Source organism: Agrobacterium sp. ST15.16.024 (assembly GCF_027956545.1).
Taxonomy (GTDB): domain Bacteria; phylum Pseudomonadota; class Alphaproteobacteria; order Rhizobiales; family Rhizobiaceae; genus Agrobacterium; species Agrobacterium cucumeris.
In genome coordinates this window covers 57,672-115,050 of the sequence record NZ_JAQKGO010000004.1, presented here as the reverse complement: position 1 = coordinate 115,050, position 57,379 = coordinate 57,672, and the positions used below count along the sequence as shown (strand labels likewise).

Sequence of the window (57,379 nt, the reverse complement as noted above, 5' to 3'; positions counted from 1 at the left end):
GCGCTTGGCCGGGGTGAAGGCAAGGACATGTCCGGTGGGCTGGTGGAGGGTGCTTTTGCGGCTGCGGTTGCCGCCCGGCTCGGAGAAAGTCACGCCGTCGACATGCCGGTTACCGAAGCGGTGGCTGCCATCATCGACGGCAATCTGGATGTGGCGAGCGCCATGCAACAATTGATGACACGGCCAATCACCACCGAATGAGTGTGGCCGACCCTTAGGAGACGAAAATGCTGTTTGCCTTTATCTGCAAGGACAAGCCCGGCCATCTGAACGTGCGCATGGAAACACGCCCGGCCCATCTGGAGCATCTGAACAAGCTGAATGCCGAGGGCACGCTGAAGATCGCCGGCCCGTTTCTGGATGCCGAAGGCAAGCCGAACGGCAGCCTCGTCATCGTGGAAGCGGCCGATATCGATGCGGCCAAGGCGCTCGCCGATGCCGATCCCTATGCCAAGGCCGGCCTGTTCGAAAGCGTTGACGTGAAGCCCTATAACTGGGTCTTCAACAATCCGGGAGCTTGAGCGGGCATGGCGAATTACTGGCTTTACAAGTCCGAGCCGTTCAAATGGTCCTGGGAGATGCAGAAGGCCAAGGGCGAGGCGGGCGAAGAATGGACCGGCGTGCGCAATTATCAGGCGCGCAACAACATGCGCGCCATGAAGATTGGCGACAAGGGTTTCTTCTATCATTCCAATGAGGGGCTGGATGTCGTCGGCATCGTCGAAGTCTGCGCGCTGTCGCATCCGGACTCGACCGCCGAAGGCGATCTGAAGTGGGACTGCGTTGATATTCGCGCTGTCTGCGATATGCCGCAGCCGGTTTCGCTGAAGGATGTGAAGGCCAACCCCAAATTGGAGAAGATGTCGCTCGTCACCTCCATGCGGCTTTCCGTGCAGCCGGTGACGGAAGAGGAATATCTCGAGGTCTGCCGCATGGGCAACCTCGCCAATCCGCCGAAATCACCGGACTGATCCTTCGGTGAAGACCGATCCCGAACGCTTCATTCTCGACAATGCTGCCATCATGCATCCACCGCATGTGCCGGAACTGCGTCTTTATCTTGCCACTGAAGCCCATGAGCTGTGGCTGAAGACGGAGGAGGAGCTGGAGGAGATCGGTCTGCCGCCACCCTTCTGGGCCTTTGCCTGGGCCGGCGGGCAGGGGCTTGCCCGTTATGTTCTCGATCATCCTGAAAGCGTTTCTGGCAAGCGCGTGCTGGATTTCGCCAGCGGCTCCGGGCTAGTCGCCATCGCTGCGGCAAAGGCCGGCGCAGCCAAGGTCCTTGCAGCCGATATCGACCCGTGGACGGAAACCGCCATTCGGTTGAACGCGGCGCTCAATGGCGTGGATATAGGATTTAGTGGCGTTGATCTGGTTGGCAAACCGGTAGAGGCGGATGTTCTGCTGGCGGGAGACGTGTTTTACGACCGCGCCTTCGCCGACCTTCTCTTGCCATGGTTTCTGGAATTGACGTCGAAGGGCATCAGCGTGCTTGTGGGCGATCCGGGGCGGGCCTATCTGCCCAAACAGCGGCTTTTCGCCGAGGCGACCTATCAGGTTCCGGTGACGCGGGCTCTGGAAGACAGCGAAGTCAAGAAGACCACCGTTTGGCGTTTCGTCTGATTGTTTGCTTCAGGGCCGGATGATGCAGACGCCATGCTCGTAGGCGCAGGCATCGCTGGCGGTTTCGGCGCGGACATTTATTATCTTCGCCTTGGGCGCAAACGGCGCGGCTGTTGTTACACCTGCACCGTTTCGCGCAAGCCGGCCGCCGACCGCGAAATAATTGCCGTTGCCGCGTATGCGAAGCCCCGATATCGCCCCTACATAGGTACCACCGGGAAGGGTGGAGGGCAGCCCGTCCGTAGAGAAACTTGCCTGTGATTGTTGATGCCGATAATCTTGGCGGCCACGGAAATCCTCTGCCGCTGCGGGTGGCATTACGGTGAAAATGACGCCTGCGACCATCATGGTCAGAGCGGCGATTCGGCGCTGTAACATGAGCCTCATTCTCCGGATTTTCCTGGTTAATAAAAGGTAAATTACACGATTTATGAATTACGTAAAGGTAAATATTTCGAGGGTGTAAATCTTGGAAATGCTCGATTTTTTATTTTGAGGCAAAAAAATCCAAAAAAAATTCGTGAACCAATCGATTAAATTCGAATCGCTCTTGAAATATGCTTGTCGTGACGCCCCCATGTGATTAAACGTCGCGGTTGGTGCAATGCACATTCTTTCGTCATGTGCAATTGCTTGGGGGCGTCCGGTTTGATGGGCGCACGGGAAAACGCCGCGAGGTTCTGATGGCGAATTTGACAAATAACCGGCCTTTGTCGCCGCATCTTCAAATTTACAAGCCGATTCCGACGATGGTCGCGTCCATCGTGCACCGCATCACGGGTTCCGCCCTTTATTTCGGAACCCTGCTGGTCGCCTGGTGGCTTATCGCGCTTGCTTCCGGTCCGGCCTATTACGACTGGGTCAGCTGGGCGATGGGTACGATCATCGGCAAACTCATCCTGATCGGCTACACCTGGGCTCTGGTTCATCACCTGCTGGGTGGCCTTCGCCACTTCATGTGGGATCTCGGCCACGGCTTTGAGAAGAACTTCAACACGAAACTCGCCAAGGCAACCTTTGTAGCGTCGATCTGTCTGACCGCGCTCATCTGGGTCATTGCCCTGATCGTGCGCTAAGGAGAAGCCTGTCATGGATATGCGTACACCTCTCGGAAAGGTTCGCGGCCTCGGCTCCGCCAAGGAAGGCACCGACCATTTCTGGCGCCAGCGCCTGACGGCAGTCGCCAACGTTCCGCTGCTGATCTTCTTCGTGGTCTTCCTCATCAAATATGCCGGCGCGCCCTATCCGGAAGTCGTCGCGGCGCTGTCCAACCCGCTTGTTGCTGTTATCATGGGTCTGGTGCTGGTTTCCGGCCTCATTCACATGAAGCTTGGCATGCAGGTCATCATTGAAGACTACGTCCACGCCGAGGTTTCGAAGCTCGTTCTTCTGATGCTCAATACGTTTTTCGCGGTTCTCATTGGCGGCCTCTCAATCTTCGCCATTCTGAAAATCGCATTCGCAGGATAATCCGCCATGGCATCGATCAGTTCACCTTCCCAGAATGGCAAGGCTTACACCTATGTCGATCACTCCTATGACGTGATCGTGGTAGGCGCCGGCGGCGCGGGTCTGCGCGCAACGCTCGGCATGGCGGAACAGGGTTTCCGCACGGCTTGCATCACCAAGGTCTTCCCGACGCGCTCCCACACGGTTGCGGCGCAGGGCGGCATCGCGGCATCACTCACCAACATGACGCCTGACTGTTGGCAGTGGCACCTTTACGATACCGTAAAGGGCTCCGACTGGCTGGGCGACGTTGATGCGATGCAATATCTCGCCATGGAAGCGCCGAAGGCGGTCTATGAGCTGGAGCATTACGGCGTGCCGTTCTCGCGCAATGCCGAGGGCAAGATCTACCAGCGCCCGTTCGGCGGCCACATGCAGAATTACGGTGAAGGCCCGCCGGTGCAGCGCACCTGTGCCGCCGCCGACCGTACCGGCCACGCCATTCTGCATACGCTTTATGGCCAGTCACTGCGCAACAATGCGGAATTCTTCATCGAATATTTCGCGCTCGACCTCATCATGTCGGAAGATGGTCGTTGCACCGGCGTCGTGGCGTGGAACCTTGATGACGGCACGATCCATCGCTTCTCCGCCAAGATGGTGGTTCTGGCGACAGGCGGTTACGGCCGTGCCTATTTCTCCGCAACCTCGGCCCATACCTGCACCGGCGACGGCGGCGGCATGATTGCCCGTGCCGGCCTGCCGCTTCAGGACATGGAATTCGTGCAGTTCCACCCGACCGGCATTTATGGCGCAGGCTGCCTTATCACCGAAGGCGCACGCGGCGAAGGCGGTTATCTCGTCAACTCCGAAGGCGAGCGCTTCATGGAGCGTTATGCGCCTTCGGCAAAAGACCTTGCCTCGCGTGACGTGGTGTCGCGCTGCATGACGATGGAAATCCGTGAAGGCCGCGGCGTCGGCAAGAACAAGGACCACATCTTCCTGCATCTCGATCACCTCGATCCGGCGATCCTGCATGAGCGTCTTCCGGGCATTTCTGAAAGCGCGAAGATTTTCGCCGGCGTCGACGTGACGCGCGAGCCGATCCCGGTGCTGCCGACGGTTCACTACAATATGGGCGGCATTCCCACCAACTATTGGGGTGAAGTGCTGAATGCCGATGCCAACAACCCGGAACGTATCGCGCCCGGCCTGATGGCTGTCGGCGAAGCCGGTTGCGCCTCGGTTCACGGTGCCAACCGCCTCGGCTCCAACTCGCTGATCGACCTCGTGGTCTTCGGCCGTGCTGCCGCCATTCGCGCTGCTCAGGTCATCGACCGCGATGCGCCGGTTCCCGCACTCGACATTGCGGCCTGCGACAAGATCATGGAACGCTTCGACAGCCTGCGTTTCGCCAATGGCTCGACGCCGACGGCGGTGCTGCGTGACAAGATGCAGCGCGCCATGCAGGACGATGCGGCGGTGTTCCGCACGCAGGAATCGCTGGAAAGCGGTTGCCAGCGTCTTTCCGCCATCTGGAAGGAGCTGCCTGACGTCAAGGTTACCGACCGTTCGATGGTCTGGAACTCCGATCTGGTCGAAACGCTTGAGCTGCACAACCTGATGGCCAACGCGATCACCACGGTCTATGGCGCGGAAGCGCGCAAGGAAAGCCGTGGCTCGCACGCCCGTGAGGATTTCGTCGATGGTCCGTTCGCCGGTCGCGACGATGTGAACTGGCGCAAGCACACGCTTGCCTGGGTCAGTCCCGAAGGCGACGTCAAGCTCGACTATCGCCCGGTTCACACCGACCTGATCGCCGACGGCATCGATCCCAAAAAGATCGAGCCGAAGGCGCGCGTCTACTGATTTGAGGAACTGGACATGGTTGAACTCGCTCTCCCCAAGAATTCCCAGATCAACGAAGGCAAGGTCTGGCCGAAGCCTGATGGTGCCAAGAATGTGCGCGAATACCGCATTTATCGCTGGAACCCGGATGACGGCCAGAACCCGCGCATCGATACCTATTATATCGATGTCGATGATTGCGGCCCGATGGTTCTCGATGCGCTTCTCTACATCAAGAACAACATCGATCCGACGCTGACGCTGCGCCGCTCCTGCCGCGAAGGCATTTGCGGCTCCTGCGCCATGAATATCGACGGCACCAACACGCTTGCCTGCACCAAGGGCATGGAAGAGATCAACGGCACGGTGAAGGTTTATCCCCTGCCGCATATGCCCGTCGTGAAGGACCTCGTTCCTGACCTGTCGAACTTCTACGCCCAGCATCGTTCCATCGAGCCCTGGCTGAAGACGGTTTCGCCGACGCCGGCCAAGGAATGGAAGCAGAGCCATGAAGACCGCCTGAAGCTGGACGGTCTTTATGAGTGCATTCTGTGCGCCTGCTGCTCCACCTCCTGTCCCAGCTACTGGTGGAATGGCGATCGTTATCTCGGTCCCGCCGTTCTGCTGCAGGCCTATCGCTGGCTGATCGACAGCCGCGATGAGGCAACCGGTGAGCGTCTCGACAATCTCGAGGATCCTTTCCGCCTTTATCGCTGCCACACCATCATGAACTGCGCGCAGGCCTGCCCGAAGGGCTTGAACCCGGCCAAGGCGATCGCGGAAATCAAGAAGATGATGGTCGAACGCCGCGTCTAAAGGCGATTCGCTGGCGACGGCAATTTATCCGGGCCGCGGTATCCACCGCGGCTCTTTTTACAACCGGGCTTAGGAAATTTCGGTAAAAATTGACCGAAATGGTAATTATCCCGGCCATCGCTTGCGCAAGGTAAGGCTTTAGTAATAATTCAGCCTTCTTGTTCGATCATGGTCTTTCCGGAAGCGAGAGAATCGGGAGCTTGATATGCAATTCAGATATGTGGTGACGGGCCTTGCGGTTGTGATGAGCCTTGCCGGTTGCCAACGTACCTCCTACGATTACGGCAACAACGGCAGCAATAATCCCGGTTATACGCCGCCGCTGCAGGCGCAGCCGGTTCCCTCCGTTCAGTCCGGCGCCCTGCCGCCGCCCGGCGGCGCTTCGGGCAGCCAGTTCCCGTCGGCACCCGCTTCGGCAACGCCTGGCGGCACCGATGTCGCTTCTGCCGCTCCGCCGACGACGGCGCTCGACGTCACCAAGGAATCCATGGTCGGCAACTGGCGCGTTTCCAATGGCGGCGCCAATTGCGACATGTTCCTGACGCTCACCAATCTCGGCAGCGGTTCGCGCGGCGGCACCCGTGGCTGCTCCGGCGAGCTGACGGCGATGGGGTCCTGGGAAGTGTCCGGCAAGATGGTTCTCTTCAAGAACCGTGCAGGTGATACGATCGGCCGCGTCTACAAGAGCGCCGATGCGCGCTTTGACGGAACGACCAATAGCGGCCAGCCGCTCAGCCTCAGCCGATGAGCATTTCCGGTGCATCCGGATTGCTTTTCTCGTTTTGAGCCATTCCATTCGTCGCGGGTGCTGTGCTGCTTCCGCGACCGGGGCGCTTTTCCATGAAGCCATTGCCTGATTACAATCATAGTGTCGTTGAGCAGCTCAACGCATTGACGGCAGCTGGCACTTTGCAGGCCGATGCCGCCCAGCTTGGCGTGGCGGCACATCTCGATCGTATTCTTGCTGATCTGAAGGCGCGCAAGCCGGCCAAGAAAAAAAGTGCGCTCGGCTGGATGTTCGCGCGCAAGGCCGGGCCTGCCGCCCCCGTCAAGGGATTGTATGTCTATGGCAGCGTCGGCCGCGGCAAGACGATGCTGATGGACATGTTTTATGAAATGGCGCCGGTTTCCTCCAAGCGCCGCTGCCACTTTCATGAATTTATGGCCGACGTGCATAATCGTGTGCACGCGCACCGGCAGAAGCTGAAAAATGGCGAAACCAAACAGGCCGATCCTATTCCGCCCGTTGCCGCCCAGCTGCTGGCGGAAGCCGAGCTCCTGTGCTTTGACGAGTTTACCGTCACGGATATTGCCGATGCGATGATCCTTGCCCGGCTGTTCAGCGAGCTGTTTGCCAATGGCTGCACATTGGTGACGACCTCCAACGTCGTGCCCGACAATCTTTATAAGGACGGCCTTAATCGCGGCCTGTTCCTGCCTTTCGTTGATCTGCTGAAGACATATGTGGATGTGGTGACGCTGGACAGCCCGACCGATTACCGGATGGAAAAGCTGGAAAGCCTGCCGGTCTATGTCACGCCGCTTGATGGTACGGCGGATCAGGCAATGGATATGGCCTGGCGGCACATGACTGCCGGCCATCTCGTTGCGCCGACGGAAATACCAATGAAGGGCCGTTCCATTCTGGTGCCGCGAGCCAGCGGCCGGGTCGCCCGTTTTTCGTTTTCCGACCTTTGCGAAAAGCCGCTCGGGGCGTCCGATTTTCTCGCCATCGCCAACCGGTTCGATACGGTCTTCATCGATCATATCCCGCTGCTCAACGCGGATAAGCGGAACGAGACCAAACGTTTCATCATTCTTATCGATGCGCTTTATGACCACAGTGTCAGGCTTTTTGCCTCCGCCGCAGCTATGCCGGAGGACCTGCTCGGCAAGCGTAAGGGGACGGAAGGTTTCGAGTTCGATCGCACGGCCTCGCGGTTGTTTGAGATGCGCAGTGCGGATTATCTCGTGCTGCATCACGAAAAACGGCAGAAAGTTTGACACTTTCGTGACGCATTTTCTTACGTTTACGTAAGAAAATAATGATCTAAACGATTGAAAATATTCATCACAAAAGAATCTGTTGCCAATTTTGGCCAATGGGGCTAATCGAAGTGCGACAATTTGGCTGCCGGTTTGGCGCGGTGAAATTGAATTGAAGCTCAAGAGGAAGCATTCGATGGCTCGCAAAAAAATTGCACTTATTGGTTCTGGCATGATCGGCGGCACGCTGGCACACCTCGCCAGCCTGAAGGAACTGGGCGATATCGTCCTCTTCGACATCGCCGACGGCATTCCGCAGGGCAAGGGTCTGGATATTGCCCAGTCCGGCCCGGTTGAAGGTTTCAATGCGAAGCTCACCGGCGCTTCCGATTATGCCGCCATCGAAGGCGCAGACGTCTGCATCGTCACTGCCGGCGTTGCCCGCAAGCCCGGCATGAGCCGCGACGATCTTCTCGGCATCAACCTCAAGGTCATGGAACAGGTCGGCGCCGGCATCAAGAAATATGCCCCGAACGCTTTTGTGATCTGCATCACCAACCCGCTCGACGCCATGGTCTGGGCGCTGCAGAAGTTCTCCGGCCTGCCGAAGAACAAGGTCGTCGGCATGGCCGGCGTTCTCGATAGCGCGCGTTTCCGCCTGTTCCTGGCTGAAGAATTCAACGTTTCGGTTCAGGACGTCACTGCCTTCGTTCTTGGCGGTCACGGCGACACCATGGTGCCGCTCGCACGTTATTCCACCGTTGGCGGCATTCCGCTGACCGATCTCGTCAAGATGGGCTGGCTGACCGCCGAGCGCCTTGAGCAGATCATCCAGCGCACCCGCGACGGCGGTGCTGAAATCGTCGGCCTGCTGAAGACCGGTTCGGCCTATTATGCGCCGGCCGCTTCTGCGATCGAAATGGCTGAATCCTACCTCAAGGACAAGAAGCGCGTTCTGCCCGCCGCTGCCCATCTCTCGGGCCAGTATGGCGTTGACGACATGTATGTCGGCGTGCCCACCATCATCGGTGCCGGCGGTATCGAGCGCATCATCGAGATCGAACTGAACAAGGAAGAAGAAGCCGCCTTCCAGAAGTCCGTCGGCGCTGTCGCTGGTCTTTGCGAAGCCTGCGTCAACATCGCTCCGTCGCTGAAGTAATATTTCAAGCGGCTCCAAACAGGGATTATTCCATGAATATTCACGAATATCAGGCCAAGGCTCTTCTGAAGGGCTACGGTGCGCCGGTTGCTGAAGGCGTCGCCATCCTCAAGGTCGAAGAAGCCGAAGCTGCCGCAAAGCAGCTTCCCGGCCCGCTTTACGTCGTCAAGAGCCAGATCCATGCTGGTGGCCGCGGTAAGGGCAAGTTTAGGGAACTCGGCCCCGACGCCAAGGGCGGCGTTCGTCTGGCGAAGTCGATCGAGGAAGTCGTCTCCCATTCCAAGGACATGCTCGGCAACACGCTGGTGACGGCCCAGACGGGTGATGCCGGCAAGCAGGTCAACCGCCTCTACATCGAAGACGGCGCCGACATTGCACGCGAACTCTACTGCTCGCTGCTGGTTGACCGCTCCGTCGGTCAGGTTGCTTTCGTGGTTTCCACTGAAGGCGGCATGGACATCGAAGCTGTCGCCCACGACACGCCGGAAAAGATCCATACCATCGCCATCAACCCGGAAAAGGGTGTGAGCGACGCTGACGTTGCCGCGATCTCCAAGGCTCTCGAGCTTGAGGGTGCTGCAGCCGAAGACGCAAAGTCGCTGTTCCCGATCCTCTACAAGGCCTTCAACGAGAAGGACATGGCTCTCCTCGAGGTTAACCCGCTGATCGTCATGGAAAATGGCCATCTGCGCGTTCTCGACGCCAAGATGTCCTTCGACGGCAACGCGCTGTTCCGCCATGACGATGTCAAGGCGCTGCGCGACGAGACCGAAGAAGACGCCAAGGAAATCGAAGCCTCCAAGTGGGACCTCGCTTACGTGGCGCTCGACGGCAACATCGGCTGCATGGTCAATGGTGCAGGTCTTGCCATGGCGACGATGGACATCATCAAGCTTTACGGCAAAGAGCCGGCTAACTTCTGCGACGTCGGCGGTGGCGCCGGCAAGGAGAAGGTTGCGGCAGCCTTCAAGATCATTACGGCTGACCCGAAGGTCGAGGGTATCCTCGTCAACATCTTCGGCGGCATCATGAAGTGCGACGTCATCGCCGAAGGCGTGATTGCCGCGGTGAAGGAAGTCGGTTTGCAGGTTCCGCTCGTTGTTCGCCTCGAAGGCACCAACGTCGAACTTGGCAAGAAGCTCCTGAACGAATCTGGCCTTGCGATTACGGCTGCTGACGATCTGGACGACGCAGCCAAGAAGATCGTCGCGGCGATCAACGGCTAATTGAGGGACCGGAAATAATGTCTATTCTCGTTAATAAAGACACGAAGATCCTTGTTCAGGGTCTGACCGGCAAGACCGGTACCTTCCACACCGAACAGGCGCTTGCCTATTACGGCACGCAGATGGTCGGTGGTATTCACCCGAAGAAGGGTGGCGAAACCTGGACCGGCTCCAAGGGCGAAAGCCTGCCGATCTTTGCAACGGTTGCTGAAGCCAAGGAAAAGACCGGTGCAGACGCATCCGTGATCTATGTTCCGCCGGCAGGTGCAGCAGACGCCATCATCGAAGCCATCGAAGCGGAAATCCCGTTCATCACCTGCATCACCGAAGGTATTCCGGTGATGGACATGGTTCGCGTCAAGGCTCGCCTTGACCGTTCGAAGTCACGCCTGCTCGGCCCGAACTGCCCCGGCATCATGACGCCGGAAGAATGCAAGATCGGCATCATGCCGGGCTCCATCTTCCGCAAGGGTTCGGTCGGTATCGTTTCGCGCTCCGGCACGCTCACCTATGAAGCCGTGTTCCAGACATCCAACGAAGGCCTCGGCCAGACGACGGCTGTCGGCATCGGCGGCGACCCGGTCAAGGGCACCGAGTTCATCGACATCCTGGAAATGTTCCTCGCCGACGAAGCCACGCAGTCGATCATCATGATCGGCGAAATCGGTGGCTCGGCTGAAGAAGATGCGGCGCAGTTCCTGATCGACGAAGCCAAGAAGGGCCGCAAGAAGCCGATGGCCGGCTTCATCGCGGGCCGTACGGCTCCGAAGGGCCGCACCATGGGTCACGCCGGCGCTGTCGTTTCCGGCGGCAAGGGCGATGCAGAGTCCAAGATCGCTGCCATGGAAGCAGCCGGCATCAAGGTATCGCCTTCCCCGGCGCGCCTCGGCAAGACGCTGGTTGAAGTCCTCAAGGGCTGAGACCACATGAGACCGGTAACGGGCGGCGCGGCTTTATCGCTGCGCTGCCCGATGCCGCAAAGACGATAGACAGAACGGCATACCGCCCTGGCGGCAGACAGCAATAATCAAAGCGGCAGGCCGGTGAAACGGCCCTAACGGCATCGAGGAGGCGGACGGACAAGTCCGCAGGAACACAATGGCAAGGCAAGAAGCGAACGAGCAGTTTCAGATCACGTCGTTTCTGGACGGCGCGAATGCAGCCTATATCGAGCAGCTCTATGCCCGGTACGAAGAGGATCCCTCTTCCGTGTCGCCGGAGTGGCAGAGCTTCTTCAAGGCGTTGTCCGATAATCCGGAAGACGTGAAGAAGGCCGCACAAGGCGCCTCCTGGAAGCGCGCCAACTGGCCGATCCCGGCAAATGGCGAACTGGTATCCGCACTCGACGGCAACTGGGCCACGGTCGAGAAGGCCATCGAGAAAAAGGTTCAGGCGAAGGCCGAGACGAAGAGCGCCGCGACCGGCAAGCCCGTCAGCGAAGCGGAAGTGCTGCAAGCGACCCGTGACAGCGTTCGCGCCATCATGATGATCCGCGCCTACCGCATGCGCGGCCACCTGCATGCCAAGCTCGATCCGCTCGGCATCGCCAGCGCCGTTGAGGATTACAATGAGCTTTCGCCGAAGTCCTACGGCTTCGAGGAAAGCGATTACGACCGCAAGATTTTCATCGATAACGTGCTCGGCCTCGAATATGCGAGCGTGCGCGAGATGGTCGAGATTCTCGAGCGCACCTATTGCTCGACGCTCGGCGTCGAATTCATGCACATGTCCAACCCGGAAGAAAAGGGCTGGATTCAGGAACGCATCGAAGGCCCGGACAAGGGTGTGGACTTCACGCCCGAGGGCAAGAAGGCCATTCTGTCCAAGCTGGTCGAGGCCGAAGGTTACGAGCAGTTCCTCGACGTGCGTTTCAAGGGCACCAAGCGTTTTGGCCTTGATGGCGGTGAATCGCTGATCCCGGCGCTCGAACAGATCATCAAGCGCGGCGGCCAGGAAGGCCTGGAAGAAGTCGTTCTCGGCATGGCCCACCGTGGCCGCCTGAACGTCCTGACCAACGTCATGGGCAAGCCGCACCGCGCCGTGTTCCACGAATTCAAGGGCGGTTCGTTCAAGCCTGACGATGTCGAGGGTTCGGGCGACGTGAAGTACCATCTGGGTGCCTCCTCCGACCGCGAATTCGACGGCAACAAGGTTCACCTGTCGCTGACGGCCAACCCGTCGCACCTTGAAATCGTCAACCCTGTCGTCATGGGCAAGGCGCGCGCGAAGCAGGACCAGCTGGCCAAGCAGTGGGACGGCGACATCATTCCGCTTTCTGAACGCGCCAAGGTGCTGCCGCTGCTGCTGCATGGTGATGCCGCTTTTGCGGGTCAGGGCGTCGTTGCTGAAATTCTCGGCCTGTCCGGCCTGCGCGGTCACCGCGTTGCCGGCACCATGCATTTCATCATCAACAACCAGATCGGTTTCACGACGAACCCGGCCTTCTCGCGCTCGTCGCCTTACCCGTCTGACGTCGCCAAGATGATTGAAGCACCGATCTTCCACGTCAACGGTGACGATCCGGAAGCGGTTGTCTATGCGGCGAAGGTTGCGACCGAATACCGCATGAAGTTCCACAAGCCTGTCGTCATCGACATGTTCTGTTACCGCCGCTTCGGCCATAACGAAGGCGATGAGCCGGCGTTCACGCAGCCGAAGATGTACAAGGTCATCCGTGGCCACAAGACCGTCGCCCGCATCTATGCCGACCGCCTGATCGCGGAAGGCCTGATCACCGAAGGTGATTTCGAGAAGGTCAAGGCTGACTGGCGCGCCCATCTCGAGCAGGAGTTCGAGGCAGGTCAGTCGTACAAGCCGAACAAGGCCGACTGGCTGGACGGTCAGTGGTCGGGCCTGCGCGCTGCCGACAATGCCGATGAGCAGCGTCGTGGCAAGACCGGCGTGCCGATGAAGCAGCTGAAGGAAATCGGCAAGAAGCTGTCGACCATTCCTGAAGGTTTCACCGCGCATCGCACGATCCAGCGTTTCATGGAAAACCGCTCGCAGATGATCGAGACGGGTGAAGGCATCGACTGGGCGATGGCGGAAGCTCTGGCTTTCGGTTCGCTTGTCGTTGACGGCCACAAAATCCGTCTTTCCGGCCAGGATTGCGAACGCGGCACCTTCTCGCAGCGCCACTCGGTTCTTTACGATCAGGAGACCGAAGAGCGTTACATCCCGCTCGCCAATCTCGCCCCGACGCAGGCCCGTTACGAAGTCATCAACTCGATGCTTTCGGAAGAAGCCGTTCTCGGCTTCGAATATGGCTACTCGCTTGCCCGCCCGAATGCGCTGACGCTGTGGGAAGCCCAGTTTGGTGACTTCGCCAACGGCGCGCAGGTGGTGTTCGACCAGTTCATCTCGTCGGGTGAACGCAAGTGGCTGCGCATGTCCGGTCTCGTCTGCCTTCTGCCGCATGGTTATGAAGGTCAGGGTCCGGAACATTCGTCTGCCCGTCTGGAGCGCTGGCTGCAGATGTGTGCGGAAGACAACATGCAGGTCGCCAATGTGACGACACCTGCCAACTACTTCCACATCCTGCGTCGCCAGATGAAGCGTGACTTCCGCAAGCCGCTGATCCTGATGACGCCGAAGTCGCTGCTGCGTCACAAGCGCGCCACTTCTTCGCTGGCGGAGCTGGCCGGCGAGTCCTCCTTCCACCGTCTCCTGTGGGACGATGCTGAAGTCATCAAGGATGGTCCGATCAAGCTGCAGAAGGATTCGAAGATCCGCCGTGTCGTCATGTGCACGGGCAAGGTCTATTACGATCTTCTCGAAGAGCGTGAAAAGCGCGGTATCGACGACATCTACCTGCTGCGCGTCGAACAGCTTTATCCGTTCCCGGCAAAGGCGCTCATCAACGAGCTTTCCCGTTTCCGCCACGCGGAAATGGTCTGGTGCCAGGAAGAGCCGAAGAACATGGGTTCGTGGTCGTTCATCGATCCTTACCTGGAATGGGTTCTGGCGCATATCGACGCCAAGTACCAGAAGGTCCGTTACACGGGCCGTCCGGCTGCTGCCTCTCCGGCGACCGGCCTGATGTCCAAGCACCTGGCGCAGCTTGCTGCGTTCCTGGAAGACGCGCTGGGAGAGTGAGAACTCTCCCGCATCGCCCCGCAAAAAAGACACCTGAATAACGGAACTAGATCATGGCCACTGAAATCCGCGTACCAACCCTCGGCGAATCCGTCAGCGAAGCGACCGTCGGCACCTGGTTCAAGAAGGTCGGCGATACCGTCAAGGCCGACGAACCTCTCGTTGAACTGGAAACCGACAAGGTTACCGTTGAAGTCCCGGCGCCCGCCTCCGGCGTGCTGACCGAAATCGTTGTACAGAACGGCGAGACCGTTGGTCTTGACGCGCTTCTCGGCCAGATCGCCGAAGGTGCTGCCGGCGCTGCAACCGCCGCACCGGCTGCAAAGCCTGCCGCCGCTGCCGCACCGGCACCCGCAGCAACCGCTGCTGCGCCCGCCGCCAGCGGCATGCCGCCGGCACCTGCCGCCGGCAAGCTGCTTGCTGAAAACAACCTGTCTGTCGATCAGGTCGATGGTTCCGGCAAGCGTGGCCAGGTTCTGAAGGGTGACGTTCTCGCCGCTGTCGCCAAGGGCGTTTCGGCGCCTGCCGCCGCTCCGGCTCCGGTTGCTGCTGCTCCCCGTCCGGTTTCCGCCGAGCAGGATCAGGTTCGCGAAGAGCGCGTGAAGATGACCCGCCTGCGCCAGACGATCGCCCGTCGCCTGAAGGACGCACAGAACACCGCCGCCATGCTCACCACCTATAACGAGGTGGACATGAGCGCGGTCATGGACCTGCGCAACCGTTACAAGGACGTGTTCGAGAAGAAGCACGGCGTCAAGCTCGGCTTCATGGGCTTCTTCACCAAGGCCGTGACCCACGCGCTGAAGGAACTGCCGGCCGTCAACGCTGAAATCGACGGCACGGACATCATCTACAAGAACTATTGTCACGTCGGCATGGCTGTCGGCACCGACAAGGGTCTCGTTGTTCCTGTCATCCGTGATGCCGACCAGCTCTCCATCGCCGGCGTCGAAAAGGAACTCGGCCGCCTCGCCAAGGCAGCGCGTGACGGTTCGCTCGGCATGGCCGACATGCAGGGCGGCACCTTCACCATCACCAATGGTGGTGTCTACGGTTCGCTGATGTCTTCGCCGATCCTCAATGCGCCGCAGTCGGGTATTCTCGGCATGCACAAGATCCAGGAGCGTCCGGTCGCCATCGGCGGTCAGGTCGTCATCCGCCCGATGATGTATCTGGCACTCTCCTACGATCACCGTATCGTTGACGGCAAGGAAGCCGTGACCTTCCTCGTTCGCGTCAAGGAAAGCCTGGAAGATCCGGAACGTCTGGTTCTCGATCTCTAATCGGTCTTGCTTTTCCTTTCAGCGGGATTTCAACTGAGGTCCCGCTGAAATCGCATCAGGAGAGCGAAAGTGCAGCCGACATTTCTTGCCGCTTCCCCCTTTTTACCGCTGATCGGTCTCAGCGTCCTGTTGCTTGCTGTGCACATCATGCTGCAAGCCGTGACGGCGACGCGGGAACTTGGGCTGGACTGGAATGCCGGCCCGCGGGATGCGGAGAAGAAACCTGAAGGCAGGCTTACCGGCCGTGCAGCCCGCGCGTCTGAAAATTTCCGGGAAACCTATCCCGCTTTCATAGCGCTTGCCTTCGGCGTCATCATGGCCGGCGATCCGTCCGGACTGGCACTGACCGGCGCCTGGATATGGCTGATCTGCCGGGTGATTTACATACCGCTTTATCTGGCCGGCATGCCTTATATCCGCTCACTGGTCTGGCTCGGCTCCATGCTCGGCCTCGCGCTGATGCTTTTCGTTTTGATGTTCTAGAGGCTTGTTTCAGATGCATCAGTATTTGATCGAACTTGCATCCCTGATGGCGATCTTCGCTTTCGCGATCGTGTCCCCAGGCGCTGATCTTGCGATGGTCATGCGCCAGGCCATGGTGCATGGGCGCAGGCAGGCGATCGTCACCAGCTTCGGTGTGGGAACGTCGCTGATGTTCCACGTCACCTATACGATCCTCGGACTTGGCCTCATCATCTCCCAGTCGATCTATCTCTTCAACATCGTCAAATGGCTTGGCGTCGCCTATCTGATCTATATCGGCGTCAAGGCGCTGCGCGCCGGCAAGACGGAATTACCGTCGGCTGAAGGCGAGGGTGATGTTCAGGTCAAAAACAGCCAGACGGCACTGAAGGCATTCACGCTTGGCTTTGCCGCCAATGCGCTCAATCCCAAGCCGGTGTTTTTCTTCCTGTCGATCTTTTCGACGGTGGTTCATGCCCATACGCCGGTCGCCATCAAATTCGGATATGGTCTCGTCATGGCGAGCTGCCTTATCCTGTGGTTCGTCGGCGTCAGCCTGTTCATGACGACGCCACGCATGCGCGCCGCATTTCAGCGCGCCAGCCAATGGATCGACCGCACCAGCGGCGTGGTCTTCATTGCACTCGGTATAAAACTCGCAACGGAAAAAGCGGCCTGAATTTCAGGTCAAACGCAAGCAGGGCAATGATCCGGTATCTTGCCCGACATCAATCAGGAAAACGAACATGGCATATGATGTAGTTGTAATCGGCACGGGCCCCGGCGGTTATGTTTGCGCGGTCAAGGCGGCACAGCTGGGCCTGAAGGTCGCTGTCATCGAGAAGCGTGCGACCTATGGCGGTACCTGCCTCAATGTCGGCTGCATTCCGTCGAAGGCGCTGCTGCACGCGTCCGAAACCTTTGCCCATGTTGCCCATGGCGTCGATTCGCTCGGTATCGAAGTCGCCGCGCCGAAGCTGAACCTTGAAAAGATGATGGGCCACAAGGAAGGCGTGGTGAAGGCCAATGTCGATGGCGTCGCCTTCCTGTTCAAGAAGAACAAGATCGATGCCTTCCAGGGTACCGGCAAGGTGGTTTCCGCCGGCAAGGTTTCCGTCACCAACGACAAGGGCGAGAGCCAGGAAATCGAAGCCAAGAACATCGTCATCGCCACCGGTTCTGATGTTGCCGGCATTCCGGGTGTTCAGGTCGATATCGATGAAAACGTCATCGTCTCCTCCACCGGCGCGATCGCTCTTTCCAAGGTTCCGGAAAAGCTGATTGTTGTCGGCGGTGGCGTCATCGGCCTCGAGCTTGGTTCGGTCTGGTCGCGTCTTGGCGCGAAGGTAACCGTCGTCGAATATCTCGACAATATTCTCGGTGGCATGGATGGCGAAGTTTCCAAGCAGTCGCAGCGTCTGCTGGCCAAGCAGGGCCTTGATTTCAAGCTCGGTGCCAAGGTAACGGCCGTTGAAAAGACCGCCACGGGCGCAAAGGTGGTGTTCGAGCCGGTCAAGGGTGGCGCTGCCGAAACGCTCGAAGCGAATGTCGTGCTGATCTCGACCGGTCGCAAGCCCTACACCGAAGGTCTCGGTCTTGCGGAAGCCGGTGTTGTGCTCGATAGCCGCGGCCGCGTCGAAATCGACGGCCACTACAAGACCAATGTCGACGGCATCTACGCGATCGGCGACGTGGTGAAGGGCCCGATGCTGGCGCACAAGGCGGAAGATGAGGGCGTTGCGCTTGCGGAAATCCTCGCCGGCCAGCGCGGCCATGTGAACTACGACGTCATTCCGGCAGTCGTCTATACACAGCCGGAAATCGCGTCCGTCGGCAAGACCGAGGAAGAACTGAAGGCCGCTGGCGTCGCTTACAAGGTCGGCAAGTTCCCCTTCACCGCCAATGGCCGCGCCCGCGCCATGCAGGTGACGGATGGTTTCGTGAAGATCCTTGCCGACAAGGAAACCGACCGGGTTCTCGGTGGTCACATTGTCGGCTTCGGTGCCGGCGAAATGATCCATGAGATCACCGTGCTGATGGAATTTGGCGGTTCTTCGGAAGATCTTGGCCGCACCTGCCATGCGCATCCGACCATGTCTGAAGCGGTGAAGGAAGCAGCGCTTGCGACGTTCTTCAAGCCGATCCACATGTGATCGGTGTTTGAGCCTGACGCTCAAATATTAAATTTCAGTCATCTGCTGAACCCCGGCTTGCCATGCAGGCCGGGGTTTTTCATACTTGCGCCATAGCCTGTCTAACCTTTTGATAAAAGGCAATAAAATGGCGTATTCCAGTCAAGTTTCCTTCTCCGTTCCGCAGCGCGTCCTTCACTGGGCGATGGCGCTTCTGATCTTCTTCAACCTGCTGTTTCCCGACGCCATGGCTCATGCCTATCGGCTGATGCGGCAGGGTGGGACGTTGACGCCGGAGCAGATTTCTTCGGCGAATATTCACGCCTATGTCGGTTTTGCAGTCCTGCTGCTTGCGGTTCTGCGTCTCTGTCTGCGCTTCTTTCAGGGTGTGCCGCCGCATCCTGCCGAGGAGCCCCGGCCATTCCAGATCGCCGCCAAAGTGGCGCATTTCACCTTTTACGCCCTTTTCTTTGTCCTGCCGCTTTCCGGTGTAGCCGCCTATTACTTCGGTGCTCAGCCGGCGGGGCAGTTACATTCCGGCCCCTTCAAGGCGCTGATGTGGGTGTTGATCGTCGGTCACGTTGCAGCTGTTCTGATTCACCAGTTCTATTGGCGCACCAATGTCCTGAAACGCATGACACACGGCTAGGAAAGGCTTCGTACTTTTGCCGAAAACACCAAGCGGCGGTTTGTCGCGTTTTCTGTCCGGCTGAAAAAGCAGATGGTGAACTCCGGCGCATCGTGCGGCTGGGGTTCAGGAATGCAATATAGCGAAGACATATTGCCGGGCGCTGACTGGCGGGATTGTTTTGAAGGCGAGATGGTGATGCCGGAAGCGTCGTCACTGGATGTGAGCAGGCTTCTTCTCGATCATCCCCCGGCATGGATCAGCCGCCTGATGGCGCTTCGAAACCGCATTGTCTCGCTTTTCGGCTTGAAAACGGTCGAACTGGCGGCGGGCACCTCGGCGGGCGGTTTTCCGGTTCTGTCATCCTCGCCGCAGAGGACAGTTCTCGGCTTCGATGATCACCATCTCGATTTCCGGATCGTTGTCGATCTCGAAAGGGGCCCTAACCGCCAGTGGGTGAATGTCACCACCATCGTCAGGCGCAAGAACGTCTTTGGGCGGCTTTACATTCTCGTGGTGGGGCCGTTTCATCGGCGCATCGTGCCAGCGACGATGCGCCCGTTTTGCACCAATGTTCGGCCCGTCAAGATTAGGGATGAGACCGTCAGTCGACCCGCGTGAGCGTAAAGCCCTTTGCGCGCAGCAATTCGATCACGCCTTCCTCACCCGGCAGGTGCAGCGCGCCGACGGCCATGAAGACATTGCCCTTGGCAAGCTCGGGGGTCGCCCGATCCGCCATGACGTGATTGCGATCGGTGATGATGCGTTGCTCGAATGCGGCGTAACCCTGTTCGCTCTCTGCCACTGCCTTCTTGGGATCCAGGCTTTTCAGCATGGGCATGGTCATGCCGATATCGCCGGCGACGTAGAGATCGGTCATGGTCTTCATCACGTCATCCATGCGATCGCCGAGTTCCAGCGTTTCGATCAGAGCCTGAAGATGAAATTCCATCGGCAGTTCTGACATGGCCGTCAACTGTTCGACCATCGTTTCCAGCCCGACGAGACGTTTTCCGTCTGCGAGCGCATCTTCGGCCAGTTTCTTGTCGAGAAAGGAAAGGCCGGTTGCCTTGCGGGCGAACTCGCAGGCCGGAAGGGCGACGAAGCTTGAGAGCATCCACGGCTTCATGCGCGACACGGCATTCAGCGGAATGCCTCGCTCCTTCAGACCCTTTTCCAGGCGCGCAACATTTTCGGGTGACAAAATATCGGTGATCGATTTGCCATCCAGAAACATGGTGAGTTCGGGTTTGCTCAGCAGCGAGGTCGCGACCTTCTTGTCGTCGACGATTTCGTCCGATTCCACGATGACCGTCGCGGATTTTTCGAAGGCAGGTGTCGCGGCGGCAGGCATTTCCAGAACGCGTGGATCGGTGACATGCATCGTACCAAGAAGATAGGACGGCTCAGTTCCGGCCTTTTCAATGCGCCAGAAATTGCCCTTGCCATTGGGGATGGCGGCCGCTTCCTGTTCGATCTTTGCGAAGGCCTGCGGATCGGTCTTGCGCATGTCTACGAGAATATCGCTGCCGGTGCAGGTGATCTGTTGCTCTGCGGCTTCCGCTTCACCCAGCGAAAGCAACGTCATGAGCAGGATGGCGATGGCAGTTACATGCAGGGCCGCCAGCAGCCAGAGCAGGGCGTCGCCGGTTTTGCCCATCAGGGTGGCGGTGAAGTTTTGTGGCTTTATCAGGCTGTGCATGGGTCCAATCCGGTTCTTGCTCGCTTATAGAACGGCGGTTTGGATGTCTGGTTAATCTTTATGGTTAACCATTTCCTGCGTCATGCGCGCGGGTGGGCATTGTCGTAGATTTCCAGCAGTCTTGCGGTGTCGACACCGGTATAGACCTGGGTGGTGGAAAGGCTGGCATGGCCGAGCAGTTCCTGAATGGTACGCAGATCGCCGCCGCCGGCCAGAAGATGCGTGGCGAAAGAATGGCGCAGCGCATGTGGCGTGGCGTTTTCCGGCAGGCCGAAAGCGCCGCGCAGCTTCTGCATTTCCCGCTGGATGATGGCGGGCTGGAGTTTCCCCCCGCGTGCGCCAAGGAACATCGGTTCATTCGCCGCCAGAGCATAGGGGCAGAGCTTCCTGTAGGCATCGACCGCTTCCGTCACCACTGCCAGCAGCGGCACGATGCGCGTCTTGTTGCCCTTGCCGGTGATGCGCAGGCTGCGGGCGCCCGGCGGAAAATCGGCCGGCGTCAGGCCGAGCGCCTCGGAAATACGGAGGCCGCAGCCATAAAGCAGCGAGAGGACTGCCGCATTGCGGGCGGCGATCCACGGTTCCTCGTTCAACTGTGCCTCGGCCGTGGTGATCTTCAGGGCCTGTCGATCGGTCAGCGGCTTCGGCAGCGATTTCGGCTGTTTTGGTGCGCGCATCGCGGTGGCGCCGGCCGCATTGACGAGGCCTTTTTTTTGCAGGTGGTGAAGAAGGGAGCGCAGCCCCGCCAGATGCCGGCCGAGTGAACGCGCGCCGGCACCTTCCTTGCGCCGGTTGGCCAGAAAGGCGCGAAGATCGACCGGGCGCAGATCGGCTATATCGGTAATGGCGGCGGGTTTGCCGATGTAGCCGGTAAGGAACGTCAGGAACTGGCGGGTGTCGCGCTCATAGGCCTCCACGGTATTGTCGGAAAGACGGCGTTCACCGGCAAGTGCTGCAAGCCAGGACTGGCGTTCGTTCAACAGATCGGGTTCGGCAAATGTCAGGATTTCAGTCACGCAGCGCTCCATTCCGTGTCCCAACGCTATGCTCTTATGGTCAGCATTTGGTTAAGAGGTGGACTTTGCAAAGCCCGCCCACTACATGCGGGCGGTTTCCTTTTTCATTTCGCCGGGGCATGGTCGCCACATCATGGCAAAAGATTCGTCCAATCTGTTTGGAGCTCTGTTTGACCCGCCGGCGCCCGTGCGCACGGTGCCCGTTCTCGTGCCCATGCCGGCGCCCGGGCCTTATAGTTATGCCGTGCCTGAAGATATGGTGGTTGAGACCGGTTCCGTCGTTCAGGTGCCGCTCGGGCCCCGGCAGGTCTTCGGCGTAGTGTGGGACGATGCCGGCGACAAGGGCGTTGACCCCAAGAAGCTGCGGCCCATTACCAAGAGTTTCGAATGCCCGCCACTGAAGGCGGAGATGCGCCGCTTCGTCGACTGGGTTGCCGCCTATACGCTTTCGCCGCCTGGTCTCGTGGCGCGCATGGCGCTCAGAGCGCCTGCCGCTTTCGATCCAGAACCGATGATCGAGGGGCTTCGGCTGACCGAAGGCAGGCCAGAACGCCTGACCCCCGCTCGCGAACGGGTGATGGAACTGGCGGCGGAAGGGCATGGCTGGACGAAGAGCGGGCTTGCCCATGCCGCCGGCGTTTCCACCAGCGTCATCGACGGCCTCGTCAAGCAGGGAGTGTTCGAGACGGTTTTTCTGCCGGCGCCGCCTGTCGTGGCCGAGCCTGATCCCGATTATGTCGAGCCGCGGCTGGAAGGCCCGCAGAAACAGGCCGCTTCGGAAATCCTTGAAGATGTGCGCAAGGGCGGCTTTCATGTCTCGCTGATCGATGGTGTGACCGGTTCGGGTAAAACCGAGGTGTATTTCGAGGCGGTGGCGGAGACGCTCCGGCAGGGCAAGCAGGTTCTCATCCTGCTGCCCGAAATCGCGCTGACAGCGGCCTTCCTTGAACGTTTTCAGGATCGTTTCGGCGCGAAACCGGCGGAATGGCATTCGGACCTGTCGCCGCGCATGCGCGAGAAGGTCTGGCGGCAGGCGGTGACGGGCGAGGTGAAGGTGGTGGCCGGCGCGCGCTCGGCGCTTTTCCTGCCCTTCGACAATCTCGGTCTCATCATCGTCGATGAAGAGCACGACCCCGCCTACAAGCAGGAAGACCGCGTCTTTTATAATGCCCGTGACATGGCCGTCGTCAGGGCGCGGATCGCAGAATTTCCTGTCGTGCTGGTGTCTGCCACACCGTCGGTGGAAAGCCAGGTCAATGGCAGTTCGGGGCGGTACAATACCATCCACCTGCACACGCGCTTCGGCGATGCGGCGATGCCGGACCTGCATCTAGTTGATATGCGCCGCCATCCGCCGGAGCGGGGAGGGTTTCTCTCACCCGTTCTGCTGCGTGGTATCGGCAAGACCATAGAGAAGGGCGAGCAGGCGCTGCTGTTCCTCAATCGCCGCGGTTATGCGCCGCTGACGCTTTGCCGGGTCTGCGGCCACCGTTTCCAGTGCCCGCAATGTTCCAGCTGGCTGGTGGAGCACCGCTTTCGCAATCAATTGCAGTGCCACCAGTGTGGCCACAATGAGCCGACGCCGGACCATTGCCCGGAGTGCGGCACCTTCGATCATCTCGTTGCTTGCGGGCCGGGCGTAGAGCGCATTGCCGAAGAGGTGGAGAAGCATTTCCCCGAGGCCCGCACCATCGTGCTTTCCTCCGATCTGATGGGCGTTAAGCGCCTGCGGCTGGAGCTGGAGGCGATCGTCAAGGGTGAGGCGGACATCGTCATCGGCACGCAGCTCGTCGCCAAGGGACATAATTTTCCGCTGATGACGCTCGTCGGCATCGTTGATGCCGATCTCGGCCTTGCCAATGGCGATCCGCGCGCGGCGGAGCGAACGTTCCAGCTGCTCTCGCAGGTGACGGGGCGCGCCGGGCGCACAGGGTTGAAGAGCCATGGCCTGCTGCAGACCTACCAGCCGCAGCATCCCGTCATGCAGGCAATCGTTTCGGGTGATGCCTCGGCTTTTTATGAAAGAGAGATCGTCGAGCGGGAAAAGGCCGTTTTGCCGCCCTTTGGACGTCTTGCCTCGATCATCGTTTCCGCCGATACGCGCGGAGAGGCCGAAACCCATGCACGGGGTTTGAGGGCTGCTGCCCCGCAGGTGACGGGCATCATGCTGCTTGGCCCGGCGGAAGCGCCGCTGGCGCTGATCCGTGGGCGCCATCGTTTCCGTCTTCTAGTGCACGGGCGACGCAATTCCGACATGCAGTCCTTTCTTCGGACGCTGCTGGCCAATGGCCCCAAGGAACGGGGCAGCGTGCATGTGCAGCTTGATATCGATCCGCAAAGTTTCCTTTGAACTTTGCCAATCAAGGCGTTTTCCCGCTGTCATGACCGTGTCATAACGCAGCAGGCGAAAAGAATGATTTGGGGAACGAGATGGAGTTTTATTTTCCTGCCGAATTCGGCGAGCAGCTGGCCTTCGGTGCGGCAGCGGTGTCGGCCGTGATCGGCCTTTTTTTCATGTTCGCACCCGGGATGACGCTGCGCGCTTTCGGTCTTCAGCCGGCTGGTGAGCGCAGGGATGGCTATGCGCTTGTGCGTTCGTCGCTTGCCGGCTTTTATCTTGGTCTCGGCGCTGCCGCCCTGCTTCTGGCGCAGCCCATGGTCTATCTCGCTTTCGGTGCGGCTTTCGGTCTCAGCGTATTCGGCGGCATTCTCTCCATTCTCTCGGATGGAGGCGCAACCATGCGGAATTTCATACTCCTGGTTGTACACTTTCTGTTGTCCGCGCTCTCGCTGAGCTACGTCTTCGGGCTGGTCTGAGGCGGGCTTTTGGGCTTTTGTGCCGCACCAAACCCGCATCCTGAGCGAAAACGGAAAATTTAAACGCATTCCCCCTTGCCCAAACGGCGCTTTCCGCTATTACGCGTGTTGCGAGTCCCGGCGTCCTATGCTAGACGGACCGCGAAATTGGGAAAAGGCAGGGGGGAATTCCGGTCTTTTTCGGGGAAATTGAAACGATTTCAAGAATTTGATGCGGTGGAGCCCCCTCGCTGATGATCTTGGATGATTAGCAGGGAAAAAGTGCCCGTGGCAGACACCTCCCAGGGAACATCCGGTGTAGCGGAAAGGTATGCGTCGTCGCTTTTCGAGCTTGCTTTGGAAGCGGGTGCGGTTGAAGCGGTTGGAGCCGATCTGGACAAGTTCGGTGCACTTCTCGACGAAAGCGACGATTTGAAGCGTCTGGTTGCGAGCCCGGTATTTTCCGCCGAGGATCAGTTCAAGGCAATCACCGCGATCTGCGAGAAGGCCGGCATTGCCGGTCTTGCTGTTAATTTCCTCAAGGTCGTTGCCAGTAACCGCCGTCTCTTTGCCGTTCCCGGCATGATCCGCGCATATCGCACCATTGCCGCCGCCCACCGCGGCGAAATCACCGCCGAGGTCACCTCGGCACATGCGCTCGACGAGGCGCAGGAAACTGAACTGAAAGCGGCGCTGAAGAGCGTTACCGGCAAGGATGTGACGATTTCCGTTACCGTCGATCCGTCGATCCTCGGCGGCCTGATCGTCAAGGTCGGTTCCCGCCAGATCGATACGTCTCTTCGCACCAAACTTTCCACCCTTAAGCTTGCACTGAAAGAGGTTGGCTGATGGATATCCGCGCCGCGGAAATTTCCGCAATTCTGAAAGATCAAATCAAAAATTTCGGCAACGAGGCGGAAGTCTCGGAAGTCGGTCAGGTGCTTTCCGTCGGTGACGGTATTGCCCGCGTTTACGGCCTCGACAATGTTCAGGCCGGTGAAATGGTCGAGTTCCCCGGCGGCATCCGCGGCATGGCACTCAACCTTGAAGCCGACAACGTCGGTGTGGTTATCTTCGGTTCGGACCGTGACATCAAGGAAGGCGACACCGTAAAGCGGACTGGCGCTATCGTTGACGTTCCCGTTGGTCCGGAACTGCTCGGCCGCGTCGTTGACGCGCTTGGCAATCCGATCGACGGCAAGGGCCCGATCAATGCCGCCAAGCGTTCGCGCGTTGACGTCAAGGCTCCCGGCATCATTCCGCGCAAGTCGGTTCATGAGCCGATGTCGACCGGCCTCAAGGCTATCGACGCGCTCATCCCGGTTGGCCGTGGCCAGCGCGAGCTCGTCATCGGCGACCGCCAGACCGGCAAGACCGCGATCATTCTCGACACGATCCTGAACCAGAAGGCCATTCACGACAATGGCCCTGACGGCGACAAGCTTTATTGCGTCTACGTCGCTATCGGTCAGAAGCGTTCGACCGTTGCCCAGTTCGTCAAGGTTCTGGAAGAGCGCGGCGCGCTGCAGTACTCGATCATCGTTGCCGCAACGGCTTCCGATCCGGCTCCGATGCAGTACCTCGCTCCGTTCGCCGGCTGCGCCATGGGCGAATATTTCCGTGACAACGGCAAGCACGCTCTCATCGGTTACGACGACCTTTCCAAGCAGGCCGTTGCCTATCGTCAGATGTCGCTTCTGCTGCGTCGTCCTCCGGGCCGCGAAGCTTATCCGGGCGACGTTTTCTACCTTCACTCCCGTCTTCTCGAGCGCGCTGCAAAGCTCTCCGACGAAATGGGCGCAGGTTCGCTGACGGCTCTGCCGGTCATCGAAACCCAGGGTAACGACGTTTCGGCCTTTATTCCGACCAACGTGATCTCGATCACCGACGGCCAGATCTTCCTTGAAACCGACCTGTTCTACCAGGGCATCCGTCCGGCCGTTAACGTCGGTCTGTCGGTTTCGCGCGTTGGCTCTGCCGCTCAGATCAAGGCGATGAAGCAGGTTGCCGGTTCGATCAAGGGTGAACTCGCCCAGTATCGCGAAATGGCCGCTTTTGCCCAGTTCGGCTCGGACCTTGATGCGTCCACGCAGCGCCTGCTTAACCGCGGTGCCCGCCTGACCGAGCTTCTGAAGCAACCGCAGTTCTCTCCGCTCAAGACGGAAGAGCAGGTTGCGGTGATCTTCGCTGGTGTCAACGGCTACCTCGACAAGATCCCGGTCGCACAGGTCGGCAAGTTCGAGCAGGGTTTCCTCTCCTACCTCCGCTCGGAAGGCAAGGCGATCCTCGACACCATCCGCACGGAAAAGGCTATCAGCGACGATACCAAGGGCAAGCTCAAGGGCGCTCTTGATACCTTCGCCAAGTCTTTCTCTTAAATCAGGGCTCTTTTACTCGGACGGATAACGGATGCCTTCACTAAAGGATCTGAAAAACCGCATTGCCTCCGTGAAGGCGACGCAGAAGATTACCAAGGCGATGAAAATGGTCGCCGCGGCGAAGCTTCGGCGCGCCCAGGAAGCTGCGGAGGCCGCCCGGCCTTATTCTCAGCGCATGAGCGCCGTTCTTGCCAACATCGCCTCGGCGGTCGAGGCAGACGTTGCTCCGGCGCTGATGACCGGCACCGGCAAGGACGACGTGCATCTGCTCGTCGTCTGCACGGCTGAACGTGGTCTTTGCGGCGGTTTCAACTCGCAGATTTCCCGTTTTGCCCGCGATCATGCCCGCAAGCTGATTTCGGAAGGCAAGACGGTCAAGATCATCACGGTTGGCAAGAAGGGTTACGACAGCCTTCGCCGCGAATTTGCAGCCAACATCATCGAGCGCGTCGAACTGCGCGAAGTGAAGAAGGTCGGTTTTGAAAATGCCGACCAGATCGCCAAGAAGGTGATCTCGCTCTTCAACGCGGGTGAATTTGACGTCTGCACGCTGATCTATTCGGAATTCAAGTCCGTCATCAGCCAGATCCCGACCGGCCTGCAGCTCATTCCGGCCGCTACGCCTGTTGTGGAAGCGGATGAGACGACGCAGAACGCCGTCTACGAATATGAGCCGGATGCGGCTTCTATTCTGGAAGACCTTATTCCGCGCAACATTTCGGTTCAGGTTTTCCGGGCTCTGCTCGAAAACGTTGCCGGTGAAATGGGCGCCAAGATGAGCGCGATGGACAATGCAACGCGCAATGCCGGTGAGATGATCAACAAGCTGACGCTTTCCTACAACCGTCAGCGTCAGGCTCAGATCACCAAGGAACTCATTGAAATCATTTCGGGCGCGGAAGCGCTCTGAGGTAAGGAAAGAGGGTAAGGATAATGGCTAAGGCAGCTACCCCCAAGAAAACCGCAGCGGTGAACGGCGCGGGCAAGGTTACCCAGGTTATCGGCGCTGTTGTCGACGTGGCGTTCGAAGGCGAACTGCCTCCGATCCTGAACGCGCTCGAAACCGAGAACAACGGCAACCGCCTCGTTCTGGAAGTCGCGCAGCATCTCGGCGAAAACGTCGTCCGCACGATCGCCATGGACTCGACCGAAGGTCTCGTCCGCGGTCAGGCCGTCGCCAACACCGGCGCACCGATCGAAGTTCCGGTTGGTCCGGAAACGCTCGGCCGCATCATGAACGTCATCGGCGAGCCGGTTGACGAAGCTGGTCCGATCACCACGGCCAAGAAGCGCGCCATCCACCAGGATGCACCGTCTTACGTCGAGCAGTCGACCGAAGCGCAGATCCTCGTCACCGGCATCAAGGTCGTCGACCTTCTGGCTCCTTACGCCAAGGGCGGCAAGATCGGCCTGTTCGGCGGCGCCGGCGTTGGCAAGACGGTTCTCATCATGGAACTGATCAACAACGTCGCCAAGGCGCATGGTGGTTATTCGGTATTCGCCGGCGTGGGTGAACGTACCCGCGAAGGTAACGACCTCTACCACGAAATGATCGAATCGAACGTCAACAAGCTCGGCGGTGGCGAAGGCTCCAAGGCTGCGCTCGTTTACGGCCAGATGAACGAACCGCCGGGCGCCCGCGCTCGCGTTGCTCTGACCGGTCTGACGATCGCTGAAAACTTCCGTGACGAAGGCCAGGACGTTCTGTTCTTCGTGGACAACATCTTCCGCTTCACGCAGGCTGGTTCGGAAGTGTCGGCTCTGCTCGGTCGTATTCCTTCGGCCGTGGGTTATCAGCCGACGCTGGCAACCGACATGGGCCAGATGCAGGAACGCATCACCACCACGAACAAGGGTTCGATCACCTCGGTTCAGGCGATTTACGTTCCCGCCGACGACTTGACCGACCCGGCACCGGCAACCTCGTTCGCGCATCTTGACGCAACGACGGTTCTGTCGCGTTCGATTGCTGAAAAGGGTATTTACCCGGCTGTTGACCCACTCGACTCCACCTCGCGTATGCTCGACCCGATGATCGTCGGCGAAGAGCACTACGAAGTTGCCCGTAAGGTTCAGTCGACCCTGCAGCGCTACAAGTCGCTTCAGGACATCATCGCCATCCTCGGCATGGACGAACTGTCGGAAGAAGACAAGCTGACGGTTGCCCGCGCCCGTAAGATCGAGCGCTTCCTGTCGCAGCCGTTCTTCGTTGCTGAAGTCTTCACCGGTTCGCCGGGCAAGCTCGTTGCGCTCGAAGACACGATCAAGGGCTTCAAGGGCCTGGTCAACGGCGAATATGACAGCCTGCCGGAAGCAGCTTTCTACATGGTCGGCTCGATGGAAGAAGCCATCGAAAAGGCAAAGAAGCTGGCTGGCGAAGCCGCCTGATAATGAATTGGCGGGCGCGTGGTTCAACTGCGCGCCTTGCCGGCAACGGTGGCGAAACCGGAATGGTGATGCCGGCGTTGTAGCAATGAAGTCCGTGACGCCCGCGTAATTGAAAAGAAGTGAATAGCCATGGCTGACAGTTTCAAATTCGATCTCGTTTCCCCGGAACGTCTGCTCGTTTCCGAAACGGTTACGGAAGTCGTCATCCCGGCAACGCTGGGTGAGATGACGGTTCTGGCCAATCACGCTCCGACGATGACGACGATCAAGCCGGGTCTGGTGACGGTGAAGTTCGCCTCCGGTGAGACGCATAAATACGTCGTTTTCGGCGGTTTTGCCGATATTCTCCCGACCGGTTGCACGCTTCTGGCGGAATCCGCCGTTTCGGCCGATGATATGTCCCCCGACACGCTGCAGAAGCGTATTGATGCGGCCAAGGCCGAAATCGAAGAGGGCAATCACCACCACGAGCACCTGACCAAGCTTGAAAAGCACCTTTACGAACTGACGAACCTGCATGAGGTTCTCGTCGCCGCTTGAAAGCACCGGGCGGGTTCGAAAGAATGACTGCCCACACAATATTCAAAACAAAAAAGCGGCCTTTGGGTCGCTTTTTTGTTTTCGGCTATTGCCGCTCTCTGATGAGGAAAGGTCGTCTCTTCTTTTTCAGGCGCGTGTTGCGAGCCGCTTAGCCTCTCTGGAGCACTCGAGCAGAAAGCAGATCACTGCTCTGCCGGAAAATCGGCGAAAGCAAAGACGCGGTGCGTGGCCGCCGGGTCTGTTCCAGCAGGTGATGCTTGGGAAATTGATTCCGGTTTTCACCGCTATGGGCTAGATGTGATGTCGGAGAAAAATGCTGCTTTTCGATCGGGAGTGAGGCGAGGCAGTTTTGGCCATGGAGGAATGATCGCCGTGTCAGCAGAGGCAAGTTACCGAAGGTTCACGCGAACCGCGCGGCGGGAAGGGTTCATAATCGAGGGCGAGCGCTCTGTGCCGGAGGAAGTGCCGGTCGCCTTTTCATACGGCGGTAGTACGCATGCCGTGATGATGGCCAGTCCGGCCGACCTTATCGATTTCGCCGTCGGTTTCAGCCTGACAGAGGGCATCATATCATCGCGTGCCGACATCCGTTCCATCGAGGTGGTCGAGGCCGGGCAAGGCTATGATGTTCAGGTGGATCTGCAGGATGCCAATGCCGACGCCCTGCGGGCCAGAAGACGGAATATGGCAGGTCCGGTCGGTTGCGGTCTTTGCGGCATCGAATCCATAGAGCAGGCGGTTCGCGTGGTGCCGGATGTGAGCCAGGTGGAACTCTCCTTTGACGCCCATCACATCGTTGCCGCGATGAAAGCGCTGACTGACGCACAAAGCCTCAACCGGGAGACAAGAGCGGTTCACGGTGCAGGTTTTTATAGCGCTCACGGGGGATTGCTGGCGGTGCGTGAAGATGTCGGCCGCCACAACGCGCTCGACAAACTGGCCGGTGCCGTCATGAATGCGGACGTATCTTCCGGTGCTGGCATGGTGGCCGTCACCAGTCGCCTGTCGGTGGAGATGGTCCAGAAGACTGCGATCCTCGGCAGTGCCGTTCTGGCGGCGATTTCTGCACCCACAGCGCTTGCCATTGAAACGGCCGATAGGGCGGGTGTCACCCTCATTGCGCTGGTGCGGGGTGAAGACTTTGAAATCTTCACCCGCGCGGATCGTATTGTTTTCTGACATTTAAGGCCGCCTCCCTTGGCGGCCTTGCGGTTTCAGGCGGCTAAAACTCCGCCCATTCTGCTGCCGCGTTTCCGTGAGACCTTGGTGCGGAATATCGCGACTGTGGTGCCGGCAGTCTGGTAACCACGGCCGGTTTCCTGTCGGTCGGTCGGGCTGGTGTTGCCGCAGCCTCATTTGATATTGTGAATTGCCGCAGCAATTCGTGCAGGTTTTCCGCCTCATTGGCGAGGCCGTGGCTGGCGGCGGTGGTTTCCTCCACCATGGCGGCGTTTTTCTGGGTTGCCTGATCCATGACGTTGACGGCCTGATTGATCTCCCGCAGCCCGTTGGCTTGCTCGCGCGATGCCTCGACGATGGCCGAAACATTGACGTCGATTTCACCCATCTGCGATTGAATATCCTTGAGGGCGCTGCCGGTTCTGCCCACGAGGTCCACACCATTGGCGACCTGTTCGCGCGAGGTGTTGATAAGGGATTTGATTTCCTTGGCGGCCACGGCGGAACGTTGTGCAAGCTCGCGGACCTCCTGCGCCACAACGGCGAAACCTTTGCCTGCCTCACCGGCGCGGGCGGCTTCAACGCCCGCATTCAGTGCGAGAAGATTGGTCTGGAAGGCAATGTCATCGATGACACCGATAATGTTGGTGATCTCGCCGGACGAACGCGAAATGGCGTCCATCGCGGAAATCGCCTGCTGAACGATTTCGCCCGAATGTTCGGCATGATCTTTCGTTCGCAGCACCAGCTTGCCTGCTTCGCCGGCGCGCTGGCTGGCATCGCTTACTGTCGTGGTAATTTCTTCCAGTGCCGCTGCCGTCTCTTCCAGCGAGGCGGCCTGCTGTTCGGTGCGCTGCGAGAGTTGGTCGGCAGCAATGCGGATTTCGCCCGAGCCTGATGCGATGGTGGAGGCATTATGGGCGATCGTCTGCATTGTGGCCTGAAGTTTGCCGACAACTTCGTTGAAGTCCTGGCGCAACTTCTCCATGCTGGGCACGAAACTGCTGCCGAGGCGCTGCACAAGATCACCATCGGCCAGCGCCCGCAGTGCATCGGCAAGAACAGTGATGGCGCTCATGCGTGGCGTTACGTCGGTGGCAAATTTCACCACTTTCACCACTTTGCCGGCGTCATCCAGAACAGGATTATAGGCGGCCTGAATCCATATTTCCTTGCCGTTCTTGCCATAGCGAACAAATTCATCCGAGATGAATTCTCCCGCTGCCAGCCGCTGCCAGAAACTGGCATAGGCGGGCGAGGCGGCATAGGCCGGATCGCAGAACATGCGATGGTGCCTGCCCTCGATTTCCTTGAGGTCGTAATTTACAGTGGCGCAGAAATTTGGATTGGCGGTGATGATCGTGCCGTCGGGAAAAAACTCGATAGTGGCCTGCGAGCGCGAAAGCGCCTCCAGTTTGCCGGCGTCTTCTGCGGCTTTGATCTTCTTGGCGGTGATATCGGTAGCGATCTTGATCACCTTGTAGGGCTTGCCCGAGCGAAAAACCGGATTGTAGGAAGCCTCGATCCAGATAACCGCGCCATCCTTGCGAATACGCCGATATTCCTTGGCCTGAAACTCGCCACGGGCGAGAGATTCCCAGAACTCCTGATAGGCACGCGATGCGGCGAATTCGCCGTCGCAGAAGATGCGATGGTGCTTGCCGGTGATTTCGGCAAGATCATAACCCAGCGCTGCGCAGAAATTGCGGTTTGCCGTGAGAATATTACCTTTAAGATCGAATTCTATGACCGCCTGCGATCTGGAGATCGCATCGAGCATGTTTCGGTTATCTGCGCTTTTCCCTAACCCCAGCATTGGACGTCCCCCGAATATCGGCCACAGCGCGGCCAGCCGCATAAGAGGATGCGTTCCGCGCCGTATCATGTTGAACAACGAACAGGTTTGCCGCCAAAAGCGGCAATGCAGGCACTTGCGTCTTGTCGGCCTAGGTCAGGTATCGGACCCGCGAGATGCGTGTCGGTGCGGTACTGATTTTCAGCTTTTAATATTAGATATCTATAATATTAAAATGTTCTTATTTACAAAACACAGGAATAGAAAAAACAAAACCGCCGGGCGATGCTCCGGCGGTCTGGCCTGATTGTCGATATCTGGAACGAAACGGGCTCGTCTCTTTTGTCTGCGTCAGAATGCAAACCTTTGAGGGTTAAGCCGCGAGATCTTCCGCTTCCGTTCCCTTGAACATCTTTGCAAGATTCAGGAAGCAGATCATGCCATGTTCGTTGGCGATGATGCCTTCGGAATAGGACTTGTCGAAAGAGGCGGAGATTTCCGGAACCGGCTGAACCTGGTTTGCCGGGATCGTCAGGATGTCGGACACGCGGTCAACCAGCATGCCGATGACCATGTTGTGCACTTCAGCCACCACGATGGCGCTTCTTTCATTGGCGACGGTGCTCTTCATGCCGAGCTTGTGGGCCAGATCGATGATCGGAATGACCGAGCCGCGCAGGTTCATGACGCCGATAACGTCTTTCGGCGCGTGGGGAATAGGCGTGGAAGGCGCCCAGCCGCGAATTTCGCGGATAGTCGTCGTCTTCACGCAGAATTCCTGATCGTGCAGGCGGAACGCGATGATTTCCAGCGTCTCACCGCCAAAATTGGTAGAGTTTATCATTGCCATCAGAATTCTTCCCAATGCTCGCTGTGGAGGCCGGCGCAAGTGCACCGACACTTGCATATGCGGATTTGGCGTTCTGCCTGGTGCCTGAACAGCCGGAAATACTATTTCCGTCTTCAATGGAAGATTCGTAACATGAGATGGTTTCGCAAACCTAAATGCGAACGGCTCTGAAGTGTTTTCGTTTTCTTCGAATCGCGAAAACACTTTCTTTTTGATTTACGCATTGTCTGGACGTAAACCCGCTACGCATTTTTACTGGCGTGCTCAGTATTCTTTCTCGTAAAATATACCGGCTGCGCCTTCGCCATCGCCGCCCGCCTCACCGCGCAGTTTCACGCCGCGCCCGACATCAAGGTTGATGATGGCTTTGGCACCGGATTCACCGCTCTGCTGCAGTTCGAGATAGGTTCTCTCATTCAGATATTTGCCGGCGGAAACGCGGGCCTGACCCTCTGAATCGGTGGAAATATCCAGATCATCGACGCCGAGATTGCTTCTGAGCTTGTCGAACAGCGAGGTTGAGCGACCGCCGGCCAGCTGGGCCGCGGCATCTGCCAGCCGGGCGATCTGCAGGGCGGAGAGTTTCGACATGGACTGGCCAAAGATCAGCTGCGCCATGACTTCATCCTGCGGCAGGGCAGGGGCCGAGGAGAAGGCGAATGTCGGGTCGTTGGCATTGCCGGAAACCGCAACCGTGACGGTGGTTGAACCAACCGTCGAGTCCGCCTTCATATCGAGAACCGGGATGAGGCCACCACCGAAGCTGATGTTGCCGGTGGTGAAATCAAGACGACGGGTGAGGATTTCCAGCCGGCCGCGGCGCATTTCAAAGCCGCCGGAAATGACCGGAACGGCCGCCGTGCCGCGGATCGTCAGATTGCCGGTCAGTTCCGCGTCGATGCCGCGACCGCGCACGAAGATGCCACTCGGTGCATTCACCTGCAGATCGAGATTGATGGTGGAGGAACTGCCGCTGCCGCCCTGATCGCCCCCTAGCGCTTTCGCCTGCGCACGTACCTTTGGCGGGGCGTTCTTATGCTTGACGTCGATTTCCGTCAGCGAGGCCGGGAGTTTTTCCGGAATGGTGATGGCGCTTCTATCCAGCGTCAGGTTGCCACCCAGAACTGGCGAGTTCAGCAGCGGACCTTTTAGCGTCAGCGTGCCGCTCACCACCGTGGTTACCAATGTTCCATCATTATAGCCGGCACGATCCAGCGTGATCGAAATATCGGCCGGGAAGCCCGACCCGCCGGCAATACCGACGCTGCCTGTTCCTGAAATCGTTCCGCCGCCCGCCAGCTTACCCGTCAAACGGGAGATGACAGCGCGGTCGCGATCGAAGGTGATGGTTGCGCCCAGTCCGTTGACGGTCAGGTTGCGGCGCACGTCGGTCAGGCGTGTGCCATCGGTGGTGATGCTGCCGGTAATAACAGGTGCTGTGGCGCTGCCGGAAATTTTTACGTCGATGGCAGCCGTGCCGTCCACATCAAGACCCTGGGCGGCGGTCTGCGCCGCGACAGCGGAGAAAGGCAGCCTTCCGGTAAAGGCCATGGAGAGCGGGCGATTGCCGGCGATGCCGAGAGAACCGCCGCCCGAGAGCGCCATGCCGCCCTGGCCGGTCACGTTGGTGTCGATCTGCAGCGTACCGCCGGCGAAACGGCCGTTCGCCTTGATGCCCAGCGCTGCGAGCCCGGTGGCGCGGGTCTGTGAGACCTCGGCATTCGCCCAATTGAGATTATAATCGACCGAGGGGTCGGATGCCGCGCCCTTGGCGCTGACGGTGCCGGATATGCTGCCTGCCGCATCCAGCCCGGCAGCAAAGGCGTTTGCAAGACTGGCGGGAAGCGAACGGATGTCGGCATTGATGTCGAGCGCCGATCCGGCGGTGCCGTTGACCTCAATGCGCCCGTCGCCGGTGATGATGGTCAGATCGGAGATGCGCGCCGTGCCATTCTGGATTGCAATGATGCTTGGTTTTTCAAGCCGCACGGCAATGCCCTTGGGGGCGGCGGAAAAGGCGTCGAGCCTTACCGTCATCGGCGTTCCGCCGGTATCGGCGCTGCCCTTCACCACCAGCGGTGCATTGTCGTAACGGCCGTTGACGTCGAATTGCGTTGTCGTGCCGGAATGGCCGATGGTGGCGTTCAGGCCGGAAATCGAGGCGGCGCCGGCATTGACGCTGTCGGCACTGACCTTGCCATTGATGGCGAGCGCCTGCAGGTCGTCGATGGAGATATCGGCGGCGAGCTTGGAGATTGTCGTCGTGCCCTGACGGATGCTGCCGCCATTGGCCTTTATCGTTGCGGCGATCCGGCCATTGGCGTTGCTCAGCGCGATATCGCCGGCAATATCGCCATCCGCCTGCTGCGCGGCAAGTGCGGCCAGCAGGGCAAGATCTGGGAAATTGAAGGAAAGATTGCCTGTCGGCAGGAATTGCTGCGAGAATTGCAACTGCCCGTTCAGCAGGTTGCGGCCGACGGCCACATGCAGCTCAGGTATCGCCGTACCGTTTTCCGTTTGCACCACATTGGCGTTGGCGTCGATCTTCTGCCGGTCGAGGCTGCCGCTGGCGGTGAGTTTCGCCTGCGGTGCTGCGGGATCCGCCTTGCCTGCAGCATTGATTTTCAACGCTTCGAGGGTTCGTCCGGCGAGAACTGCGCTTTCAGAACTCAGGGTGACGTTGAAATCCGGTGCGGAAATTGCACCGGTGGCATCGATTGCAAACTCGGCGACACCCTTTGCCTGCGGTGTCAGCTTTTCGAGAGCGGGGAATCTGCCGGTCAGGCTGGCGTTTAACGCATCGTTTTCCAGGCTGACATTGCCGGCCGCTTCGATCGTTCCGGATTTGACGGTGAGGTTCTCAACGCTGATGCGCCCGCCAATGGTCAGGTCGATATCGCCCTGCAGGGCGATTGTAGTGTCGAATTTTTCTACCAGCGCCGGCGGCAGGGTGGCCGGCAGGGCGAAGAGCTGCACGCTGGAGGTCAGGCGGTTATTGGCGAGATCAAAACTGCCGTTCAGGGTTCCGCCGACACTGGCGCTTTCGAGCGTTGCACCGTCAAAGCCGATGGCGGAAGAGGTGAGGCTGAGTGGTGCCTTGATGGTGAGTGGCGCACGCACCAGCCGGTCGATATCAGGGCTGACAAAGGATGATTGCGTAACTGACAGGACGGTGGCGATGGTGCCGCTGCGGCTGGCGATGTTGAGGTCGGTGCTTTCGGCCGTCAGTTTGACGTCGTCAAGCCGGCCCTGGGGCAGGGCAAGGCTGCGCAATGATGCTGTGGTCTTCAGATGCGCGGCATCCGCGTTGCCCTTCAGGGAAAGGTCGAGGCCGTTGATGAGGGCCTGAACTTCGCCATTGCTGAGAGGCCAGCGGAAATCAACGGGACCGGCGGTGCCGATGAGGTTGGCGGCGAGATCGTTTTGACCGTTCGGATCGATGGTGCCGGAAGCGGTCAGCAACAATGCGCCGGTCTCCAGCGTACTGCTGCCGATTTCGATGCGGCCCTGCGGTGACAGCGTGGCGTTTGCATCGAGCTTCGTCTCACCGGCAAAAAGCTGGCGGAAGGCGGGGGGGAGGAGCAGATCCGGCTGACCACCGCCCGCGATCTCGATACGGCGCGTGCCGTCATCGCCAAGAATATGGCGGCCGTTAACATTGACGACGGGGTTACCGGCGACATTGCCGCGCAGCGTGCCGGTCCAGTTGGAAAGCGGCCCTTCGCCGTTCACATCGATCGCCACTGCGGGCGTACCGGGCAGCGAAAGCAGCGTGGCGAGAAGCCCGCCTTCGGGCTCTTTCATCTCCGCTTTCAGCTTCAACACATTTTCATTCGGCAGGAAGGCGATGTCGGCATTCACGGCGGCATCCACCGCATTCATCCGATGGGCTGTAAGCGACAGCCTGATATCGTCACGGGCGGCCTTGAGATTGCCTTCGGCCGTCAACTCGAAAGGGCTGCCGAGAAGTGATTGCCCAAGGCTGATATCTGGAAAGCTGAAATTATCGATGCCGACTTCAATCGGCAGCGAAGAACTGCCGGAGCTTTTGGTCGTCGTCTGCTCGGAGGCAAGCGGTTTACGCTCGACGTCGATCGATCCGGCCGAGACCCGGTCGGCATGAAAGGTTCCGGCAAGAAGCGAGAGCGGCGACCAGTCGACGGCGATCTGGTTCACGCGGGCATAGGGTCCCTGTCGGTCCGAAAGGGTGACGTTGTCGAGCCGCAGGCGGCCGGTCAAAAGGCCGCTCGGGGGGGAAATCTCGATTGTCTGATCGGGCGTCGATACAAGTGCTGAAATCTGCTTTGCTGCAATTCTGGCGCCCATCGGTGTAAATCCGACGAACAGAACCGCAAGCAGCACCAGCACCACGCCGCACAAGGCAACGTAGCCCAGCCATTTCAGCAATCGAATCAACGTTTTCATCAAAGGTAATCTACACTCTGCTTTAAGGGTGTTCGATGGCGGTGTTTAAAAAGACTGGCCGATGCCAGCATAAATGCCGAAACTGTTACCGCCCTCATATTTATCAAGCGGCATGGCAACGTCGAGACGCAAAGGCCCGAAGGGCGTTGCGTAACGCAGGCCGATGCCGGCGCCTGCCCGGATATCGGAAAAATCTGGCGCCACATCTTCCGAGACTACACCCGCATCGATGAAAGGCACGATGCCGATGGTATCGGTGACCTTGATGCGGGCTTCCACGGACCCTACCACATAAGAGCGGCCGCCGGTTGCGTCGCCTGCTGCATTATAAGGTGATATTTCCTGATAGCTGTAACCGCGCACCGATCCGCCGCCGCCGGCATAAAAGCGCCGGGTGGTGGGGATGTCCTGCAGGTCGCTGCCGCCGACGAGCACGCCGCCGGAAAGCTTTCCGGCCATGATCAGCCGATCTTCCGCGCCGAGCCCCTTGTAACCGCTGATCGAGCCTTCGAACGACGAGAAGAACGTGCCGTTCAGCGCCTCATAGCTGGGCTTGGCGGCTATCGAAGCACGAAAACCTTCGGTGGGATTGAGCTTGTCGTCGCGCGTATCGCGAACGAATTCCAGCGGGATGGAGGTCGTCAGATATTCGTTCTTGCCGAAGGCGTCTTCGGTATCGGCCCACTGTACTTCGAGGCCCGCGGCGGCGGTGTCGGTATCGTTGAGCTCATAGGCAAAGCCGGCCGTGCCCGTCACCGTCTTGGCATCGTATGTGTCGGGATGTTCTGTCTTGGCGATCAGGCTTGTCTTGAAGGTGGTGCGCGGGTTGAACATGCCGGGCTTGGTGAAGGTAATGCCAGCTGAATAATCCATGCCTTCGACGCTGGATGCCTCGGCGATGCGTGAGACGGAGCCTTCGATACGCAGCGACTCCGCCTGTCCGAACAGGTTCCGGTGACCCCAATAACCCTGGAGGCCGATGCCCTCCGTGGTGGAATATTGCGCGCCGACACCGAAATAACGGTGCTTGCCTTCAGACACTTCGATGGTGAGCGGAATGGTGCCGTCGCGCGCCAGCGTGCCCGCTTCCTTGATCGTCAGGCTGGAGAAGACGCCCAGCTGGCGCAGCCGGTCCGCGGCCTTGCGCAGCTTTTCCGGCGAATAGGGTTCGCCGCCATTGAGGCGCGAATAACGGCGGATGAAATCACCGTCGACGGTTTTTTCGCCGGTGACGGCGACTTCGCCCAGGGGCGCAACAGGCCCACCTTCAGCTGCCATCGTGATGTCGACCGTGTTCGTCGCATGATTGGCGACCGCCTCGCGCTTCGTCAGCTTTGCGAGCGGCCGGCCTTCCGCCTTCAGATCGTCGATCAGCTTGTTGCCGGCGCGGATGATCGCCAGAGACCCGGCATCTCCGCCGGTGACGAGGCCGTATTCCTCGAGGTTACGGCCCGTCACGTCACCTTCGAGCCGGACGCTGCCGAGCGTGAATTTCGGACCTGGCGTCACCGTTATGACCACTGGTACGGGCGCGCTGTGATCAAAGACGGGATTTGGCGGCAGGGCATCCACATCCCTGCCGGCGACGGTGATCTTGACGATGCCGCCGTAACGGGCATTTTCGTAAAGCGCCGCGATCAGCCTGTCCCTGTCGTCTCTCGCCTTAATCAGAAGGCCGAGATCGCCGGAGGCGGGCTTGTCCTTGTCGGCGAGAAGAAGCGAGCTGTTTTCAAGGCTGCCTTTCAACGACTTGTCTGCATCACCTGCATCAAGTGTCACGGCGTATTTGACGGGATTGATAACCTCGACCTCGGGTTCTTCCGAACCCCAGAGGCGCATGCCGAACAGTTTGAAGGCAAAGGCGTCACGGGTAAACACCGGATACAGGGCGAACGTGAAAGCAACCGCAAGTGCGGTGCCAGCTTTCCGATACGCAATACCTGTCTTCGGCTTAGTTCGTGTTCTTTGCATAAGCTGCTTTATGGTTGAGCATTTATTTTGGCTCCAACCCGTTTCCTGTCCGTTAACATTGCAATTTAATCATAAATAAACGGCGTTGAGGACCCTTCGGCTTGCGTTTTGCCGGCCTTAACGCAAAAAGCCCCGGGTGACCGGGGCTTCTGTGCAACGGTATTTCGCGATGCGATTAACGGCAACGCGCCGTGTAACGCTGACCGTACTGGTCGCGATAATAGCAATAGCCCGGCTCGGAAGCATTGCCGATCAAGGCACCGCCTACGCCGCCGATGGCTGCACCCACTGCCGCGCCACGAACATTGCCCGTGATAGCGCCGCCAAGGACCGCACCGGAAACGGCACCGATCGAAGCACCCTTTTCGGTCTGCGTGCAGCTTGCAAGCGACAGGCCGACCAGCGCAAATATGATTGCCTTTTTCATGAAACTCTCTCCAACGTTACAATGAGCTCTTCGGCTCGGTAGGCGTCCCATATTTATCTGCGGCGACTGCTACCTCCGACCGCCACAGATAACTAACAATTCGATGCCGTTAAGGGAAGCCTCATGTTTCGGGGATTCCTCCGCGCGTAAATCGATTGCGTGCCAGACAACGGGGCTACGCGAAAAAGGTTCCAAAATTCGTGGTTTTTTGATGTGAATCAATTTTGTACTTTTCATCGGCGGCTATAAACGGTTTATTGGAATGGTTCAAAACAACGGCGAATTGACGCAGACGCGGTTAAAGTGGCCCAAAAGGGTTGACGGTCCCGGTGTCGGAGCGGAAAACGGTCTGGTCAATTCTGGAGCATGGCATGGACTTCGAGGCATTTTTCACGACGGAACTGCAAAGCCTGCATTCTGAGGGACGTTATCGCGTTTTTGCGGATATCGAACGCCAGCAGGGCAATTTTCCCCGCGCGACACGGTATAACGCCAATGGCGAGCGCAAGGACGTAACGGTCTGGTGCTCCAACGACTATCTCGGCATGGGCCAGAACCCGAAAGTCATCGAAGCCATGAAAGCGGCGATCGATCACTGTGGCGCGGGTGCGGGAGGCACCCGGAATATTTCTGGTACCAACCATTATCACGTCCTTCTTGAACAGGAACTTGCCGATCTGCACGGCAAGGAATCGGCGCTGATCTTCACCTCGGGTTATGTGTCCAACTGGGCAACACTTGGTACACTCGGCCAGAAGATTCCGGGCCTCATCATTTTCTCCGATGCGCTGAACCATGCTTCGATGATCGAGGGCATTCGTTATGGCCGTTGCGAGCGGGTGATCTGGAAGCACAACGATCTCGAAGATCTCGAGGCAAAGCTCAAGGCTGCCGATCCGAACGCGCCGAAGCTCATCGCCTTTGAATCCGTCTATTCGATGGATGGCGATATCGCGCCGATCAAGGAAATCTGTGATCTGGCCGACCGTTATGGCGCCATGACCTATCTCGACGAAGTTCACGCCGTTGGCATGTATGGTCCGCGCGGTGGCGGCATTGCCGAGCGCGAAGGCCTGATGGATCGCCTGACGATCATCGAGGGAACGCTTGGCAAGGCCTTCGGCGTCATGGGCGGCTATATTACCGGTTCTACGGCGGTCTGCGATTTCATCCGCTCCTTCGCCTCCGGCTTCATCTTCACCACGGCCCTGCCGCCGTCGCTTGCCGCCGGTGCCATTGCTTCGATCCAGCATCTGAAGGCAAGCCCCTTCGAGCGCGCCCGCCATCAGGACCGGGTTCGCAAGCTGCGCGGCCTTCTCGATGCTCGCGGTATTCCGCATATGGATAATCCGAGCCACATCGTGCCTGTCATGGTGGGTGATGCCGCGAAGTGCAAATGGATTTCGGATATTCTGCTCGACAGTCACGGTGTCTATGTGCAGCCGATCAATTACCCGACCGTGCCGCGCAAGACAGAACGTCTGCGCATTACCCCGACGCCGCTGCATACCGATGCCGATATCGAGCAGCTGGTCGGTGCGCTGCATCAGCTCTGGTCGCATTGTGCACTGGCGCGGGCGGTGGCGTGAGGCCTTAATTCAAATAAAAGCAGATCGGGCCGCGTTTACGCGGCCTTTTCTTTGGTGGAGATCAATTCACGGGCGTGGCGTCGGGCTTCCTCATCCGCTGCGAAGACATCTTCCATCGCGGCGGCTGAGCGGCCGTCATGCATGCGGTCCATGACCGTTTCGACGATTTCGGCCATGTCGAGGAAGCCGATGCTGCCCGCGACGAAGGCATGAAAGGCGGTTTCTTCCGCTGCGTTCAGGGCGGCACCCTGCAGACCGCCACGCTCCAGCGCCATACGGGCGAGCCGCAGCGCGGGGAAGCGGGTTTCATCCGGCGCCTCGAAATCGAGCCGCGCCAGTTTTGCGAAATCCAGCCGCTCAACGTTGAGATGACCGCGCTGAGGATAGGTAAGGGCATAGGAAATGGCGGTGCGCATGTCGGGAGAGCCGAGCTGAGCGATATAGGAACCGTCGCTGTAACCGACCATCGAGTGCACGATTGATTGCGGATGGACGATCACCTCCACCTGATCGGGTCTGAGGTCGAAGAGGTATTTCGCCTCGATCATTTCCAGCCCCTTGTTGAACATGGAGGCGCTGCCGATGGAGACCTTCAGTCCCATCGACCAGTTGGGATGGGCGCGGGCAATATCGGCCGTGACATTGGCCATCTCATCGCGTGACCAGGTGCGGAATGGCCCGCCGGAGGCCGTCAGCACGATGCGCTCCACCGCCTGCTTGTGATCGCCCGTCAGACACTGGAAAATCGCGCTATGTTCGCTATCGACCGGGATCAGCCTGCCGCCGCCCTGTTTGACCGTGCGCAGAAAAACATCACCGGCTGAAACGAGGCATTCCTTGTTGGCAAGGGCGATATCGGCGCCACGCCGGGCGGCTGTCAGCGTCGGGGCAAGGCCAGGCGTCCCGGCAATCGCCGCCATCACCCAGCCGGCATCCATCGACGCCGCTTCTTCAAGGCCCGATTTGCCAGCCGCAACTTTTATGCCGGTGCCGGCAAGGGCGGATTTCAATTCTTCATATTTGTCATCTTCGGCCGTCACCACCATCTGTGCGCCGAATTGACGCGCCTGCTCTGCCAGAAGTGCGATGTTTCCCGCGCCGGTCAGCGCCATGATCTGGAATTGCTCGCGGCCGCCCAGCTGATGCACGACATCCAGCGTGCTGGTGCCGATCGAACCGGTGGAACCCAATATCGTCAGTTTGCGTGGCATTTCACTGGCATTCGTCATCTTCGGTCCGTCAGTATCGTGCGGTTCGCACCTTTTGGAGCATGTCATTCTTGCGAAACCGCTGCACGGTTTCGGTGACATGCATTAGCCTCTACTCGCGAAAATCAGCCATAACAAGGATAAAGCCCGGCTATTGTTTTTGCGGATGGCAAAGCCATATGCAAGAAAAACGATGAGAGGACTTAGATGCGACGTTTCCTGGTTTCCAGCGGATGGATTTTTGCGGCAAGCCTTGTGCTGGTGCTGGTCTTTATTCCTCTCGATCCTCGTCTTTCCGAAAGCGCGCAGGCCCTGCCCGGAACGATCATCTCCTTCAATCGTGCCATCACCGATTTTGGAACCTTCAGCTGGATGCTCTATTCCACGGGCGCTCTTGCCATTCTTGCCTATGTCGGCGCACGGGTTTTGCAGGCGCAGACCTATGCCGGACGCTTGAGAACCGCGTGGCGGCTTCTCGCCTATTTTTTCCTGACGATCGGAACGGCAAGCATTCTCGTCCATACGCTGAAATTCCTGATCGGACGGGCGCGGCCGGAGCTTTTCCTGGAAATGGGCGCCTATAGCCTCACCCCGTTTACCGGGGATAATCTCTATGAGAGCTTTCCTTCCGGCCATTCGACCGCTGCCGGCGCGTTTTTCGGTGTTTTTGCCATGCTGATGCCGCGCTTCCGCTGGGCCTTCCTTTTATTCGCCCTTGTCATCGGCGTTTCGCGTGTCATCGTTGGCGCGCATTATCCAAGCGATGTCGCCGCCGGGCTGCTGCTCGGCATGTGGACGGCCATGGCCTTCGCTTTTATTTTCGCCCGGTCCGAAATGCTGTTTCGGTTTGATGCCTATGGCTGGCCGCAGCCGAAAAATGCAAATCTTCCGGTAGCGGATCCGCGATAGGGACGTTTAACGGGGCGGAAACGGAGAGATGTGATGGAAGAAGCGAAAGTCGCGCCGGAAAATGACGGTAAGGCGGTTCAACACATCCGCACCTCCGTTGCCATTGCCGGTGGAGGCCCGGCGGGTGTGATGCTTGGCCTGCTGCTTGCCCGCAGCGGTATCGATGTGACGGTGGTCGAGAAACATGGGGATTTCCTGCGCGATTTTCGCGGCGACACCATCCACCCGTCCACGCTCGAACTGATGGAGCAGCTGGGTTTCATCGACGAGTTTCTCAGCCTGCCGCATACCCGTGCGCCACGGCTGAACGCGGTTATCGGCGGCGAGCGTATCACGATCGCGGATTTTTCCCGGCTGCCGGTCCGTCATCGTTTCATCGCCTTCATGCCGCAATGGGATTTTCTCAATTTCATCGTCGGCAAGGCCGGGCAATATGAGAACTTCCGGCTGCTGATGAATGCACCGGTCACCGGCCTGATCGAGCGAGACGGGCGTGTCGGTGGTCTGATCGTCAATACAGCGGATGGTGTGATCGAGATCGCCGCCGATCTGGTGGTGGGCGCGGATGGCCGCACTTCCATCGTCCGGGAAGCGGCGGGGCTGGAAATCCAGCGGTTCGGTATTCCGACCGAGGTGCTGTGGATGCGCCTTTCAAAACAGCCGGGCGATTCGACCGAAACCATGGGTCATGTCGGCTCGCGACAGGGTTTCGTGATGATCAACCGCGGCGATTACTGGCAATGCGGTTATGTGGTGCGCAAGGGCTTTTTCGCGGACATAAAGCTGCAGGGACTTGAGGCGTTCAGGGAGAGGGTGGCGGAAATCTGCCCTTTCCCGCGCGAGAGGCTGGACGAGCTTACCAACTGGGACGACGTGCATCTCCTAACCGTTCGCATCGACCGGCTGAAGCGCTGGTGGAAACCCGGCCTGATCTGCATTGGGGACGCTGCCCATGCCATGTCCCCAGTTGGCGGTGTGGGCGTCAATCTGGCCGTTCAGGATGCCGTTGCTGCGGCCAATGTGCTCGTGCCGGTATTTTTATCCGGCCGGCCCGTTGGTGATGATGATCTTGCCGCAATCGAGAAACGACGATCCTTCCCGACCAAGGCCACGCAATTTCTGCAGCGGATGATGCGCATCGGCCGCAAGAAGGGGCAGGCGGCGGAGCCGGAAAAGCCGAAAGGTCCGCCGGCGCTTGTGCTGGCGCTCATGCGATTTCCGCTTCTTGCCCATTTGACCGGGCGGCTGGTCGGGCTGGGCTTTCGCCGGGAAAAGATCGAGACGTAAGGCCGCTCAGGCAGGGACGGTGATTTCCTTCTCGTATTTCAGTCCGATGACGGCGGAACCGATCAGCCCCGGTTCGATCCGGCAAATGGCAGGCACGACCAGCGGGCGGTTGAAACGCCTGAGAACGCGGCCCCTGACCGCCTCATCCAGGGCGGCCAGAAGCTCTCTCGAATTCGAAAGCCCGCCGCCGACAGGCACGATGGTTGCCCCGGTGACATTGATCACCATAGCGAGTGGCGAGGCAAGAATATCAACGAGAATATCGATGGTTCTTGCGGCCTGCGCATCGCCCGCCTGCCAGGCGGAGATGATGTCCTCGCTGGTCATATCCTGCTGGTGAAGATGCAGATGCAGCTTTTCCATGCCACGGGCGCTGCCGATGGCATCAATGCAACCGGTGAGGCCGCAGCCGCACTCAAAACGCGGCAGCGCTACCGGCGGATTGCCGGCCAGGGTCGCTGCCACCGGCCCGTGTCCCCATTCGCCGGCGAAGCCGCCATCGCTGTTGATGAGCCTGCCATCGATAACCAGCCCGCCGCCGACACCCGTCCCCAGGATGACGCCGAAGACGACGCGATGGCCCTGTCCGGAGCCAATTTCCGATTCGGCGATCACGAAACAATCGGCATCGTTTGATACGATGACGGGAAGGTTGAGCGCCTTTTCCAACTCGTCCTTCAGCACCTTGCCATGGATGCTCTGAATATTGGCAACGGTGGCCTTGCCGGTTTCGGGATCGATGACACCGGCAATCGACAGCGACACGCAGGCGGGTGTGCCGCCGCTATTGTCGATGACGGATTTAAGGCCGGCCGCGAAGTCCTCGAAACTGGTTTTTGGTGTCGGTATGCGCGGCACGGGGCGAATATCATCCGGGGCATAAGCAATGGCCCCCTTGATGGTCGTTCCGCCAATATCGAAACAAACGATCATTGTTCAGGCTCCGGAACGGGCGGCATCGTGGATTTTTTCTCCGCCGATCCATGTGGAATGCATTTGAAGGTCAGGTGTCAGCACGACGAAATCCGCATCGGAACCGGGCTGGAGTTTCCCCTTGGCCGTCGCACCGATGGCTTCTGCTGGATAAGCGGAGGCCATTCTCAAGGCCTCCTCCAGCGGCGTGTCCATTTTCTCATGCATGAAGCGGATGCAGGACAGCATGTCGATATCCGCCCCCGCCAGCGTGCCATCGGCGAGCGTCAGGCGTCCGCCATTGCGATAGACGCGCCGGCCGTTCAGTTCGAAGCCATCATCATCCGTGCCGATGGTGGACATGGCATCGGTGACGAGGAAGATGCGGGCCGGGCCGTTCTTGGCGCGCAGCGCAATGCCGATTGCGGCTGGATCGACATGGAAACCATCGGCGATCAGCCCGCAATCCAGTTTTCCGTTCGAGAGTGCGGCTCCCACCAGCCCCGGCTCACGATGGCCAAGCGGACTCATGGCGTTGAAGAGATGGGTCACCATGGAAGCGCCGGCATCAGCATAGGCCGTCGCCACATCGAGGCCTGTGTCGGTGTGGCCAAGGCTGACGACGATGCCGGCTTTTCGGAGCGCTGCAACCTGCTCCTTGGTCACGTTTTCCGGGGCAATGGTGGTCAGCACGAAGGAAAGCTCGGCCTTGCAACGGGTCAGAACCTCAAGATCGTCTGCCTCCATCTTTCGGATCAGCGCCGGATCATGGGTGCCCTTGCGTGCGACGGAAAGATGCGGACCCTCGAAATGCAGGCCGAGGAAACCCGGCACATGCGCCTTGTCGGCGGCGATACCCGCCTGTGCTGCTTTGGAGGTCACATCCGGCCGGTCGGTGATGAGCGTGACCATCAGCGCCGTGGTGCCGAATTTTGCGTGGGCGGAGCAGATCCGGGCGATGCCATCCACATCCGGCTGGTTGTTGAACATCACCCCGCCGCCGCCATTGACCTGAAGGTCTATGAAGCCCGGCGCGATCAGCAGCCCGTTCGCATCAATCACTTCGACTTCGGCGGGCACCTTGTCTGAGATGTCGGTGACATGTCCGTCACCGGTCAGCAGTACCTTGCCATCATGCCAGGCGGTGCCATCGAAAATGCGGGCGCCGACAAATGCCTTTATGCCGCTCATTGGGTTTCCGTTACCTTCTTCAATGCCGCCGGCGCATCCGGGTTGAAGCCGCGCGCGCGCGACAATTGCTCGATGAAGCCGTAAAACGGTGCGATCAGCAACAGGGCATCGGTCAGCGGGTGGTTGGTCTCGACGAAGGGCAGGGGCTTGGCCGGGCTGCCTTTTGCGGATGTGACGAAAACATTTGCGCCCTTATGGGCAAGATTTGCGGCGATATCCGTCACCGAGGTCTCGGCGCGGTCGCGTGCGGCAAAGGCGATGACCGGGAATTTCGGTGCGACCAGCGAGACCGGGCCATGCATGACCTCCGCCGACGAATAGGCTTCGGCATGCAGTTCGCAGGTTTCCTTGCATTTCAGCGCGGCTTCTGCGGCAATGGCAAGGGCAGGGCCACGGCCCAGCATATAAAGCGATTCTTCGCCCTTCACCGCCTCGGCGATCTGGCTCCAGTCGAGCGCAACGGCTCTTGCGAAATTCTGCGGCAGGGCGCTGACGGCCTTGGCGAGCAGGTTGTCTTCCGTCCATTCGGCAAGGATTGCGAGGCCAGCAACGATAGAGTTGACGAAGGATTTGGTGGCGGCAACAGCCTTTTCCGGTCCCGCCTGGATGTCGATTGCCTGATTGGCTGCATTGCCAAGCGGAGAGGGCAGGGTGTTGACGAGAGAGAAGGTGAGTGCACCGCCCTTGCAGGCACTTTCCGCCAGCGCAACGATATCAGGGCTTTTGCCTGACTGAGACACGGCGAAGGCCGCCGCCCGTTCCAGCCGCAGTTTCGTTTGGTAGATGGAGGCGAGTGAAGGCCCAAGCGACGCCACCGGCAGCCCGGTCTGCAATTCGATCGCATATTTCAGGAAATGCGCGGCGTGGTCGGAAGAACCCCGCGCAATTGTGACGATAACGGCTGGGTCGCGGACCTTCAGCTGGCCGCCGGCTTCCTGAAAGTCCTTTTTCGCATTGTCCAGCAGACGGGCGACGGCATCGGGAATCTCGTTGATTTCCTGGCGCATCAGGGTTGTCATCGTTTCGTGTCCTTGATCGGTGTGTTTCACTCTGAGGTCATCGTCAATTCGGCGACGAGGTCATAGGCGTCGCTGCGGTAAAGGGCGCGGGATATTTCCATGAGCCGCCCGCTTTCCAGATAGGCCATGCGCTGAACGGACAGCGCGGCGGAGCCCGGCGGAACGCCCAGCAGCAGCGTTTCCTCATCCGTGAGATTACGGGCGGAAATGCGCTGAATGGCGCGGACGGGGCGAATGCCGTTTTTCTCAAGCTCCAGATAAAGCGAGTTCTCGACCAGCTGCGGGTCGGGCAAGAGATCACCGGGCAGGCTCGTCACTTCGAGCGCAATCGGCTGGTCATTGGCAAGGCGCAGACGGGTAAGCCGCGCCACCATGGCGGATTGGGAAAGGCCGAGCGCCATCATCTCGTCGCCGGTCGGATAGAACAGACCCCTGTCCAGCCAGCGCGTGCTTGCGGCCATTCCCCGCCGGCGCATGTCTTCCGTAAACGAGGTAAGCTTGGTGAGTGGCTGTTGCATGCGGGTGATGGGCTTGACGACGAAGGTGCCGGAGCCGTGCCTGCGGACCAGCAGGCCGTCGCGCACCAGATCATCGACCGCCTTGCGTACCGTTACTCGGCTGACACCGGCGCTTTCGGCAATGTCCCGCTCGGGCGGCAGGGCGTCACCATGTTTCAGGCGGCCGCCATTGATGGCGTCCTCAATCGTCTGACGCAGTTTCAGGTAGAGCGGGCCGCCGCCTCCCGATTGCAGGTCATCCAGATTAAGCACTGCCCCGTTCATCCATAACCTCTGTCGCACCTAATGTGCCAATTCTGGCTATACCATACGCGCCATAATCGGCAATACCAAAATAGAACCATTAACGAATTTGTACGATTAATAAGGGTTTTATTCGATAGTTTGCCGAATAATGAGGCCTTATGCATGAAATTCATCCATTAACCAAAAAAATTTTCCGGTTGCAGATATTGCTCTAGACGATTGGCATTTTTTTGGTATTGTTTTCGCAACGGTGATCGGTGGCGCCCTGTTGCGCATCCGTATCGCTGGGAAAAATCGGCTTCCGGTCCTGGGTTGGGCGTGCGAAATCGAATTTAACTTGACCGTCGTGAAAATTAATTTCATCGTGGCAGGCAATTATCGCAGATAACTGAATGACCAACGTAGAAATGGTCGCTTCTGCGAAAATGAATTACGAATGAACAGGGAACAAGTTCATGAAAGTGGGAATTATCGGACTCGGATTCCGTCTCGGTTATCTGGGCTACGTTTTTCATGAAATCGACAAGGATTTCGAGATCGTCGGTTATGTCGATCCCGCACCGGCTGGTCTGCCGGGTCTGCAGGAAAAGGGTATTTCGGTCGGCAAGGCGTATGACAGCCCCGAGGAGCTGATCGCCAACGAAAAATTCGATCTTCTGATGATCGGTTCGCCGAACCATATGCATCTGGAGCATATCCGCCTCGGGCTCGAAGCCGGTTGCACCATCTTCAGTGAAAAGCCGATCGTCGTCAGCATCGAGGAGAGCCTTGAGCTTGCCCGATTGCTCAACAAGCATGGCCACGAGCGGCTGCTGGTCGGCCTTGTGCTGCGTTATTCGCCGCTCTATCGCGATCTGCGGGCCGCGCAGGCCGAAGGCAAGCTGGGCGATGTCGTCTCCATCGAGGCCTCGGAACATATTCCGCCCTATCACGGCGCGTTCTTCATGCGTGACTGGCGGCGCTATGAGCATTATTCCGGCTCCTTCATGCTGGAAAAATGCTGCCACGATCTTGATCTTTATAATGGTGTCGTCGGTGCGCGGCCGCGGTTCGTATCGAGCTTCGGTGGTCGCAAGAGCTTCACGCTTGCCAATGCCCCGCAAAATGACGGTATCAATGACATGGAGGTCTACCATCGCAAGCCGAGCGGCTGGATGGGTTCCGAAAAGGTCTTCGACAGCGACGGCGACATCATCGATTACCAGACGGCGATCGTCGAATATGAAAATGGCGCGTCGCTTGCGTTCCATACCAATCTCAACGTTCCCGACGATTTCCGCCGCTTCTGCGTGATCGGCGCCAAGGGCATGGCGGAGGGCGACTTCGTGCGCGGCTTCCTCAACGTGCACAATGCTCGGACCAACGAAAAGACCGTGGCCAAGACCTATTCGGCAGCCACCACCCTCTCGCAGCATTATGGCGCCGACGAGCAGATGGCAGAGGATGTGATCGCCCATATCGTCAAGGGCGAGCCCTTGCCGGTCTCCGCGCTCGATGCGATCGAGGCCGGCATTCTGGCGCTTGCCATGGACGAGGCACGTCACGGCCGCAAGGTGGTGGACCTCAAGCCGGTCTGGGATGAATATGACTTGGCGCTCCATGGGCAGCCAAAATCCTCCGCCGTGAAATCGGCTTAAGGGGGCGCTGCGATGGATGCGAAACGCAGCGCGGTCATCTTCGCCTGGCTTCTTCTTCTGCCGGCGCTTTTATACATCACGGTTATCGTTGCTTATCCGCTCGTTGATACCTTCATCCTGTCGTTTACCGATGCGTCGCTCAGAAAAACGACGAATTGGGTGGGTTTCATCAATTACGAGAAAATCTTCAACGCGACCTTTGCCGATGTCATCACGCGGACCTTTGTCTGGACGTTCTTTTCCGTCTCGATAAAGATGATCATCGGCACATTTGGTGCTGTGCTCCTGAATTCGGCCGTTCCCGGCCGGGCGCTGTTCCGTATCCTGACGATGCCACCATGGATCGTGCCGATGGCTATCGGCATCTTCATGTGGGGCTGGATGTATAACGGCCAGTTTGGCATGATTTCCGGCGTGCTGCAGAATCTCGGTCTGGTAAACGGCCCGGTCGCGTTCCTTGCCTATGGCAACACGGCCTTCTGGGCGACGATCATCACCGACGTGTGGATCGGCGTGCCGATGGTGACGCTTTATCTGCTGGCGGCAATTCAGGCCATCCCGCAGGACCTCTATGAGGCGGCGTGGACGGACGGCGCCAGCCGTGCTTACCGCTTCCGCCGCATCACGTTGCCGCTGATGCTGCCCGCCATGATCACCATGTCGATGATCTCGCTGATTTCGACCTTCAATTCGTTCGATATCATCTGGATCCTGACGCAGGGCGGCCCGACCGGCCAGACGACGACCATGATCATCGATACCTATAAAACGGCGATCGGCTCTTACAAATACGGTGAAGGTGCGGCCCGCGCCGTACTGATCTGCATCTTCCTGTCGATCTTCACCTACTTCTACTTCCGCATCACCAGCCGTATCTCGCAGGAGGCCAGCCGATGACCGACAAAAATGCGATGATCAACCGCTACAGGTGGTATGAAATGGTCGGGATTTATTGCGGCATTGCCGTATTCCTGACCTTCGTGCTGGCGCCCTTCGTGGAAGGTTTTCTGGTTTCGCTGAAACCGCTCAGCCTGCTCTTTTCCTCGCCCTACAAGTTCTGGCCGCAAAACGGGTCCTTCGAGGCCTACCGGACCATGTGGGTCAGCGTTCCCGGTTTTGCCCGGTACGTCTTCAACTCCTTCTTCATCTCGACGATCTCAACCATCATCGTGCTCCTGCTGGTGGTGCCGGCATCCTATGCCTTTGCCCGGTTCCAGTTTCGCGGGCGTGGACAGCTGCTGGGTGCGTTTCTCGCCATCAACATGTTTTCGGGCGCCGTTCTGTTGATCCCGCTTTACCGGTTGATGCGCAACATGGGTGTGCTGAACACCTATCTGGCAATGATCATTCCCGGCGCTGCCTTCCTGATCCCCACCGCCATCTGGCTGCTGCGCACCTATATGCTGCGCATTCCGCGGGAGCTGGAAGAGGCGGCCTATGTGGATGGCGCGAGCTATTTCTACACTTTCCGCCGGATCATCCTGCCGCTGGCGATGCCGGGCATCGCCGTCGTCTCCATCACCACCTTCATCGGCGCTTACGCCCAGCAGTTCATCTTCGCGCTCACCTTCAATTCCAAGACCGAATATATGCCGCTGCCCATCGGCCTGTTTGCCTATTTCGGTCGCCAGGAAGTCATCTGGAATGAGTTGATGGCGGCCAGCTTCGTCGGCATCGCGCCGGCCATGGTCGTGATCTTCTTCATGCAACGATATCTCGTCAGCGGGCTTACCGCCGGCGCGGTGAAATAAACAACAACCGGAACGACCACCAAAACGGGAGACTAATTATGGCACTGAAACATTACGGATTGGCGCTTTGCGCATTCGCATTTGCCGGTTCCACTGCCCTTACCACGGTGACGGCACATGCCGCCGACAAGGAGATCAGCTGGATCTATTGCGGCGACAAGATGGACCCCATCCATGAAAAATACATCAAGGAATGGGAAGGCAAGAATGCCGGCTTCAAGGTTGTTCCTGAGGTCGTTGGCTGGGCGCAGTGCCAGGACAAGGCAACGACGCTCGCTGCCGCCGGCACCCCGGTCGCCATGGCCTATGTCGGTTCGCGCACGCTGAAGCAGTTCGCGCAGAACGATCTCATCGTTCCGGTGCCGATGACGGAAGACGAAAAGAAGACCTATTACCCCAACATCGTCGACACCGTTACCTTCGAGGACACGCAGTGGGGCGTGCCTGTCGCTTTCTCGACCAAGGCGCTCTACTGGAACAAGGATCTGTTCAAGCAGGCCGGTCTCGACCCGGAAGTGCCGCCGAAGACCTGGGCTGAAGAAATCGCCTTCGCCAAGCAGATCAAGGAAAAGACCGGCATTGCCGGTTATGGCCTGCCCGCCAAGACCTTCGACAACACCATGCACCAGTTCATGCACTGGGTTTATACCAATAACGGCAAGGTCATCGACGGCGACAAGATCACCGTCGACAGCCCGCAGGTCGTTGCAGCCCTCACGGCTTACAAGGACATCACGCCTTATTCCGTCGAAGGTCCCACGGCCTACGAGCAGAACGAAATCCGCGCCATCTTCCTTGATGGCAAGGTTGGCATGATCCAGGCCGGTTCGGGTGCTGCAACCCGCCTGCAGGAAACCAAGATCAACTGGGGCATTGCAACGCTGCCGCTCGGCCCCGAAGCCAAGGGTCCCGGCACGCTGCTCATCACCGACAGCCTTGCGATCTTCAAGGGAACCGGCGTGGAAGAAAAGGCGACCGAATTCGCCAAGTTCATCACTTCGCCCGGCCCGCAGGGCGAATACGAGTTGCAGGGCGGCGCTGGCCTCACCCCGCTGCGTCCGTCGGCCAAGGTTGATGAATTCGTCGCCAAGGACCCCTTCTGGAAGCCGCTGATCGACGGTATCGCCTATGGTGGTCCCGAGCCGCTCTTCACCGACTACAAGGGCTTCCAGGATACGATGATCGAGATGGTGCAGTCTGTCGTTACCGGCAAGGCGACCCCGGAGGATGCCGCGAAGAAGGCCTCCGCTGCGCTCGAGCAGTACAAATAATCCACAATTCGACGGTTGCGGGCGAAGGTCGCCCGCAACCTCATGAATTCGCCGCGAGAATGCCCGCCGCTGTGATGGAAGGGGCTTCTCATGTTTTTCAACGGTTCCGGTAAGACGCGGTTTTCCCCATGTCTCGGAACGTCTCTGAACGCAGCCTGATGTCGGCTGGTGACGGGAGAGGCAAGTTTTGGGTCAGCTTTATCTCAATAACGTCCGCAAGAACTATGGACATTTCGAAGTCATCAAGGGCGTTCAGCTCGACATCAGGGATGGCGAGTTCGTCGTTTTTGTCGGCCCTTCGGGATGCGGCAAATCCACATTGCTGCGCATGATCGCCGGCCTTGAGGATATTACCGCCGGCGACGTCGTCATTAACGGCGTGAAGGTCAATGAATTGCCGCCGGTCAAACGCGGCATCGCCATGGTCTTCCAGTCCTATGCGCTCTATCCGCATATGACGGTTTTCGAAAACATCGCTTTTCCGCTCCGCGTCGAAAAGATGGAAGAAAGCAAGATCAAGGAAAAGGTCGAGGGGGTTGCCAAGATCCTGCAACTCGACCAGCGCCTGCAGCAACGTCCCGGCATGTTGTCCGGCGGCCAGCGCCAGCGTGTCGCAATTGGCCGCGCCATCGTTCGTGAGCCGAAGATATTCCTGTTCGATGAGCCGCTGTCCAACCTCGATGCGGCACTCCGCGCCGACATGCGCATCGAGCTTACCAATCTTCACCGGACGCTGCAGGCGACGATGATCTATGTCACCCACGATCAGGTCGAGGCCATGACCATGGCTGACCGCATCGTGGTGCTGAATGCCGGCGAAATCGCCCAGGTCGGTGCTCCGCTCGAGCTTTACCACAAGCCGGCTAACCTGTTCGTGGCCGGCTTCATCGGCAACCCGAAAATGAATTTCCTGAAGGTCACCTGCAAAGCGGCCAGCGCCGAGGGCGTGACTGTGGAATATGAGGGCCAGACAATCACCGTGCCAGTGGAACCTCGCGCTGGCCTCGAAGGCAGGCAACTGACGCTTGGCATTCGCCCGGAACATACAGGCCTTGAAACGGCTGACCTCAATGTGAAGGTCGCGCCCAGCGTCATCGAGCGGCTGGGAGTGAACACGATCGCTTATGGGATTGCCCCGACGGGTGAGAACTATTGCGCGCTGCTTTCCGGTTCCGCGCCTGTCGTCGTTGATGAACCGATCATCACCGGCATCAAGGCATCGGATTGCCACCTGTTCGATGAAAGCGGCATTGCGCTCGAACGGCGCGTCGACCTTTCCGTCCTCAAGCTGATCCAATAAAGGGCAGGAACCGGGCCATGAAATCTGTTTTCCCGTGCCCGGCTGTTTCTGACGCGATGCATCTGCGGCGGTTTTCTGCCGTCGCCGCCAGACGAAAAAACAACGCCGGGCTTTCGGCCCGGCGTTCGCAACGTTCCCGCATGTCTGCTCTATCAGCGCATGGGATTGGGCATGTAACCGGTGAAACCGCTGATCTTCCAGCGTCCTTCGTGCAGCCGGCAATAATAGAGCGTCTGCCATTTCATGACGTCGAAGCTGCCATCGGCCTTACGAAGCCCGCCGTCGAACTTCTTGCGAACCAGCGCGGTTTCACCTTCCACTTCGATCTCTTCCAGCGTGGTGGTGGTGAAGATGGCGCCTCTTGGGTCTTCGGCAAATTGCTGGGTTTGAAAATCCTTCGCCTGTTTCAGCCATTCGTCGCGATAGGCGGTGAGCGACGGGAAGGACAGGCGCCAATTGTCCGGGTTAGTCTCACGATTGGCGTTGATGCCGAGAAAGCCGTCCTCGACGAAATCATCCGCGACCTGCGACCAGTCGGCGGCGAGGAAGGCATCGATGTCCCGCGTCACCAGCATTTCCCAGATCGAATGGCGGGCGGTGTCTGTTTCGGTAAAGGGGTTTTTGAATGGATCGCGCATGGTTGTGGTCCGTTGTTGAAATTATTTTCAGGATTTGGAGATTTCTCTGGCGCAGATTGTTGGCATATGCTCATCTCGCAATCAACAAAGAAAATCATTTTCAAATCAAGGATATTCGGCGTGTCGTCATCGGGACGGAAGATGGTCGATTCATGGGTATGCACGGTTGACGGGCGTCTTGGATTAGGATGCATCGGTAACGGGGCCAAGCCTTAAGTTTTGGCGGAACGGAGACCGGTGAACATGGATATTTTCGCAAGAATACAGGAAGACAGGGGGCAGTTCTCGCAATCGGAACGGCGGATCGCTGATATTCTGGTTTCGGACTTCGAATTCGCCGTCAATGCCTCGATCATCGAGCTTGCGGCCCGCGCCGAGGTTTCTCCGCCGACGGTGACACGTTTCTGCCGTCGTGTGGGTTGTCTGAGCTTTTCGGATTTCAAGGTCAGCCTCGCCAAGACGGCTTATGTGGGCATTCGTTATCTCACCTCGGAACCATCGAGCACCGGCCCGTCGGATGTTGCAGAAGAGGTGCTTGCCAAGGCGCAGGAAGCGCTTTTCCTGCTGCACAAGACGCTTGACCCCGCCCTTGCCGAAAAAGCGGCGATCAAGATCGCCAATGGCGGCATGATCTATGCCTTCGGTGCCGGCGGCAATTCATCGATGATCGCCTCGGAAATCCAGAACCGGCTGTTCCGCCTCGGTCTGCGTGTCTCCACCAGTGCCGATCACAGCATGCAACTGATGATGACGGCCGCCGCACGCAAGGAAGACGTGATCATCGGTTCGTCCTTTTCCGGTCGCAATATGGAGCTGGTGAAGTGTTTCAGGCTGGCGCGAGAAATGGGGGTGACCACCATAGCGCTGACCCAGAGTGACACGCCGCTTGCCGTGGCTGCGGATATCGTTGTGGCCGTCAATGTGCCCGAGGGAAACAACATCTTCCGTCCGACCTCATCGCGTTACGCCTATCTGGCGGCCGTCGATATTCTGGCGACACTTGCCGCTTATCACCACCGGCAAAGGTCGATGGTGACGTTGCGTCACATCAAGCAGCAGCTCGTGGAACATCGCGATTCGGATGACAAGCAATTGCTCGGTGACTGAGCAAGGACAATGAAAAAACAGGGCTGCATTGCCTGATATCCCGCACCGTAGCGGGTTGGAAAGCTTCAAGGGAGTGGTAGGAGATGAAGGACAGGAAAGACCAGCTTGCCGTCGTTACCGGCGCGGCAGGTGACATTGGTCGGGCGATTGCGGCAGCACTTTCTGAAAGTCATGCGAAGGTGGTGCTGGTCGATATCGATGCCGACGCCTTGTCCAATGCGCTTTCGCAGCTTTCCGGCCCCGGCTTCGTTGCGAAGACCTGTGATGTCACCGATCCACAGGATCTTGCGCGGCTGGCCGCCGAGCTTGCGGAACTGGGCGATGTCGCGACCCTCGTCAACAATGCGGGTGCTGCAAGGGCCGTCAGCCTGCATGACACGACCGCCGACATATGGCGCAGGGACAATGCCCTCAATCTGGAAGCGCCGTTTCTGTGCTTCAGGGCTTTTGAGGAAGCGCTGAAGCGGACACAAGGGTCGGTGGTCAATATCACCTCCGTCAACGGCATGGCGGTGTTCGGCCATCCGGCCTATAGCGCGGCCAAGGCCGGGCTGATCCATCTGACGAAGTTGATCGCTGTCGAATACGGAAAATTTGGCATCCGCTCCAACGCCGTGGCGCC

52 protein-coding genes (2 of these 52 only partly in view) are annotated in these 57,379 nt (G+C 58.9%); 38 read left to right on the top strand and 14 right to left on the bottom strand.

What is annotated here, in order from left to right; all coding sequences use genetic code 11:
- The 4 genes in view from PL640_RS15295 to PL640_RS15280 are tightly spaced (at most 26 nt apart) and all read left to right on the top strand, a layout consistent with a single transcriptional unit that may run on beyond the window.
- On the top strand, positions 1-201 hold the 3' portion of the coding sequence (locus PL640_RS15295) for an NAD(P)H-dependent glycerol-3-phosphate dehydrogenase (protein WP_271362497.1). The gene continues 783 nt to the left of window position 1, outside the view; the window shows 201 of its 984 coding nt (coding positions 784-984); the start codon falls outside the window, past its left edge; its stop codon occupies positions 199-201.
- Positions 202-227: 26 nt separating this feature from the next.
- Positions 228-521, top strand: coding sequence for a YciI-like protein (locus tag PL640_RS15290; protein WP_052818748.1), 294 nt, complete (start codon positions 228-230; stop codon positions 519-521).
- A 6-nt stretch (positions 522-527) separates the two neighbouring features.
- Positions 528-971, top strand: coding sequence for an EVE domain-containing protein (locus tag PL640_RS15285; protein WP_003504993.1), 444 nt, complete (start codon positions 528-530; stop codon positions 969-971).
- Between the two features lie 7 nt (positions 972-978).
- Complete coding sequence (locus PL640_RS15280) at positions 979-1,623, top strand: class I SAM-dependent methyltransferase (RefSeq protein ID WP_142842290.1); 645 nt, start codon at positions 979-981, stop codon at positions 1,621-1,623.
- A gap of 9 nt (positions 1,624-1,632) precedes the next feature.
- On the opposite strand, the gene PL640_RS15275 is transcribed toward PL640_RS15280, so the two are convergent.
- Complete coding sequence (locus PL640_RS15275) at positions 1,633-2,001, bottom strand: hypothetical protein (protein WP_142842291.1); 369 nt, start codon at positions 1,999-2,001, stop codon at positions 1,633-1,635.
- 305 nt (positions 2,002-2,306) lie between these two features.
- On the opposite strand from PL640_RS15275, the gene sdhC reads away from it, so the two are divergent.
- The 16 genes from sdhC (at position 2,307) to PL640_RS15195 (ending at position 19,328) form a co-directional block, all read left to right on the top strand.
- Positions 2,307-2,699 (top strand): succinate dehydrogenase, cytochrome b556 subunit, encoded by a 393-nt coding sequence (gene sdhC, locus PL640_RS15270; RefSeq protein WP_142842292.1) that lies wholly within the window; start codon positions 2,307-2,309, stop codon positions 2,697-2,699.
- Between the two features lie 13 nt (positions 2,700-2,712).
- A complete protein-coding gene (gene sdhD, locus PL640_RS15265; RefSeq protein WP_142842293.1) occupies positions 2,713-3,093 on the top strand; it encodes a succinate dehydrogenase, hydrophobic membrane anchor protein in 381 nt (126 codons plus the stop codon).
- 6 nt (positions 3,094-3,099) lie between these two features.
- Complete coding sequence (gene sdhA / locus PL640_RS15260) at positions 3,100-4,941, top strand: succinate dehydrogenase flavoprotein subunit (protein ID WP_142842294.1); 1,842 nt, start codon at positions 3,100-3,102, stop codon at positions 4,939-4,941.
- A 15-nt stretch (positions 4,942-4,956) separates the two neighbouring features.
- Complete coding sequence (locus PL640_RS15255; protein WP_052818754.1) at positions 4,957-5,736, top strand: succinate dehydrogenase iron-sulfur subunit; 780 nt, start codon at positions 4,957-4,959, stop codon at positions 5,734-5,736.
- Between the two features lie 205 nt (positions 5,737-5,941).
- Positions 5,942-6,484, top strand: a complete 543-nt coding sequence (locus PL640_RS15250) for a protease inhibitor Inh/omp19 family protein (protein ID WP_271362495.1) — start codon at positions 5,942-5,944, stop codon at positions 6,482-6,484.
- A gap of 92 nt (positions 6,485-6,576) precedes the next feature.
- On the top strand, positions 6,577-7,740 hold the full coding sequence (zapE, locus tag PL640_RS15245) for a cell division protein ZapE (RefSeq protein WP_271362494.1): 1,164 nt from the start codon (positions 6,577-6,579) through the stop codon (positions 7,738-7,740).
- A 178-nt stretch (positions 7,741-7,918) separates the two neighbouring features.
- Positions 7,919-8,881: a malate dehydrogenase gene (gene mdh / locus PL640_RS15240; RefSeq protein WP_003504984.1), complete on the top strand. Its 963-nt coding sequence runs from the start codon at positions 7,919-7,921 to the stop codon at positions 8,879-8,881.
- Positions 8,882-8,913: 32 nt separating this feature from the next.
- Positions 8,914-10,107, top strand: a complete 1,194-nt coding sequence (sucC, locus tag PL640_RS15235) for an ADP-forming succinate--CoA ligase subunit beta (RefSeq protein ID WP_271362493.1) — start codon at positions 8,914-8,916, stop codon at positions 10,105-10,107.
- Positions 10,108-10,124: 17 nt separating this feature from the next.
- A complete protein-coding gene (gene sucD / locus PL640_RS15230; RefSeq protein WP_046799538.1) occupies positions 10,125-11,027 on the top strand; it encodes a succinate--CoA ligase subunit alpha in 903 nt (300 codons plus the stop codon).
- Positions 11,028-11,205: 178 nt separating this feature from the next.
- On the top strand, positions 11,206-14,202 hold the full coding sequence (locus PL640_RS15225) for a 2-oxoglutarate dehydrogenase E1 component (protein ID WP_142842298.1): 2,997 nt from the start codon (positions 11,206-11,208) through the stop codon (positions 14,200-14,202).
- 53 nt (positions 14,203-14,255) lie between these two features.
- Positions 14,256-15,485, top strand: a complete 1,230-nt coding sequence (gene odhB, locus PL640_RS15220; protein WP_271362492.1) for a 2-oxoglutarate dehydrogenase complex dihydrolipoyllysine-residue succinyltransferase — start codon at positions 14,256-14,258, stop codon at positions 15,483-15,485.
- A gap of 69 nt (positions 15,486-15,554) precedes the next feature.
- On the top strand, positions 15,555-15,968 hold the full coding sequence (locus PL640_RS15215) for an MAPEG family protein (RefSeq protein ID WP_271362491.1): 414 nt from the start codon (positions 15,555-15,557) through the stop codon (positions 15,966-15,968).
- A gap of 13 nt (positions 15,969-15,981) precedes the next feature.
- Complete coding sequence (locus PL640_RS15210) at positions 15,982-16,626, top strand: LysE family translocator (protein ID WP_161991389.1); 645 nt, start codon at positions 15,982-15,984, stop codon at positions 16,624-16,626.
- 67 nt (positions 16,627-16,693) lie between these two features.
- Positions 16,694-18,100 carry a dihydrolipoyl dehydrogenase gene (gene lpdA, locus PL640_RS15205; protein WP_271362488.1) on the top strand — a complete coding sequence of 469 codons (1,407 nt, stop codon included), beginning with the start codon at positions 16,694-16,696 and terminating at the stop codon, positions 18,098-18,100.
- 127 nt (positions 18,101-18,227) lie between these two features.
- Positions 18,228-18,728, top strand: a complete 501-nt coding sequence (locus PL640_RS15200; protein WP_271362487.1) for a cytochrome b — start codon at positions 18,228-18,230, stop codon at positions 18,726-18,728.
- Positions 18,729-18,839: 111 nt separating this feature from the next.
- On the top strand, positions 18,840-19,328 hold the full coding sequence (locus PL640_RS15195) for a DUF2867 domain-containing protein (protein ID WP_271362485.1): 489 nt from the start codon (positions 18,840-18,842) through the stop codon (positions 19,326-19,328).
- Here the strand turns inward: PL640_RS15195 and PL640_RS15190 are convergent.
- On the bottom strand, positions 19,312-20,409 hold the full coding sequence (locus PL640_RS15190; protein ID WP_271362484.1) for a TraB/GumN family protein: 1,098 nt from the start codon (positions 20,407-20,409) through the stop codon (positions 19,312-19,314). The two genes, PL640_RS15195 and PL640_RS15190, sit on opposite strands and share 17 nt — an antisense overlap.
- An 80-nt stretch (positions 20,410-20,489) precedes the next feature.
- A complete protein-coding gene (locus PL640_RS15185; RefSeq protein WP_271362483.1) occupies positions 20,490-21,437 on the bottom strand; it encodes a tyrosine recombinase XerC in 948 nt (315 codons plus the stop codon).
- Between the two features lie 121 nt (positions 21,438-21,558).
- On the opposite strand from PL640_RS15185, the gene PL640_RS15180 reads away from it, so the two are divergent.
- The 8 genes from PL640_RS15180 to fdhD all read left to right on the top strand — a co-directional run bounded on the left by PL640_RS15180 (position 21,559) and on the right by fdhD (position 30,706).
- On the top strand, positions 21,559-23,775 hold the full coding sequence (locus PL640_RS15180) for a primosomal protein N' (protein WP_142842306.1): 2,217 nt from the start codon (positions 21,559-21,561) through the stop codon (positions 23,773-23,775).
- A gap of 80 nt (positions 23,776-23,855) precedes the next feature.
- Entirely contained in the window at positions 23,856-24,242 is a 387-nt protein-coding gene (locus PL640_RS15175) for an AGROH133_08824 family phage infection protein (RefSeq protein ID WP_271362482.1), read from the top strand.
- A 261-nt stretch (positions 24,243-24,503) separates the two neighbouring features.
- Positions 24,504-25,070, top strand: a complete 567-nt coding sequence (locus PL640_RS15170; RefSeq protein ID WP_193559537.1) for a F0F1 ATP synthase subunit delta — start codon at positions 24,504-24,506, stop codon at positions 25,068-25,070.
- Positions 25,070-26,599, top strand: coding sequence for a F0F1 ATP synthase subunit alpha (gene atpA / locus PL640_RS15165; protein ID WP_003492364.1), 1,530 nt, complete (start codon positions 25,070-25,072; stop codon positions 26,597-26,599). Before PL640_RS15170 ends, atpA begins: the two co-directional genes overlap by 1 nt.
- Positions 26,600-26,630: 31 nt before the next feature.
- A complete protein-coding gene (locus PL640_RS15160; protein WP_142842309.1) occupies positions 26,631-27,509 on the top strand; it encodes a F0F1 ATP synthase subunit gamma in 879 nt (292 codons plus the stop codon).
- A gap of 23 nt (positions 27,510-27,532) precedes the next feature.
- Positions 27,533-28,987 carry a F0F1 ATP synthase subunit beta gene (gene atpD / locus PL640_RS15155; protein ID WP_035221615.1) on the top strand — a complete coding sequence of 485 codons (1,455 nt, stop codon included), beginning with the start codon at positions 27,533-27,535 and terminating at the stop codon, positions 28,985-28,987.
- Between the two features lie 129 nt (positions 28,988-29,116).
- A complete protein-coding gene (locus tag PL640_RS15150; protein ID WP_003492358.1) occupies positions 29,117-29,527 on the top strand; it encodes a F0F1 ATP synthase subunit epsilon in 411 nt (136 codons plus the stop codon).
- Positions 29,528-29,890: 363 nt separating this feature from the next.
- A complete protein-coding gene (fdhD, locus tag PL640_RS15145; protein WP_271362653.1) occupies positions 29,891-30,706 on the top strand; it encodes a formate dehydrogenase accessory sulfurtransferase FdhD in 816 nt (271 codons plus the stop codon).
- A 43-nt stretch (positions 30,707-30,749) separates the two neighbouring features.
- Here the strand turns inward: fdhD and PL640_RS15140 are convergent, their stop codons facing one another.
- From PL640_RS15140 to PL640_RS15120, 5 genes are all read right to left on the bottom strand, one after another.
- Positions 30,750-32,486: a methyl-accepting chemotaxis protein gene (locus tag PL640_RS15140; RefSeq protein WP_271362480.1), complete on the bottom strand. Its 1,737-nt coding sequence runs from the start codon at positions 32,484-32,486 to the stop codon at positions 30,750-30,752.
- A 388-nt stretch (positions 32,487-32,874) separates the two neighbouring features.
- The gene (locus PL640_RS15135) at positions 32,875-33,351 is read right to left on the bottom strand and encodes a chemotaxis protein CheW (RefSeq protein ID WP_003504949.1); all 477 of its coding nucleotides are present in this window, start codon (positions 33,349-33,351) and stop codon (positions 32,875-32,877) included.
- A gap of 264 nt (positions 33,352-33,615) precedes the next feature.
- The gene (locus PL640_RS15130; protein ID WP_271362479.1) at positions 33,616-37,776 is read right to left on the bottom strand and encodes a translocation/assembly module TamB domain-containing protein; all 4,161 of its coding nucleotides are present in this window, start codon (positions 37,774-37,776) and stop codon (positions 33,616-33,618) included.
- A gap of 45 nt (positions 37,777-37,821) precedes the next feature.
- Positions 37,822-39,747, bottom strand: coding sequence for an autotransporter assembly complex protein TamA (locus PL640_RS15125; RefSeq protein WP_271362478.1), 1,926 nt, complete (start codon positions 39,745-39,747; stop codon positions 37,822-37,824).
- A 175-nt stretch (positions 39,748-39,922) separates the two neighbouring features.
- A complete protein-coding gene (locus PL640_RS15120; protein WP_003492347.1) occupies positions 39,923-40,174 on the bottom strand; it encodes a YMGG-like glycine zipper-containing protein in 252 nt (83 codons plus the stop codon).
- 371 nt (positions 40,175-40,545) lie between these two features.
- Between PL640_RS15120 and hemA the strand changes: the two genes are divergently transcribed.
- Positions 40,546-41,763, top strand: coding sequence for a 5-aminolevulinate synthase (gene hemA, locus PL640_RS15115; protein ID WP_142842313.1), 1,218 nt, complete (start codon positions 40,546-40,548; stop codon positions 41,761-41,763).
- 35 nt (positions 41,764-41,798) lie between these two features.
- Here the strand turns inward: hemA and PL640_RS15110 are convergent, their stop codons facing one another.
- Positions 41,799-42,992: a 1-deoxy-D-xylulose-5-phosphate reductoisomerase gene (locus tag PL640_RS15110; RefSeq protein WP_271362476.1), complete on the bottom strand. Its 1,194-nt coding sequence runs from the start codon at positions 42,990-42,992 to the stop codon at positions 41,799-41,801.
- A 186-nt stretch (positions 42,993-43,178) separates the two neighbouring features.
- On the opposite strand from PL640_RS15110, the gene PL640_RS15105 reads away from it, so the two are divergent.
- Together PL640_RS15105 and PL640_RS15100 are read left to right on the top strand one after the other, a co-directional pair.
- Positions 43,179-43,880, top strand: a complete 702-nt coding sequence (locus PL640_RS15105; protein ID WP_271362475.1) for a phosphatase PAP2 family protein — start codon at positions 43,179-43,181, stop codon at positions 43,878-43,880.
- Positions 43,881-43,913: 33 nt separating this feature from the next.
- The gene (locus PL640_RS15100) at positions 43,914-45,167 is read left to right on the top strand and encodes an FAD-dependent oxidoreductase (protein WP_271362474.1); all 1,254 of its coding nucleotides are present in this window, start codon (positions 43,914-43,916) and stop codon (positions 45,165-45,167) included.
- A 6-nt stretch (positions 45,168-45,173) separates the two neighbouring features.
- On the opposite strand, the gene PL640_RS15095 is transcribed toward PL640_RS15100, so the two are convergent.
- Genes PL640_RS15095 through PL640_RS15080 form a run of 4 tightly spaced genes read right to left on the bottom strand, consistent with a single transcriptional unit; the run spans position 45,174 to position 49,071 of the window.
- Complete coding sequence (locus PL640_RS15095; protein WP_271362473.1) at positions 45,174-46,100, bottom strand: ROK family protein; 927 nt, start codon at positions 46,098-46,100, stop codon at positions 45,174-45,176.
- Positions 46,101-46,103: 3 nt separating this feature from the next.
- Positions 46,104-47,270, bottom strand: coding sequence for an N-acetylglucosamine-6-phosphate deacetylase (gene nagA, locus PL640_RS15090; protein ID WP_271362472.1), 1,167 nt, complete (start codon positions 47,268-47,270; stop codon positions 46,104-46,106).
- Entirely contained in the window at positions 47,267-48,289 is a 1,023-nt protein-coding gene (locus tag PL640_RS15085; protein WP_271362471.1) for an SIS domain-containing protein, read from the bottom strand. The genes nagA and PL640_RS15085 overlap by 4 nt, the downstream gene beginning before the upstream one ends.
- Positions 48,290-48,315: 26 nt before the next feature.
- A complete protein-coding gene (locus PL640_RS15080; protein WP_142842320.1) occupies positions 48,316-49,071 on the bottom strand; it encodes a GntR family transcriptional regulator in 756 nt (251 codons plus the stop codon).
- Positions 49,072-49,508: 437 nt separating this feature from the next.
- Here PL640_RS15080 and PL640_RS15075 point away from each other — a divergent pair, with 437 nt between their 5' ends.
- The 5 genes from PL640_RS15075 (at position 49,509) to PL640_RS15055 (ending at position 55,012) form a co-directional block, all read left to right on the top strand.
- A complete protein-coding gene (locus PL640_RS15075) occupies positions 49,509-50,690 on the top strand; it encodes a Gfo/Idh/MocA family protein (protein WP_142842322.1) in 1,182 nt (393 codons plus the stop codon).
- 12 nt (positions 50,691-50,702) lie between these two features.
- Complete coding sequence (locus tag PL640_RS15070; protein WP_052818771.1) at positions 50,703-51,587, top strand: carbohydrate ABC transporter permease; 885 nt, start codon at positions 50,703-50,705, stop codon at positions 51,585-51,587.
- Positions 51,584-52,441 carry a carbohydrate ABC transporter permease gene (locus tag PL640_RS15065; RefSeq protein ID WP_142842323.1) on the top strand — a complete coding sequence of 286 codons (858 nt, stop codon included), beginning with the start codon at positions 51,584-51,586 and terminating at the stop codon, positions 52,439-52,441. The genes PL640_RS15070 and PL640_RS15065 overlap by 4 nt, the downstream gene beginning before the upstream one ends.
- A gap of 38 nt (positions 52,442-52,479) precedes the next feature.
- The gene (locus PL640_RS15060; protein WP_142842324.1) at positions 52,480-53,712 is read left to right on the top strand and encodes an ABC transporter substrate-binding protein; all 1,233 of its coding nucleotides are present in this window, start codon (positions 52,480-52,482) and stop codon (positions 53,710-53,712) included.
- Between the two features lie 187 nt (positions 53,713-53,899).
- Complete coding sequence (locus PL640_RS15055; RefSeq protein WP_269701259.1) at positions 53,900-55,012, top strand: ABC transporter ATP-binding protein; 1,113 nt, start codon at positions 53,900-53,902, stop codon at positions 55,010-55,012.
- A 152-nt stretch (positions 55,013-55,164) separates the two neighbouring features.
- Here PL640_RS15055 and PL640_RS15050 read toward each other — a convergent pair whose 3' ends face one another.
- Positions 55,165-55,650 (bottom strand): hypothetical protein, encoded by a 486-nt coding sequence (locus PL640_RS15050; protein WP_271362469.1) that lies wholly within the window; start codon positions 55,648-55,650, stop codon positions 55,165-55,167.
- 243 nt (positions 55,651-55,893) lie between these two features.
- Here PL640_RS15050 and PL640_RS15045 point away from each other — a divergent pair, with 243 nt between their 5' ends.
- Both PL640_RS15045 and PL640_RS15040 read left to right on the top strand, forming a co-directional pair.
- Positions 55,894-56,757 (top strand): MurR/RpiR family transcriptional regulator, encoded by an 864-nt coding sequence (locus tag PL640_RS15045; protein ID WP_046799507.1) that lies wholly within the window; start codon positions 55,894-55,896, stop codon positions 56,755-56,757.
- Between the two features lie 83 nt (positions 56,758-56,840).
- Positions 56,841-57,379: the 5' portion of an SDR family oxidoreductase gene (locus tag PL640_RS15040; protein ID WP_269701263.1), read on the top strand. Its footprint extends 244 nt past the window's final position; the window shows 539 of its 783 coding nt (coding positions 1-539); its start codon is at positions 56,841-56,843; its stop codon lies beyond the right edge, outside the window.

What these genes read in the sequence shown, in the direction of transcription:
- PL640_RS15290 (WP_052818748.1), top strand. Translation starts at nt 228, where the DNA reads ATGCTGTTTGCCTTTATCTGCAAGGACAAGCCCGGCCATCTGAACGTG.
- PL640_RS15285 (WP_003504993.1), top strand. Translation starts at nt 528, where the DNA reads ATGGCGAATTACTGGCTTTACAAGTCCGAGCCGTTCAAATGGTCCTGG.
- PL640_RS15275 (WP_142842291.1), bottom strand. Translation starts at nt 2,001, where the DNA reads ATGTTACAGCGCCGAATCGCCGCTCTGACCATGATGGTCGCAGGCGTC.
- sdhC (WP_142842292.1), top strand. Translation starts at nt 2,307, where the DNA reads ATGGCGAATTTGACAAATAACCGGCCTTTGTCGCCGCATCTTCAAATT.
- sdhD (WP_142842293.1), top strand. Translation starts at nt 2,713, where the DNA reads ATGGATATGCGTACACCTCTCGGAAAGGTTCGCGGCCTCGGCTCCGCC.
- sdhA (WP_142842294.1), top strand. Translation starts at nt 3,100, where the DNA reads ATGGCATCGATCAGTTCACCTTCCCAGAATGGCAAGGCTTACACCTAT.
- PL640_RS15255 (WP_052818754.1), top strand. Translation starts at nt 4,957, where the DNA reads ATGGTTGAACTCGCTCTCCCCAAGAATTCCCAGATCAACGAAGGCAAG.
- PL640_RS15250 (WP_271362495.1), top strand. Translation starts at nt 5,942, where the DNA reads ATGCAATTCAGATATGTGGTGACGGGCCTTGCGGTTGTGATGAGCCTT.
- zapE (WP_271362494.1), top strand. Translation starts at nt 6,577, where the DNA reads ATGAAGCCATTGCCTGATTACAATCATAGTGTCGTTGAGCAGCTCAAC.
- mdh (WP_003504984.1), top strand. Translation starts at nt 7,919, where the DNA reads ATGGCTCGCAAAAAAATTGCACTTATTGGTTCTGGCATGATCGGCGGC.
- sucC (WP_271362493.1), top strand. Translation starts at nt 8,914, where the DNA reads ATGAATATTCACGAATATCAGGCCAAGGCTCTTCTGAAGGGCTACGGT.
- sucD (WP_046799538.1), top strand. Translation starts at nt 10,125, where the DNA reads ATGTCTATTCTCGTTAATAAAGACACGAAGATCCTTGTTCAGGGTCTG.
- PL640_RS15225 (WP_142842298.1), top strand. Translation starts at nt 11,206, where the DNA reads ATGGCAAGGCAAGAAGCGAACGAGCAGTTTCAGATCACGTCGTTTCTG.
- odhB (WP_271362492.1), top strand. Translation starts at nt 14,256, where the DNA reads ATGGCCACTGAAATCCGCGTACCAACCCTCGGCGAATCCGTCAGCGAA.
- PL640_RS15210 (WP_161991389.1), top strand. Translation starts at nt 15,982, where the DNA reads ATGCATCAGTATTTGATCGAACTTGCATCCCTGATGGCGATCTTCGCT.
- lpdA (WP_271362488.1), top strand. Translation starts at nt 16,694, where the DNA reads ATGGCATATGATGTAGTTGTAATCGGCACGGGCCCCGGCGGTTATGTT.
- PL640_RS15200 (WP_271362487.1), top strand. Translation starts at nt 18,228, where the DNA reads ATGGCGTATTCCAGTCAAGTTTCCTTCTCCGTTCCGCAGCGCGTCCTT.
- PL640_RS15195 (WP_271362485.1), top strand. Translation starts at nt 18,840, where the DNA reads ATGCAATATAGCGAAGACATATTGCCGGGCGCTGACTGGCGGGATTGT.
- PL640_RS15190 (WP_271362484.1), bottom strand. Translation starts at nt 20,409, where the DNA reads ATGCACAGCCTGATAAAGCCACAAAACTTCACCGCCACCCTGATGGGC.
- PL640_RS15185 (WP_271362483.1), bottom strand. Translation starts at nt 21,437, where the DNA reads ATGGAGCGCTGCGTGACTGAAATCCTGACATTTGCCGAACCCGATCTG.
- PL640_RS15180 (WP_142842306.1), top strand. Translation starts at nt 21,559, where the DNA reads ATGGCAAAAGATTCGTCCAATCTGTTTGGAGCTCTGTTTGACCCGCCG.
- PL640_RS15175 (WP_271362482.1), top strand. Translation starts at nt 23,856, where the DNA reads ATGGAGTTTTATTTTCCTGCCGAATTCGGCGAGCAGCTGGCCTTCGGT.
- atpA (WP_003492364.1), top strand. Translation starts at nt 25,070, where the DNA reads ATGGATATCCGCGCCGCGGAAATTTCCGCAATTCTGAAAGATCAAATC.
- PL640_RS15160 (WP_142842309.1), top strand. Translation starts at nt 26,631, where the DNA reads ATGCCTTCACTAAAGGATCTGAAAAACCGCATTGCCTCCGTGAAGGCG.
- atpD (WP_035221615.1), top strand. Translation starts at nt 27,533, where the DNA reads ATGGCTAAGGCAGCTACCCCCAAGAAAACCGCAGCGGTGAACGGCGCG.
- PL640_RS15150 (WP_003492358.1), top strand. Translation starts at nt 29,117, where the DNA reads ATGGCTGACAGTTTCAAATTCGATCTCGTTTCCCCGGAACGTCTGCTC.
- fdhD (WP_271362653.1), top strand. Translation starts at nt 29,891, where the DNA reads ATGATCGCCGTGTCAGCAGAGGCAAGTTACCGAAGGTTCACGCGAACC.
- PL640_RS15140 (WP_271362480.1), bottom strand. Translation starts at nt 32,486, where the DNA reads ATGCTCGATGCGATCTCCAGATCGCAGGCGGTCATAGAATTCGATCTT.
- PL640_RS15135 (WP_003504949.1), bottom strand. Translation starts at nt 33,351, where the DNA reads ATGGCAATGATAAACTCTACCAATTTTGGCGGTGAGACGCTGGAAATC.
- PL640_RS15130 (WP_271362479.1), bottom strand. Translation starts at nt 37,776, where the DNA reads ATGAAAACGTTGATTCGATTGCTGAAATGGCTGGGCTACGTTGCCTTG.
- PL640_RS15125 (WP_271362478.1), bottom strand. Translation starts at nt 39,747, where the DNA reads ATGCAAAGAACACGAACTAAGCCGAAGACAGGTATTGCGTATCGGAAA.
- PL640_RS15120 (WP_003492347.1), bottom strand. Translation starts at nt 40,174, where the DNA reads ATGAAAAAGGCAATCATATTTGCGCTGGTCGGCCTGTCGCTTGCAAGC.
- hemA (WP_142842313.1), top strand. Translation starts at nt 40,546, where the DNA reads ATGGACTTCGAGGCATTTTTCACGACGGAACTGCAAAGCCTGCATTCT.
- PL640_RS15110 (WP_271362476.1), bottom strand. Translation starts at nt 42,992, where the DNA reads ATGACGAATGCCAGTGAAATGCCACGCAAACTGACGATATTGGGTTCC.
- PL640_RS15105 (WP_271362475.1), top strand. Translation starts at nt 43,179, where the DNA reads ATGCGACGTTTCCTGGTTTCCAGCGGATGGATTTTTGCGGCAAGCCTT.
- PL640_RS15100 (WP_271362474.1), top strand. Translation starts at nt 43,914, where the DNA reads ATGGAAGAAGCGAAAGTCGCGCCGGAAAATGACGGTAAGGCGGTTCAA.
- PL640_RS15095 (WP_271362473.1), bottom strand. Translation starts at nt 46,100, where the DNA reads ATGATCGTTTGTTTCGATATTGGCGGAACGACCATCAAGGGGGCCATT.
- nagA (WP_271362472.1), bottom strand. Translation starts at nt 47,270, where the DNA reads ATGAGCGGCATAAAGGCATTTGTCGGCGCCCGCATTTTCGATGGCACC.
- PL640_RS15085 (WP_271362471.1), bottom strand. Translation starts at nt 48,289, where the DNA reads ATGACAACCCTGATGCGCCAGGAAATCAACGAGATTCCCGATGCCGTC.
- PL640_RS15080 (WP_142842320.1), bottom strand. Translation starts at nt 49,071, where the DNA reads ATGAACGGGGCAGTGCTTAATCTGGATGACCTGCAATCGGGAGGCGGC.
- PL640_RS15075 (WP_142842322.1), top strand. Translation starts at nt 49,509, where the DNA reads ATGAAAGTGGGAATTATCGGACTCGGATTCCGTCTCGGTTATCTGGGC.
- PL640_RS15070 (WP_052818771.1), top strand. Translation starts at nt 50,703, where the DNA reads ATGGATGCGAAACGCAGCGCGGTCATCTTCGCCTGGCTTCTTCTTCTG.
- PL640_RS15065 (WP_142842323.1), top strand. Translation starts at nt 51,584, where the DNA reads ATGACCGACAAAAATGCGATGATCAACCGCTACAGGTGGTATGAAATG.
- PL640_RS15060 (WP_142842324.1), top strand. Translation starts at nt 52,480, where the DNA reads ATGGCACTGAAACATTACGGATTGGCGCTTTGCGCATTCGCATTTGCC.
- PL640_RS15050 (WP_271362469.1), bottom strand. Translation starts at nt 55,650, where the DNA reads ATGCGCGATCCATTCAAAAACCCCTTTACCGAAACAGACACCGCCCGC.
- PL640_RS15045 (WP_046799507.1), top strand. Translation starts at nt 55,894, where the DNA reads ATGGATATTTTCGCAAGAATACAGGAAGACAGGGGGCAGTTCTCGCAA.